The organism is Ruania albidiflava DSM 18029 (assembly GCF_000421225.1).
Lineage (GTDB): Bacteria > Actinomycetota > Actinomycetes > Actinomycetales > Beutenbergiaceae > Ruania > Ruania albidiflava.
Genome location: NZ_ATWL01000005.1, coordinates 170,730 through 228,400, shown reverse-complemented (window position 1 = coordinate 228,400; position 57,671 = coordinate 170,730). Strand labels below are relative to the sequence as shown.

Sequence of the window (57,671 nt, the reverse complement as noted above, 5' to 3'; positions counted from 1 at the left end):
CCAGCAGCGCCAGCACTGCGCTGCCCCCTGCGCTCTGCCCGCCGATCGTCACCTGGTCCGGGTCGCCGCCGAAGCCGGCGATGTTCTGCGCCACCCACTGCAGGGCAGCGATCACGTCCCGCAGCGCCCGGTTGCCCGGCGCCCCGGGCACGTCGCCGTACCCCTCGAACCCCAACCGATAGGTGATCGCCACGGTGACCACACCGTGCCCGGCGAAAGAATCGCCGTCGAACCATGCCCCACCGGGCGACCCGCCCACGAAGCCGCCCCCGTGCACCCATACGTGCACCGGCAGCCGGGCAGCCGGATCCAGCGTCGGGGTGAACACGTTCAGGTTGAGCACCTCGTCCCCCGGCACGACCGGCTCCGGGATCGAGTAGGTGTCCCCGGTCGGTCCCAGGCTCGGGGTCGGCCCGTTCGCCAGCGCGTCGCGCACCCCGTCCCAGCCCGGGTGCGGGGCCGGCGCCTGGAACCGCAGCTCCCCGACCGGTGCGGCCGCGTACGGGATGCCGCGGAAGGCTATCGAGCGCTCCCGCCGCACCCCGCGCACCCGGCCGGACGTCGTATCTGCGACCACGGTCTCGGTCATCGGTACCCTGCCCCTCCTCACGCCGTGCGGGCCTGGCTCAGATCTTACGGAGCAGGAACCGGCTCAGCCGGTGGTCGGCCTCCTTGCGCAGCACCAGCGTCGCCCGGCCCCGGGTGGGCAGCACGTTCTCCACCAGGTTCGGCTCGTTGATCGTCGCCCAGATCTGGCTCGCCCGGTCCCGCGCCTGCTCGTCGTCCAACGATGCATACCGGTGGAAGTAGGAACGCTCGTCCGCGAACGCCGTCTGCCGCAGGTCCAGGAACCGGTCGATGTACCACTGCCGGATGTGCTCGGTCGCCGCATCGATGTAGATGGAGAAGTCGAAGAAGTCGCTGACGGCGAGGGACGGCTCTCCCATCGCGCTCACCCGGGCCGGGGCGAGCACGTTCAACCCCTCCACGATCAGCACCTCCGGGCTGTGCACCTCGATGCGCCGGTCGGGCACGATGTCGTAGGTCAGATGGGAGTACACCGGCGCGGTGGCCAGCTGTGCACCCGACTTCACCTGGGCGAGGAAGTCCAGCAGCGCGCGCCGGTCGTAGGACTCCGGGAAGCCCTTGCGCTCCATCAGCCCGCGCCGTTCCAGCTCGGCGTTCGGCAGCAGGAACCCGTCGGTGGTGACCAGCTCCACCCGCGGGGTCTCCGGCCAGCGGCGCAACATCTCCCGCAGCACCCGGGAGGCGGTGGACTTGCCCACCGCCACCGACCCGGCCACCCCGATCACGAACGGGGTGCGGTGCGCCCGCTCGGACAGGAACGTGGCCGTGGTGGCCCGCAGCCGTTGCGAGGCCGCCACGTACAAGGTCAGTAGCCGGGACAGCGGCCGGTAGGCGGTGTCCACCTCGGCCAGGTCGATCGGGTCCCCCAACCCGCGCAGGTTCTCCACGTCGTCAGCGGTCAGCGGCAACGGGGTGGAGGCGGACAACCGGCTCCACGCCTGGCGGTCGAACTCGATGAACGGGCTCGGCGCCGAACCCAGCTCCGGCGGGCGCGCGGGATCGCTGGCTCGGTCCGCGGCGGTCGAGGCGGCATCGGAAGGAAGCACGGGCCCTACTCTTCCATCCCTAGGCCCTGACCATGCACGACGCGCCTTGCACGTGCACCGGAGCAGCCCGACCGGTGCGCGGGATCACAGCACCCCGGCGCGCACCAGCACGGCCGCCGCACGCGCGCAGTGGCCCCGGCGGCCGTTACGCTGGGCGCCATGTGCGGAATCGTCGGATACGTCGGGCCAGCCACGCCCGGGCCACGCCCTCTTCAGGTCGCCATGGAAGGGTTGAGCAGGCTCGAGTACCGCGGCTACGACTCCGCCGGGGTCGCAGTAGCCACCCCCGGCGGCCTCGCCTCGGCGAAGAAGGCCGGCAAGCTCGCCAACCTGGTCGCCGAGCTCGAGGAGAACCCGCTGGCCGACGGCACCGCTTCGATCGGGCACACCCGGTGGGCCACCCACGGCGCACCGACCGACCTGAACGCCCACCCGCACCTGGCCGACGACGGCCGGCTCGCGGTGATCCACAACGGCATCATCGAGAACTTCCACGCCCTGCGGGCCGAGCTCGCCGGTGCCGGGGTGACCTTCCGCTCCGAGACCGACACCGAGGTGGTCGCCCACCTGCTCGCCCGCGCCTACACCGAGACCGGCGACCTGACCGCCGCGATGCTGACCACCACCCGTCAGCTCGAGGGTGCTTTCACGCTGCTCGCCCTGCACGCCGAGGAGCCCGGCACCGTCGTCGGTGCCCGGCGTAACTCCCCGCTGGTGATCGGCCTCGGTGAGGGGGAGAACTTCCTCGGTTCGGACGTCGCCGCGTTCATCTCCGGCACCCGGCAGGCCCTGGAGATCGGCCAGGACCAGGTGGTCACCATCACCGCCGACGACGTACGCATCGTGGACGCCGAAGGGTCACCTGTCCAGGGGCAGCCGTACACGGTCGACTGGGATGCGGCGGCCGCGGTCAAGGACGGCTACCCCACGTTCATGGCCAAGGAGATCCACGACCAGCCCAAGGCGGTCGCAGACACCCTGCTGGGTCGGCACGACGACGCCGGCAACCTCATCCTGGACGAGCTGCGGGTGGACGAGGCGGTGCTGCGCGGCGTGGACAAGATCATCGTCGTCGCGTGCGGCACCGCCGCCTACGCCGGGCACGTGGCCAAGTACGCCGTGGAGCACTGGTGCCGCATCCCGGTGGAGGTCGAGCTCGCCCACGAGTTCCGCTACCGCGACCCGGTCGTCTCGGAGAAGACCCTGGTGGTGGCCATCTCGCAGTCCGGGGAGACGATGGACACCATCATGGCGATCCGGCACGCCCGGGAGCAGGGCGCCAAGGTGCTCGCCATCGTCAACACCCATGGTTCCACCATCGCCCGGGAGTCCGACGCCGTGCTGTACACGCACGCCGGACCGGAGGTGGCCGTGGCCTCCACGAAGGCGTTCCTCGCCCAGATCACCGCCTGCTACCTGCTCGGCCTGTACCTGGCGCAGCTGCGCGGGTACAAGTACGTTGAGGAGGTCGCCGACTACCTGGCCGAGCTGGGCCAGCTGCCGGCCAAGATCCAGCAGGTGCTCGATGCCGAGGACCAGGTCACCGCTGTGGCCGAGGAGATGAAGGACACCGCCTCGGTGCTGTTCCTCGGCCGGCACGTGGGCTACCCGGTGGCCCTCGAGGGTGCGCTGAAGCTCAAAGAGCTCGCCTACATCCACGCCGAGGGGTTCGCCGCCGGGGAGCTCAAGCACGGCCCGATCGCGCTCATCGAACCCGGTCAGGCGGTGTTCGTGATCGTGCCCACCCCGCGCCGGCCCACGCTGCACAACAAGGTGGTCTCCAACATCCAGGAGATCCGCGCCCGCGGCGCCCGCACCCTGGTGATCGCCGAGGAGGGCGACGACTCGGTGGACGAGTTCGCCGAGGTCGTCTTCCGCGTGCCGCGCACCCCCACCCTGATGATGCCGCTGGTGACCGTGGTGCCGCTGCAGATCTTCGCCTGCGCGCTCGCCGGCGCCAAGGGCCTGGACGTGGACCAGCCGCGCAACCTGGCCAAGTCGGTCACCGTCGAGTAGGCAGGTCGCATGATCGTCGGGGTCGGGATCGACGTGGTGGAGGTGGCCCGCTTCCTGGCCACCCTCGAGCGTGCGCCCGGTCTGCGCACCCGGCTGTTCACCGCACCGGAACGGGACCTGCCGCCGGCCTCGCTGGCGGCCCGGTTCGCCGCCAAGGAAGCGATCGCCAAGGCCCTCGGCGCGCCGGTCGGGCTGCGCTGGCAGGACGCCACCGTGCGGCGCGTGGCCGGTGGCGCGCCGACCGTCGAGCTCACCGGTACGGTGGCCGCTGCTGCCGAGGCCGCCGGAGTGCGCCGCTGGCACCTGTCCATCTCCCACGACGCCGGCATCGCCTCGGCCGTCGCAGTCGCCGAGGGCTGAGAGCAGAGAGGCAGACCATGACCATCCACGGCTACGACGCCGCAGCGGTCCGCGCCGCCGAGGCCCCAGCGCTCGCCGCCGGCCGGCCGCTGATGCGCTGGGCCGCCCAGCAGGTGGCCGCCACCGTGCGGAAGGTGCTCGCCGACGCCAGGGTGGCGCTGCGCACCGCCCGGGTGCTGGTGCTCGTGGGTGGCGGCAACAACGGCGGGGACGGGCTGCACGCAGCCGCCGACCTGGCCGAGCGCGGTGTGGCCGTCACCGCGGTGCTCGCCCGCGAGGAGGTGCACTCCGGCGGGTTGGACCGCGCGCGGGCAGCCGGTGTGCGGCTGGTGCCGGTCACCACCGGTGCGGACCTCACCAGCGGCGTCTGGCAGCAGGTGGCCCGTACGGCGCACGTGTGGGTGGACGCCCTCGCCGGTATCGGTGTGCACGGCGGGCTGCGCGGACACACTGCCGACCTGGTCGCCGCGCTCACCGAGCTGCGTACCGAGACCGGCCCGGCCGCGCCGCGCGACCCGGGACTGCCGGCCGGCCCGGTCGTGGTCGCCGTCGACACCCCGTCTGGTATCGGCGCAGACACCGGCCGCCTCGAGGGGCCGTTCCTGGCCGCCGACCACACGGTCACCATGGGCGCCGCCAAGGCCAGCCTGCTGCTGCCGCCCGCCGCCCTGCACTGCGGCACGACGCACATCGTCGACCTCGGCCTGGCCGACGCCTTCGCTGCCCAGCACCCGCTGGTCACCCGGCTGCAGGACCACGACGTCGCCACCGACTGGCCGGTCCCGGCCGTCACCGACCACAAGTACACCCGTGGTGTGCTCGGTGTGGTCGCCGGCTCCCCGCACTACCCGGGCGCCGGGGTGCTGACCACCGGTGCGGCCGTGGCCGCCGGCTGCGGCATGGTCCGCTACCAGGGCGCCAACCCGGTGGCCGAGCGGGTGCTGGACCACTACCCGGAGGTCGTGACCGCGGCCGGCCGGGTGCAGGCGCTGGTGCTCGGCCCGGGCGTCGCCGGGCAGAACGAGACCGCCCGGATGGAGCAGGCGCTGCTCACCGCCATCGACACCGCACCCCGGGAGGAACCGCCCACAGTGGTCTGGGACGCCGGAGCGTTCGCGCTGCTGCCCCGGATGGGCTGGGCGCTGCGGGACACCCCGAGCGTGCTCACCCCGCACGCCGGTGAGCTCGCCGCGCTGCTGGCGGACTACGACGAGCAGGTGGATCGCGCCGCGGTGGAGGCCGACCCGGCCGGCTGGGCCACGCACGCTGCCGAGCTCACCGGGGCGGTGGTGCTGCTCAAAGGTCCGGTCACGATCATCGCCCAGCCCGACGGTGCCGTGCTCAGCCAGGCGGACGGCACGCCGTGGCTGGCCACGGCGGGTTCGGGCGACGTGCTCGCCGGGATCCTCGGAGCGCTCGCGGCCACCTCGGCCGCCCCGCTCGGCCGGGTGGCCGCCGCTGCCGCCCTGCTGCACGGCCGGGCCGCACAGCACGCCGGTGGGCCGCTGGGCGCCCACCACCTGCTGGCGGCGATCCCCGCCACAGTTGCCGACCTCCTGACAACGTCAAGAGCAGTCGGGCACCGGTGACCGGTTCCGAGTGACACTGTCGGCGCCAGCCTGTTTGGCACACTAGGAGGGTGACCTACTACCCGGCGCGCGCCGTCGTCGATCTGGACGCGATCAGTGCGAACGTGACCAGGTTGGCGGAGATCGCTCGCACCGCCCAGGTGATGGCTGTGGTCAAGGGCGACGGCTACGGGCACGGGCTGCTGCCCGCTGCCCGGGCTGCGCTGCGTGGCGGTGCGACCTGGCTCGGCGCCGCACAGCTGTCCGAGGCGCTCGCCCTGCGTGAGGCCGGGATCACCGCCCCGATCCTCACCTGGCTCTACGCTCCCGGCGCCCCACTTGCGCAGGTGCTGCGCGCCGGGATCGACGTGTCCGTGCCCGCCCCGTGGGCGCTGACCGAGGTGGCCGCTGCCGCCCGTGCCACCGGCACCACTGCCCGCGTGCACCTGAAGGTGGACACCGGACTGGGCCGTGGCGGCTCGTTCCTGGAGGACTGGACCGCGATGCTCGCCGACGCGATGGCCCTGCAGGCTGGCGGCGTGCTGTCCGTGGTCGGCGTCTGGTCCCACCTGGCCCGCGCCGACGAGCTGGACCACCCCAGCGTGCGCGACCAGCTGGACGTGTTCGCCGAAGCCGTCCGCCGCGCCGAGAACGCTGGTGCCGCGCTGGAGGTGCGGCACCTGGCCAACTCCGCCGGCACGCTCGCCGTACCGGACGCACACTACGACCTGGTCCGCCCCGGTATCGCCGCCTACGGGCTGTCCCCGATGCCGGGCACCCGCCCCTCGGACGACGTCGGCCTGGTGCCGGCGATGCGGCTGGAGGCCAACGTGCACCTGGTCAAGGACGCCGCCGCCGGGCAGGGTGTCTCCTACGGGCACACCTACACCACCGCCACGGACACCAGCCTCGCGGTGATCCCGCTCGGGTACGCCGACGGCATCCCCCGGCACGCCGGCAACACGGCGCCAGTGTTCCTCGGCGGCCGCCGGCACCAGATCGCCGGGCGGGTGTGCATGGACCAGTTCGTGCTGGACATCGGCCGCGGCTCCGGGGTGCATGCCGGGGACGTGGCCGTGCTGTTCGGCTCCGGCGCCGAGGGAGAGCCCACGGCACAGGACTGGGCCGAGGCCGCCGGCACCATCAGCTACGAGATCGTCACCCGGCTAGGCACACGCGTGCCGCGGGTGTACCGGGGAGAGGGCGGATGACCAGACCCAGCACCGAGCACCCCGCACCGGCCGGCACCGAGCCCGCCGGCACCAGCCACGACGTGGAGGTGCTGCTGCCCGACGCTGCCGCCACCACCGCGCTGGGCGCGCGCCTGGCCGGGGTGCTTCGCGCCGGGGACCTGGTGATCCTCACCGGGGAGCTCGGCGCCGGCAAGACCACCCTCACCCAGGGCCTGGGCACAGCGCTGGGCGTGCGCGGGCGGGTGTCCTCCCCGACGTTCATCATCGCCCGCGAGCATGCCCCGACTCACGCCGGACCAGCACTCATCCACGTCGACGCCTACCGGCTCACCTCCCTGGCCGAGGTGGACTCGCTGGACCTGGACAGCTCCATGGACGAGGCGGTCACCGTGGTGGAGTGGGGTGCCGACCTGGTCGAGCAGCTCGCCCAGGACCGCCTGGAGATCACCCTGGAACGCCCCCGCGGCAGCACCGACCCCCGCGCCCCAGAACCACCACGCAGGGCCGTGCTGCACCCGGTGGGGGAGCGCTGGGCGGAGGTGGACCTGGCCGCTGTGGTTCTAGAGTGACTGCTGTGACCGAGTCCCTGACGCTGTGCCTGGACACCTCGCACGGGGTGGCCGTCGCCCTGCTGCGCGACGGGGCAGAGGTCGCCGCTGCCCGCAGCGACGAGACCCGCCGGCACGTAGAGACCCTCACCCCGCTGATCACCGACTGCCTGCAGCGCAGCGGCGCGACACCCGCGGACGTGACCGAGGTGGCCGTGGGCACCGGGCCCGCCCCGTTCACCGGGCTGCGGGTCGGTCTGGTCACCGCCCGCACCTTCGCCGCCGCCCGCCGCATCCCCGTCTACGGGGTGAGCTCGCTGGAGGCGATCGCCGCCGACGCCGCCGAGGTGGGTGCGGAGGTGCTGGTGGCCACCGACGCCCGCCGCCGGGAGGTGTACTGGGGCCGGTACCGGGTGACCGAGACCGGGGTGGAGACCGTCGCTGGCCCGGGTGTGGCCACCGCGGCCGACGTCGCGGCCGAACACGCCGACCTGGTGACCGCCGAGCGGGTGGTCGGCAAGGGAGTGGGGCTCTACCCCGAGGCGCTGGCACCCGCAGCCCGCTCCGACCAGCCGGAGAGCGGCTCCCGGGTGGTGACCACCGACCAGCGAACGCCCGCTCCGGCGGCCCGGGTGGTGGATGCTGCCACCGTGGGCCGACTGGCCCGGGCGCGCTCCGCCGTCGGGCTGGAACAACCGACCCAGGCGCTGTACCTGCGCACCCCGGACATCGCTCCACCCAGCGGGCGGAAACGCGCCTCATGAGCACGTTGCGGGCGATGGAGCCGCAGGACCTGGACGAGGTGCTCGCGCTCGAACCGGAGCTCTTCGGCGCCGGAGCGTGGTCCCGCGGGGTGTACGAGGAAGAGATCACCCGGGCGGACCGGTACTACGTGGTGGTCACCGATCCGGCGGTGATCGGCTACGCCGGCTTGGCGCTGGGCACCGAGGCCACGGTGATGACCATCGGTGTGGCCGCCGGCCACCGGCGGCACGGGCACGGGCGCACCATGCTCGCCGCCCTGTTGGACAAGGCCTGGGTCACCGGGGCAGAGTCGGTGTTCCTGGAGGTGCGTGCGCACGACGACGGAGCGCAGGCGTTGTACACGTCGTTCGGTTTCGCTCCCCTCGGCGTGCGCCGCGGGTACTACCAACCGGAAGGGGCCGATGCGCTGGTGATGCGGCTGGTGCTGCGGCCCCCGACCCCCGGCCCGGGCCCGGTCGGGGCCGAGGCCATCGAGGAGTGAGAAGACGTGGATGCTGACAAGGCCCGTGCCTCGGTGCTGATCACCGCCGAGGAGCTGCAGGACCTGCTCGCCGCCGACACCCCGGTGCTGCTGGACGTGCGCTGGTCGCTCGCCGAGCCGGACGGGCACAAGTTCTACGTGGCCGGCCACATCCCGGGCGCCCAGTTCGTGGACCTGGACGCCGACCTGGCCGGACCGCCGACCGCCGCGGCCGGACGGCACCCGCTGCCCAGCCTGGACCAGCTGCAGGCCGCCGCCCGCCGCTGGGGCATCGACGAGGGCGACACGGTGGTGGTCTACGACGACTCCGGCGGCACCGCCGCTGCCCGCGCCTGGTGGCTGCTGCGCTGGGGTGGGCTGACCGACGTGCGCCTCCTGGACGGTGGGCTGGCCGCGTGGAGCGAGATCGGCGGCATCCTCGAGGACGGCGACGTGTCCGTGGCGCCCGGGAACGTCACCTTGCGGGAGGGGCACATGCCGGTAGCCGACGCTGACGAGGCCGGCCGCGTGGGTGCCGGCCGACTGGCTGCCGACCAGGCCGTAGCCACCGGCCCGGACGGTGACCCCGCGGCCGCCGGCGAACCGGCCGACGCCGACGAGCAGAAGAAGGGTGTGCTGCTGGATGCCCGAGCCGTGGAGCGCTACTCGGGCGCCGAGGAGCCGGTCGACGCGCGCGCCGGGCACATCCCCGGTGCGGTCAGCGCCCCCACCAGCGAGAACCTCGACCCGGCCGCGAAGTTCCGGCCCGCGAGAGAGCTGCAGGAGAAGTACGCCCGGCTCGGGGTAGGTGCCGATGCCGACGTGGTCGTCTACTGCGGCTCCGGGGTGACCGCTGCGCACGAGGTCGCCGCCCTGGAGTCGATCGGGGTGCGCGCCCGCCTCTACCCGGGTTCCTTCTCCCAGTGGGCCGCTGATGACGCCCGCCCGGTGGCCACCGGGCTGCAGCCGCCCCGGCCGGACACGGGCGGCTCGGAGTCAGGCGGACGAGCGTCCGGGACGGCGTAGGCTGGTGGCCATGGCGCCCGAGTCCGACTCCTCCCCGTTGGTGCTGGGCATCGAGACCTCCTGCGACGAGACCGGGATCGCCCTGGTGCGCGGGCACGAGCTGCTCGTGGACGTGACCGCCTCCTCGATGGACGACCACGCCCGGTTCGGTGGGATCGTGCCCGAGGTGGCCAGCCGCGCCCACCTGGAAGCCTTCGGCCCCACCCTGGCTGCCGCCACCGAGCGAGCCGGGGTGGACCTGGTGGACGTGGACGCCGTCGCAGTGACCGCCGGTCCCGGACTGGTCGGCTCGCTCACCGTGGGGGTCGGGGCCGCCAAAGCGCTTGCCCTCGCTCTCGGCGTGCCGCTGTACGGGGTGAACCACATCCTCGGGCACGTGGCCGTGGACATGCTCGTGGACGGCCCGTTCCCGGAGGAGTTCCTCGCCCTGGTGGTCTCCGGCGGGCACTCCAGCCTGCTGCACGTACGAGACATCGCCACCGATGTGCTCGAGCTCGGCCAGACGCTCGACGACGCCGCCGGGGAGGCCTTCGACAAGGTGGGCCGGCTGCTCGGGCTGCCCTACCCCGGCGGCCCGCACGTGGACCGCCTCGCCCAGACCGGCGACCGGGAGGCGTTCGCCTTCCCCCGCGGGCTCAGCCGCCGCAAGGACCTGGCCGAGCACGCCTACGACTTCTCCTTCTCCGGGCTGAAGACCGCCGTGGCCCGCGTGGTGGAGGGTTACGAGGACGCGGATGAGGAGGTGCCCGCGGCGGACGTCGCCGCCTCCTTCTCCGAGGCGGTGGCCGACGTGCTGGTCACCAAGACGCTGGCCGCGGCGACCAGCCGCGGGGTCGACACCGTGGTGGTCGGTGGCGGCTTCTCCGCCAACAGCCGCCTGCGTGAGCTGGCCGCCGAACGATTCGCCGCAGCCGGGGTCAGCGTGCGCATCCCGCCGATCCGGTACTGCACCGACAACGGGGCGATGATCGCCGCACTCGGCTCAGCAGTGGTCGCCGCCGGGCTGCCCCCCTCTGACCTGGACATCACCATCGACTCCGGGATGCCACTCACCCGCGTCCTCGCCGTGGCATGACCAGAGGGGGCAGGCACCGCACGGCGCTGGCCGCACTGCTGCTCGGAGCGCTCACGCTGACCGCCTGCACCGGCACCGGAGGCGATCCCACCGCCACACCGGAGACCACTGCGCCCTCCTCTGCCACCGCCACCCCGGAGCCGCTGCCCTGGGGGCCGACCGAGCCCGAGGTGCAGGCCGCGATCGAGACCGCAGCCACCATGTCTCCGGAAGCGGTCGCGGGGCAGGTGATCCTCGGCCGCTATCCCGGTACCGACCCGGCGGCCGCGGCCCAGGAGCTGAGCCGACACCAGCTCGGCGGGCTGGTGCTCTTCGGGGAGAACGTGCGCACCCTGGAGCAGGTGCAGGCCACCGCCGAAGCAGTCCAAGCAGCCCAGACCGAGCTGGGCCGGTCCTGGCCGGCGATCTTCGCCGTCGACAACGAAGGTGGACCGGTGCAGCGGCTGAGCGCCCGGACCGGGCCGTGGACCTCCTTCCCGGAGTTCATGGCCAACGGCGCCGCCAACGACGAGGACGTGACCCGTGGCGCGGCGGAGGCGATGGCGATCGAGCTGCGCGCCAGCGGGCTGAACTTCAACTTCGCGCCGGTGGCGGACGTGACCGTCGGCGCTGACGATGCTGCCATCGGCACCCGCTCCGCCGGGGACGACCCGCAGCTGGTGGCCGATGTGGTCTCAGCTGCGGTGCAGGGCTTCACCGACGGCGGGGTCCTCTCCAGCGTCAAGCACTTCCCCGGGCACGGGTCGCTGCAGGTGGACTCGCACGAGGGCCTGCCCGAGCAGCACACCAGTGGCCGCGAGCTGGCCCGTCGGGACCTGGTGCCGTTCCAGGCCGGGATCGAGGCCGGGGCCGCCACGGTGATGGTCGGGCACATCGCCGTGGATGCCTGGGACCCGGGTGTGCCCGCGTCGCTGTCGCCGGCCGCGTACTCTCACCTGCGTGAGGACCTCGGTTTCACCGGGGTGGCCATCACCGACGGGCTGGACATGGGTGCGGTGACCGAGGGGTCCTCCCCGGGTGAGATCGCGGTACAGGCGCTGGCCGCCGGTGCCGACCTGCTGCTCGGACCCACGGACGCCGGTGCAGCCCAGCAGGGCATCGTGGATGCGCTCGCCGACGGCAGCCTGGGTCGGGAGCGGCTGGACCAGGCAGCCGGCCGGGTGATCGCGATGATGCGCTGGCAGGCACAGGCCGCCGAGGCCACCGGACCCGTCGCCGCCGACGAGGCCGGTTCAGGCGCTGACGCCTCCCTGGCGCTCAGCCGGGCAGCGATCACCCAGGTGTCCGGCGAGTGCGGGGGCGTGCTCGCCGGTCCGCAGATCCACGTACGCGGCGGGTCGACCGAGGACTGGGACGCGTTCGTGGCCGCCGCCGAGGATGCCGGCCTGCAGGTGGTGCCGCTGGAGGAGGACGCCGACACCAACGTGCGGCTGCTGACCGCAGGCAGCCCCACCGGTACCGGGGACGTGGTGATCACCCTGGACGGTCCGTGGCTGCTGCAGGGCCAGGACGCCCCGGTGCTGCTCGCGGCGTTCGGGCACACCTCGGGCACGTTCACCGCGCTCGCGGACGTGCTCGCCGGGCAGGCCGCTGCTCCGGGTACCCTGCCGGTGCAGGTTCGTGGGCTCCCCGCCTCGAGCTGCTGAGCACGGTCGAGGGCAAGGAGCCGGCGGATGGGAACCAGGCATGTCGTGGTGATGGGTGTGTCCGGGTCGGGGAAGACCACGGTGGCCACCGGGATCGCGGCTGCGACCGGGTTCGCCTTCGCCGAGGCGGACGAGTTCCACCCGGCGGCGAACGTGGCGAAGATGGCCGCCGGGCAGCCGCTCACCGATGAGGACCGGTGGCCGTGGCTGGCCGAGCTGGCCCGCTGGATGACCGAGCGGGCGGAAGCGGGGGAGTCCACGGTGATGGCCTGCTCCGCGCTGCGGCGCAGCTACCGGGACGTGCTCCGCTCCGGCCCGCCGTCGGTGGACTTCGTGCTGGTGGACGGGTCCGCCGAGGTGATCCGTGAGCGGATGGCCGCCCGGGAGGGGCACTACATGCCGGTCTCCCTGCTCGACTCCCAGATCGCGACCCTGGAGCCGCTGCAGGCCGACGAGTCCGGGGTGGTGCTGGACGTGGCGCTCACCCCGGGCGAGCTGGTGCGCCAGGCCGTGGCGTGGCTCGGCGGCCCGCCCACCGCCTGACGTGCTGGCGCGTGCGCGCCCCGCGGTCGCGCCAGCTCAGAGGCACCTTCCCGCCCCGGAGGCACCTTCGGACGCTCCCGAACCTCACTCCGTGGCGCGAACCTGCCTCCCAGTGACCAGGGACCAGTGGGGCGGCTCAGGCGTACGACAGCGGTGATCTGGGTATGGTGCGAGGGATGTGTTCTTCGTCACTCCCGGCCAGTCCAGCGACGAGCGCTCGCTGGGTTGCACCGGTTCTGATCCCTGTCGTGGTGGCCCTAGTGGCCGGGGGCACGCTGGCACCGAAGCCGGACGGGGCGCCGTTCACCGCTGTCGTCGGTGCCATCCTCGCCTGGGCTGTGCTGCTGGTGCTGATCACGTGGGCGGTCGGACTCCTGCCGCTGCTGGTACGACGCGTGTCCACTGCCGGCAGCACGACACCTGTGCCACAGCCCGCCAGCAGTGCGGCATCGTGGCACCGGGTGCGGACGGCGCTGATGGTCGTCAGCGTGTTCATACTGCTCACCGCCCTTGCCAGCCGGACACCGCGACTGGCGTTCTTCACCCAGTTCGAGAACAACTGGCAGGGCAAGCTGGTGGACCTGCTCTGGGTGAGCATCCTGTTCGCCATGCTCTGGCGCTGGGCGCGCGACGAGGCGCGCCTGACCTGGCGGATCCGACCCGGAAGCGGGCGCTGGGCACTGATCGTGATCGGAGCGGTGTTCGGCGTCTTCGTGGGTTTGACGCTGCTGGCGGTGGCGACCGACCCGGAGATCCACGAGACGGTCGACGCCGACCAGCTGCTGTACAACACCACGATCCCGAACCTCACCGAGGAACTCATCTGGCGAGCAGCGATGCTCGCCGTGCTGGACCGCGCCTACGGCACGCCGTGGCGCTTGGCCGGGGCTCCGGTCGGGTGGCCTGGTGGTCACCAGCGTGATATTCGGGGTTGTGCACCTGATCCTGCTCAGTCCGAGTGGGGAGTTCTCACTGAACATCGCTGGTGGAATCTTCGCCGCCGTGATGGGTGTGGCGATGGCGTGGATCTGGGCCTATACCCGCAGCGTGTGGCCAGCCTTCCTCTTGCACTGCGCGCCGGAAGTCGCAGTGGACGTCGGGATGATGATCGCCGCTTGACCCGCGGACAAGCGGGCGGGACACCAGTCACCCCTGCGATTGCACTCCCGACCCTCGCCAAGACCTTGTGACGCATGGTACCTGGCGAGGATGCCATCCTGACGAACCTGCGGCGCGGAGTGCTCGAGTACTGCGTGCTCGCCTCGCTGCGCGACGGTGCGTCCTACGGACGGGACATCGCCCGCGGCCTCGCTGCGGACGGCGTGCTGATCGGTGGAGAGGGCACCTTGTACCCGCTGCTGTCCCGCCTGCGCCGGTCCGGGTGGGTGGAGACCAGCTGGCAGGAGTCCAGTGCCGGACCGCCGCGCCGCTACTACACCGTCACCCGTGAGGGGGAACGCGCACTGGAGACCTTCCAGAGCGCCTGGACCCCGTTCCGCACTGCAGTCGACACCGCCTTGGGGGCTGAGGAGCCATGACTGAACCGATCGAACGCACTGCCCGGTACCAGGACGACCTGGCGCGGTTGCTGGCGGCACTGGAGCCGGTGCAGCGGGCCGAGGTGCTCGACGGGGTGCGTGAGCACATCGACGCCGCGCTCGCGGAAGTGGGGCACGCGCCCACCGACGCTGATGTGGACCGCATCCTTGGTGAGCTCGGGTCGCCCGGCATGGTGGTCGAGGCGGCGCTCGCCGAGAGGCCCGCGGCCGAGGGCGCGGCTGGGGTCGGCGCAGCGCCGGCCGGCGGAAGCTGGCGCGAACAGCTGATGGGCCGCTGGGTGCCACCCGTGGCGCTGCTGTTGTTGTTGGTCGGCGGCGCGCTGATGCTCTGGGGCTTCCCGCTGCTGCTGGTGGCTGTCGGGATTGTGATGGTGGTGGCATCGCCCCTCTGGGTCGGACGCGAGCAGCTCTGGGCGGCGATCGCCCTGCCGCTGTGCAGCTCGATGTTCCTTGGGCACATGCTCTTCATGCGATGGCGAGTCTGGTTGGGGCCGTTCACGCCTGCCGACATCATCGGCATCTTCTGCACTGCTGCTGCACTGGTTCTCGTAGCCGTGCTCTGGGTACGGGGCGCCCGGCGCGCCCGGCGGTATCGACGTGATGACCGGTTGGCAGCAGGTCTGGAGCAGGCATCATGACCGAGCCGATCGCACGTACTGCCCGGTACCAGGACGACCTGGCCCGGTTGCTCGCCGCACTGGAGCCGGTGCAGCGGGCCGAGGTGCTCGACGGGGTGCGTGAGCACATCGACGCGGCGCTCGCGGAAGTGGGGCACGCGCCCACCGACGCTGATGTGGACCGCATCCTCGGCCAGCTGGGCTCGCCCGGCATGGTGGCCGAGGCGGCGCTCGCCGAGCGGCCGGGTGTGCAAGTACCGGAGCCGAACGATCGCGTTGGGCCTGCTGGCGGGTCATGGCGGGAGCAGCTGATGGGCCGCTGGGTGCCGCCCACAGCAGTGATCGGGCTGTTCCTGCTCGGATGGTGGGCCTTCAACCCGTACACCTGGATTCCGCTCGCCGTGCCGGTGTTGCTGCTGGTGCTCTCCCAGCTCTGGACCGTTCCGGAGAAGGTGTTCGGTGCACTCGTGCCGCCGGTGGGACTCAGCGTGATGACCATCGGCTACCGCGGCGGCAAGCGCGCCAAGGAGCACGCCCACGCGACCACCTGACCGCCCGACCCACTGACGCCGGGGGTGTGGTTGGCGTCGGAAATTCGCCGAAAACCGACGGTAACCACACCGCCGGCGCTGTGGACGTAGCTCAGGCCGGGTCGAGCGGCCGCCCGGCGCGGAACTCAGCCACCAGGTGCCGCACCACCGCGCCCAGGTCGCCCGGGTGCGCCGCCGCCACCTGCCGCTGCCGCGCAGCCGAACCGCCGGTACGGATGATCTCGTGCACCCCGGCCAGCTCCCGGCTGCACCCCAGGTCCGCGGCAACCGGCGCGAGCTCGTCGACCAGCCGCGACACCGCATCGGTGACCAGCTCCTCGTCCCCGGCCTCGTTCAGGATGATGATCGCCTCCATCCCGTACCGCGCCGAGCGCCACTTGTTCTCCGCCAGGAACCAGGGCGACATCTGTGGCAGCGCCTCACCGGAGTCGATCAGCCGGGAGGCCCGTTCCACCAGGCACTGGGTGAGAGCCGCCACCGCGGACAGCTCCAACCGGTTGGAGATGCCGTCGCAGATGCGCATCTCCAACGTGCCGAACTTCGGTGAGGGGCGCAGGTCCCAGCGGATCTCGTCGAAGTCCTCGATCACGCCGGTGTGCAGCATGTCCCGCACATAGTGCTCCAGCTCGTCCCAGGTGCCGATCGTGGTGAACGGAAGTCCCGCCGTCGGCAGCTGTTGGAAGAGCAGCGCACGGTTGGAGGCGTACCCGGTGTCCCGACCGTCCCAGAACGGTGAGGAGGCGGACAGCGAGAGCAGGTGCGGGTAGTAGGCCAGCAGCGCCCCGAGGATCGGCAGCACCTTCTCCCTGGCCTCGATGCCCACGTGCACGTGCACCCCGTAGATGAGCATCTGCCGGCCCCACCACTGGGTGCGGTCGATCAGCGTGGCGTACCGCTCCTTGTCGGTGACCTTCTGGTTGCCCCAGTGCCCGAACGGGTGCGTGCCCGCGCACAGCAGCTCCACCCGCAGCGGGTCGGTGATGCCCTGGACCATCGCGGCGGCCGCAGCCAGGTCGTCCATCGCCTCCGGCACGGTTGCCCGCGCCCCGGAGACCACCTCCACCGTGTTCAGCAGCAGCTCCTGGCGGATGCTCGGGTGCTGACCCCCACCCGGCGGGGCGACGGCGTCCAGCACCGTCTGGGCGACCTGACGCAGGTCACCGGTGTCGGTGTCCACCAGGGCCAGCTCCCACTCGATGCCCACGCTGGAACGCGGTGAACGGGCGAACTCGATCGTCACGGGCACATCTTTCCACCACCGGGTCGCCGATGGCAGCACCGGCCCGGAGAGTCTCAGAGCCGCTCGACCACGAGCACGCTCTGCTTGCCGCGCAGCCGGGTGAGGATGATCGTGGCGGCGTTCTCGCCCTTGAGGGCGAGCTGCTGGCGCAGCTGGTCCGGTACGACGGCGGTGCCTCGCTTCTTGATCTCCACTCGCCCCACGTTGCGCTCGCGCAGGTAGGCACGCAGCCGCTTCAGGCCGAAGTCGAAGGTGTCCAGCACCCGGAACCCGGTGGCCATCGGGGTCTGGACCGGGGTGTCGGTGCTGATGTAGGCGATCGACGGGTCCAGCAGGGTGCCACCGGTCTGCTCGCACAACCGCGCCACCAAGCCGGCGCGGATCACCGCACCGTCCGGTTCGTACACATAGCGGCCCAGGCGGCCGGTGGGCGCCTGGCCGGCCGGAGCATCTGCGTCCCCGGACCAGGACAGGTGATGGGCGCCGTCATCGGTGAGCAGCAGTGCGCTGCGCCCGGACCCTTCCGGGGCCAGGTCGCCGAACCAGAGTCCGGCCTCCACCACGGCGCCGTCCACGCTCACCCACTGGGCCTGCGTCTCCGAGGGCAGCGCGTGGTAGGGGACGCCGGGACCGACCTTCAGCCCCAGGTTCGGCACGCGTTCGCGCAGCGCCAGCAGCGTGTCCAGGTCGGGGGAGTAGGCGCGCGGGTCGAACACTCGCGACCCGGAACGCGTGCGACGGGCCGGGTCGGCGAACACGGCGTCCACCCCCTCGGCGGCCAGGTCCACCTGGAGCGCATCGGCCAGGCGGACCTGGGCGGTCTCGAAGGCGCGCAGGTTCACCGTGGCCAGCGCTGCGGTCTGCTCGTCCAGCTCGATCGCCAGCACCCGAAGCCCGAGGCCGGCCATCGCCAGGGCGTCCGCGCCCAGGCCGCAGCCCAGGTCGGCGACCAGGGTGGCGCCGGCATCGGCGTACCGCTGCGCGTGCCGGGCCGCCACCGGCAGCCGGGTGGCCTGCTCCAGGCCGGCCTGGGTGAACAGCAGCTCGCTGGCGAACTGGCCGAACTTCTCTTGTGCGCGGGCGCGCAGGCGGCTCTGGGTGAGTGCGGCGGACACCAGGTCCGGGTCCACCCCGCGGGCGCGCAGCCCTTCGGCGAGCTTCAGCGCGGTCTGCTCCTCGTACGGCGGCAGCTGGTTCAGCAGCGTCCAGCCCTCGGGGGAGAGCAGCAGGGAGAGTGCACGGGAGTCCACGTCTCGATCCTCCCACGCATGGCTGGTGGGGAGTTCGGCCCACCGGCGACGCTGCACCGACGGGCACTAAGCCGCTACCGTGACACGCTGTGAGTGCATCTATACCGCCGTCCGACGGTTACTCGGGCCCAGGGGAGCAGCACCGGCCGGAGTATGACCATGCGCAGCAGGGGTACGGCCAGCAGCCGGCAGGCGGGCCGGGCTACGGGGTGCCGCAGACCGTCGGCTATGGACAGCCGCAGGGGCAGCCCTACGCCCAGGCGGCACCCGGGCAGCATCCTGGCACTGCCCAGCAGTACCAGCCGCAGCAGGGGCACCCTGCCTATGCCCAGCCCGGCTATGGCCAGCCGGCAGCGCAACCTGTACAGCCGCACGCGCAGCCGGTCCAGCCGCAACCCGCGCCGCAGCAGGGCTTCGGGCCCGCGCCGGGCTACCAGCCGCCGCCGCAGCAGCCACAACCGCAGCAGGGTTTCGGCCCGGCCCCTGGCTACCAGAGTGCCCCAGCCCCCGGCGGCTACGGCCGGCCCGCCCCTGCGCCGGTGGCGGTCAACCCGCCCTCGGCGCAGTACGCCCCTGCCGCCCAGCAGCCCTGGGGCGCGATCCCGCGGCCGCAGCACCCGAAGCGCCGGGTGGCGCTGGAGATCGTGCTCATCTCCCTCGGCACCCTGGGAGTGCTCACGGTCGTCGGCCTGATGGCTGTGGGCCTGGGCGTCCAGAACGTGATCGTGTCCGGCATCCTTGCCCTGATCCCGCTGCTCATCGTCGGCGCCGCGATCGTGTGGGTGGACCGCTGGGAGCCCGAGCCGCGGCTCACCCTCGCCGCCGCGTTCCTGTGGGGCGGCGGCGTGGCCACGCTGTTCTCGGGCGAGCTGAACGGCGTGGTCGGGTCGACGCTCGGGTCCGCGATCGCACCGACGATGGCGCCCGAGGCCTGGCCGCCCGTGTTCGGCGCCCCCGTGGTGGAGGAGTTCTGGAAGGGCCTGGGCCTGCTGTTCATCTTCCTTCTTCGCCGGCGTCAGTTCAACGGTCCCGTGGACGGGATCGTCTATGCCTCGGTGATCGCCGCCGCGTTCGCGTTCGTGGAGAACATCCAGTACTTCGCTGGCGCAGGCGGAGAGCTTGGCCTGACGTTCTTCGTCCGTGGACTGGCTTCCCCGTTCGGACACCTGATCTACACCGCGTGCATCGGCGTGGCGCTCGGACTGGCGTCCCGGTCCAAGAACAAGTACTCCTGGCTGTGGATGATGCCGATCGGTTATGCCGGTGCGATGCTGCTGCACGCCGCCTGGAACGGCTTCGCCGGGCTGGCCTACACCGTGTTCGACCTCATCATCCTGGTGGTCCTGGTGAACTGGGTGCCGCTGGTGATCTGGGCGATCATCGTGGTGGCACTGCGCCGCAGAGAGACCAGGATCCTCGGCGAACGCCTCGGCGAGTACGTGCCGTCGGGCTGGGTGGTGCCGCAGGAGATCGAGATGCTCACCTCGCTGCAGGGCCGCCGGACGGCGCTGCGCTGGGCGGCCCGTGGCGGCCCGGAGGCGAAGAAGGCGATGAAACAGTTCCAGAAGTCGGCGGTCGCCCTGGCCTACGCGCGCCAAGACCTGCACACCGGACAGGTTCGCCGGCGGGCGCAGCGCGACGAGGTGGCGATCCTCGACCGGATGGGCCAGTCCCGCGCCCGGTTCCGCGCTGCGCTGGGAGCCTAGCCACAGCGAACCTCACCTGGGGGCTTCGGGTCAGCCACGCGCTGCCGCCGATACCTGCTCCGCCCGGTCGACAACGCAGAGCACGACCCGGTGTAGGAAGTATCGCCTGATTCGCTTCAGCGCGAGCGAAGGTCAGAGGGCGCGCAGCCGGAAGGTGAGCGTGGCCGAGCGCGGGCGCAGCATCGCCTCCGGCAGCACGTCCGGTCCGCAGGCCCGCGACCCCAACCCGTGCTGGGCGGCGTCCAGGTACAGGTGGTGGGCCGCCGGCTCGGGCAGCTCGTGCGGGTGGTCGGCCGCGGTCACCTCCTGGGCGCTGTGCCGGGACAGGGTGAACCCGGGCCACTGGCCCGCCGCGTCCGCCACCGGTGTGACCTGCAGCCACGGCGCCCCGCTACGCAGCAGGGTCAGCTCCCGCAGCCCCGGCCGGTGCCCGGACTCCTGCGGTCGGGCATACGGCACCGTCAGCTCCTCGATACCTCCCTCGTGCCGGCCCAGCCACACCGAGGCCATCGTGTCCGGGTAGGCATCGTGCGGGCCGAGACCGAACCAGCGGGCACCGTCCACACTCGTCGGCAGCCGCAGGTGCACCCCCAGCCGCGGCCACACGTCGTCGAAGCCGGTGCTCGGGGTGATCCTCACCTGCAGCACCGCCTCCACCGCTCCGCCCGACTGCTCGGCGGTCCAGGTCTCGGTCACGTCCAGCCCGGCGCGGGAGTCGGCGGTGGAGACCCGCCGGCGCACGGTGCGCACCTGTTCGTCCGCCTCGAGCGCCACCACCCGGGAGACCAACCGGTGCAACCCGGCCGCCCGCCACCGGTCCGCGGCGGAGGGCGAGTGGTCATGGGTGGTGAACGCCTCCGGCGGCACCCGGTCATAGCTCGGCCCGGAGGTGCCCTCGTCGTTGTCCGTCGGTGCCCGCCACAGCTCCACCGCCGGACCGGACACCTCCTGCCCGGCCAGCGAGGTCAGCTCCGCCCCGGTGAAGCCCACCGGCGCCTGCGCCAACGGCACCTGTACCGCGGCGGCAGCCGGACTGCGGCGCAACGGGCCGCCACCCGGTGCGGCCGGCTCGACCCACTGCCCGCGGGAGACCACGTGCCCGGCCGGCGCCCACGGCGCATCCTCGCGCAGCACCGCTACCACGGTGACCACGCGCTCGCCCCGGCGGCCCCCGCCGTCGAGCGCCTCCGGTGAGAAGAGCCGTACTTGGGCGAGGCGACCCGGACCCACCGGAGCCCCGCCGTCATCGGCCAGCTCCGCCTGCCCCGAGGCGATCTCGTGCCCGGCGACCTCCACCCGCCAGTGCAGCTCCAGGTGCGCAGTGTCGATCGAGTGGTACCGGCTGCGTACCTGCGCCACCCCGGCACCGGCTCGGCTCAGCAGCACCGGCGCCTCCACCGCCGCAAACTCCACCAGGCCTGGGGTGGGGGTGGAGTCGGACAGGATCATCCCGTCCATCACGAAGTTCCCGTCGTGCACCACCTCGCCGAAGTCTCCGCCATAGCCGAAGAACTCGGTGCCGTCGGCGGTGGACGTGCGGATGCCGTGGTCGCGCCACTCCCAGATGAACCCGCCGTGCAGCCGCGGGTAGGTGTCCACCATCGCCCGGTACTCGGTCAAGCCGCCCGGGCCGTTCCCCATCGCGTGCGCGTACTCGCAGTGGATGAACGGCTTCGTGCGCTGCCGCGTGGACTCCGCCACCGAGCAGCCCAGCAGCGGGGTGTGGTCGGCGGAGTCGCCGATCGAGGCGGTCTCGTGCACCTTGGCGTACATCCGGGAGTACACGTCGGTGTAGGCGCCGGTGTAGTCACCCTCGTAGTGCACCGGTCGGGTGCGGTCGCGCTGCCGGACCCACTCGGCCATCGCCGCCAGGTTGCGCCCGGTGCCGGACTCGTTGCCCAGCGACCACAGGACCACGCTCGGGTGGTTCTTGTCCCGCTCCACCGTGCGGGTGATCCGGTCCAGGTAGGCCTCGTGCCAGCGCGGGTCGTCGCTCGGGTTGTCCACCCAGCCGCCGGCGCCGAACCCGTGCGTCTCCAGGTCGCACTCCAGCACCACCCACAGGCCCAGCTCGTCGGCCAGGTCCAGCAGCCGCGGGTGCGGCGGGTAGTGCGAGGTGCGGATCGCGTTCACGTTGTGCCGCTTCATCAGCGCCAGGTCCGCGCGGGCGTCGGTCTCGTCGAACACCCGGCCGCGGTCCGGGTGGGTCTCGTGCCGGTTCATCCCGGAGAACACCAGCCGGCGGCCGTTGGCCAGCAGCTGGTCGCCGCTGATCTGCACCCGGCGGAAGCCCAGCTGCAGCGTGATCGTCTCGACGGCGTTGCTCACCTGGGCCTGATACCGCACCGGGTCCTCGGCCGACCAGGGGGCCACCTGCCCGACCGGGACCTCGGTGACGTCCGCCGGGGTGTCCCAGGTGAGGTCCACGCCCAGGTCCGGGATGCGCAGGTGGACCGGGAACGCGCCCTCGCCGGCGGTGATCTCCGGGGCCAGGTAGCCCTCGCCGGTGGCCGGGTCGTAGTCGGCGTCCAGCCAGAGGTCCTCGATGCCGCCGGCGGGCCTGCGCAGCAGGGTCACCTCCCGGAAGATGCCCGGTAGCCACCACTGGTCCTGGTCCTCCAGGTAGGAGCCGGCCGACCACTGGGCCACCCGCACCGCCACGGTGTTCTGCCCGGCCTTGACGGCGTCGGTGACGTCCAGCTCGTGCGCCAGCCGGCTGCCGGCCGCCGAGCCGATGAGGTGGCCGTTCACCCAGACCCAGAAGAACGACTCCACCCCGTCGAACCGCAGCAGCACCTGACCGTCGTCGAGCCAGTCGGCCGGCACGGTGATGCTGCGGCGGTACTCCCCGGTCGGGTTCTCGTCCGGCACGTGCGGTACGTCGATCGGGAACGGGTACTGCACGTTGGTGTAGATCGGGTTGCCGTACTTCCCCTCGCCGGTGAGCACCCAGTGGGACGGGACCGCGATGGCCTCCCAGGAGGAGTCGTCGTAGTCCGGGGCGGCGAAGGCGTCGGCGGCCTCGCCGGCGGGGGCCGGGAACCCCGGAGTGCCGGGTACCCCCGGCAGCAGGCGGAACTGCCACGGGCCGCTGAGGTCCAGGCGCGGGGCATCGCTGGGTAGCGCGGAGCGGGCAGGTCGCAGGGCGCCGGCCCCCGGGGAGAAGGAGGTGTGCGGCTGAGGCTGGTGGTCGGTGGCGGCGGGCACGGACGGCTCCTTTGCGGCTTCGGGCTCTACGGACCGGGGCTCGCGGGCTCCGGCTCTGTTGCTGCGATGCGGTCACGGCGCAGGCGGTGCACCAGGAACCTTGCCTGCGCCTTGAGGGCACGTCCGGCACGCTAACACAATCCCGATCGCATGTTCGAGATTAGAGTGGGTCGGTACGCTGCGTCGGCAGAGAGGAGGCCCGGTGGTACAAGCTCCCGTCCCGCGTGGCCCACGTGGGCCCTACCGCAAGTCCGCCGAGCGGCGCCGCCGGATCGTGGCGGCGGCGGCCCAGGTGTTCTCCCGCGATGGCTACCGAGGGGCGACGATCCGTGCCATCGCCGCCGAGGCGGGGATGAGCCCCTCCAGCCTGCTGCACTTCTTCGGCAGCAAGCAAGAGCTCCTCTGGGCCACGATGGCGCACCGGGACGCGCACAAGTTCGCCGGTGGGCGAGAGGGGGTACGTGGGTACCCGGACCGGGTGGTCGGCCAGGCGGTGGCGAACGAGGAGATCCCGCACCTCATCCAGCTCTACGCCGTGCTCAGCGCGGAGTCGGCCACCCGGGACCACCCGGCACAGGAGTACTTCGCCACCCGTTTCGCCAAGGTGCGCGACGGGATCACCGCTGAGTTCACCGCGCTTGCCGACGCGGGCCTGCTGCGGCCCGGTGTGGACCCGCGCACCGCCGCGGTGACCGTGGTGGCGCTCTGGGACGGGGTGCAGCTGCAGTGGTTGCACGACCCAGAGGTGATCAGCGCGGCGCAGGTGCTGCGCGACTACTTCGCGCTCGTGCTCGCCGAGCCGAGCGTGCTCACCGACATCCCGACACTACGCCGCCAGTGGCGCGCCTGCTCGCCGCGCTCGGCCCCGGATCCGGGGGACTACGACGGCGGTGTGGACCCGGTCACGGACGCGCTTTAGCACTCGCCTTGACCGAGTGCTAACTCCTGCATAGATTTAGACCCGAGGTCCCCTCTCCGGAGGGGGCGTTCACCCGTACGCACCGGTACCGACCGGCCCCCGCGACGGCGGTTTGGTGCTGAGGCGGCGGGAGACCTTTGTCATTGTTCACCACTCACGCGAAGGGGAGGTCCGCAGTGTCGGTCTCCATCAAGCCGCTCGAGGACCGGATCGTCGTCAAGACGGTCGAGGCCGAGCAGACCACCGCGTCCGGGCTCGTCATCCCGGACACTGCCAAGGAGAAGCCGCAGGAGGGCGAGGTGCTGGCGATCGGCCCGGGTCGGGTCGACGACAACGGCAACCGCGTCCCGCTCGACGTGTCCGTCGGCGACGTCGTCATCTACAGCAAGTACGGCGGCACCGAGGTGAAGTACGCCGGGGAGGAGTACCTCATCCTCTCCGCCCGCGACGTGCTCGCCGTGGTCCAGAAGTGACTCTCTGACCGTAGCGACGAAGGCCCCGACCTGGTGCAGGTCGGGGCCTTCGTCGTTGCTAGGGGATCAGCTGGCGGCCGGTGTCTCGCGGGCGAGGATCGCCGCGCGCTCGTCCTCGGTCAGCCCGCCCCACACACCGTAGGGTTCGCGCACCCGCAGCGCGTGCTCACGGCACTGCTGGATCACCGGGCAGGTGGCGCAGATCGCCTTGGCGTTCGCGTCTCGTCGTCGACGTGCGGCACCGCGCTCACCCTCCGGGTGGAAGAACTGCTCGTCGCCGGTCTGCCGGCACGCCCCCTGGTACTGCCATTCCCACAGATCCATGATTGGGCCGGGAAGCCTTGAAAGCTCTGCCACGATGCCACCTTCCTTCGTTCGGCCGGTCGGCAGTGATGCCTTTGTGCTGACCGGATGGACCGTTGTGTCGTGCTCGTCTGCTTCACGCTGAGGATTCGGGTGGGCCGCGAGCTGCGGTGCGCCGGATGTTGTCCTCTGTTGCTGCCGCCAACGTACAACTCATTCAGAAGTTGTTCAAGGGTCATGCGAAAATGGTTCGTGATGGCAGGTCAAGTTGTTCAGGACCGGTGCGGCCCGTAACCTCAGGGCAGTCCCGCAGAGTGGAGCGACCGGGTGCCTGCCGTCGGTCTGCTTGCAGACGAGATGACGGCCTTGGGAGAGGAGCGAGACGTGGCAGCGGCGCGATCCGGCAACGAGCGGCCCCGTCCTCTGGACGACGGCATCCGGCTGACCGTTGCTGCCGTCGCCGGCCGGCTCGGGGTGGCAGCGTCCACGTTGCGTACCTGGGAGCGGCGCTACGGTCTGGGACCGTCCGCACGCACTGCGGGTCGGCACCGGCGCTACGACGCTGACGACGTCACCCGGCTGGAGACGATGCGTCGCCTCACCCGGGAGGGGGTGGCCCCGGCGGACGCCGCGCGGCTGGCCCGTGGGCTGGACGCCGGTGACGAGGACCTGGTGCTGCCCGGCGAAGGGGGCGAGGACGCAGCGGACGAGGTGCTCGACCCGCTGTCGCTGGCAGCGGCGGCGGTGGAGGCCGACGACGTGCGGCTGCGCCGGATGATCGCCCGTGCGGTCGGCGAGGACGAGGTGCTCACCGCCTGGCAGACGCTGGTGCGCCCGGCAATGGACCTGGTCGAGGCGCGCGACCACGGTGACCGGCCCGGACGAGACCCGGCCGCTGCGCTCGAGGCGGCCCTCCTGGCCGTGGTGCGCACCGTCGTCGACACCAGGAGCGAGGCCGATGCGGTGCTCATCCACGCCGACGCGGACCGGCGCCTGGATGCGCACGTGCTCGCCGCGGAGCTGGCGCTGCAGGGGGCCGGAGTACGCGTGCTGCGGCCTGCGCGGCGTGGTCGGCAGATCGACATCGCCGCTACGGTCACCCACGCGGGGGTGCAGCTGGTGGTGCTGCTCGGACCGCCGGCACACGCAGAGAACGTGGCCGCAGCGCTCGCGGACACCGACTGCCTGCCGTTCATCGTCTCGCCCGCCGAGCTGCCGGCGGCCTTGGCGCAGCTACCGCGGGCGCGGACGCTCGCCGGGGCAGTGCACGAGATCCACGACCTCCTCGTCGAGCGCCGGGTGCTGCGCCACTGACGTGCCGGGCGGACAGGTAGCACGGTTATCATCGAACGGTGACCGAGCCGTTCGCCGTTTCCTCCTCCGCCGCCCACTCCCGTGACCCGTTCTCCTTCGTGGGTCTCACCTACGACGATGTGCTGCTGCTGCCCGGGGAGACCGACGTCATCCCGAGCGAGGTGGACACCTCCACCCGGCTCACCCGGGAGCTGTCTCTGGCGGTGCCGCTGGTCTCTGCGGCGATGGATACGGTCACCGAGGCCCGGCTGGCGATCGCGATGGCCCGCCAGGGGGGCTTGGGCATCCTGCACCGGAACCTGCCGATCGCCGACCAGGCGAGCCAGGTGGACCTGGTCAAACGGTCCGAGTCTGGCATGGTCACCAACCCGCTGACCATCTCCCCGGAGGCCACCATCGAGGAGATGGACGAGCTCTGCGGCAAGTACCGGATCTCCGGTCTGCCTGTCGTCGATGACGGCGGAGTCCTCCTGGGCATCATCACCAACCGGGACATCCGGTTCATCTCCGTAGCCGACTTCGCCACCACCTCCGTGCGCGAGGCGATGACCCCGATGCCGCTGGTCACCGGCGACGTGGGCATCTCCACCGAGGAGGCTGCCGCCCTGCTCGGCAAGCACAAGGTAGAGAAGCTGCCGCTCGTCGACTCCGCCGGGGTGCTGCGCGGCCTGATCACGGTGAAGGACTTCGTGAAGTCCGAGCAGTACCCGCTAGCCACCAAGGACGAGGAGGGCCGGCTGCGCGTGGGTGCTGCCGTCGGGTTCTTCGGCGACGCCTGGGACCGGGTGACCGCGCTCGTGGAGGCCGGTGTGGACGCCCTGGTGGTGGACACCGCCAACGGCCACGCCCGGCTGATGCTGGACATGGTCCGCCGGCTGAAGAGCGACCCGGGCACCAAGCACGTGCAGATCATCGGCGGCAACATCGCCACCCGGGAGGGAGCACAGGCGCTCGTGGACGCCGGTGTGGACGCGGTCAAGGTCGGGGTAGGCCCCGGCTCGATCTGTACCACCCGCGTGGTGGCCGGTGTCGGCGTGCCGCAGGTCACCGCCATCTACCAGGCGGCGCTGGCGTGCAAGCCGGCCGGCGTCCCGGTGATCGGTGACGGCGGACTGCAGTACTCCGGAGACATCGCCAAGGCACTGGTGGCCGGGGCGGACTCGGTGATGCTCGGCGGGCTGCTCGCCGGCTGCGACGAGTCCCCGGGGGACCTGGTGTTCGTCAACGGCAAGCAGTACAAGAGGTACCGGGGGATGGCCTCGCTCGGAGCGATGCAGTCTCGCGGGGACCGCCGCTCCTACTCCAAGGACCGCTACTTCCAGGGCGACCTGTCGGACGAGGAGATCATCACCGAAGGCATCGAGGGGCAGGTGCCCTACCGGGGCCCGCTCGCCCAGGTGGTGCACCAGCTCGCCGGCGGGCTGCACCAGTCGATGTTCTACGTGGGCGCCCGCTCGGTGCCGGAGCTGCAGCAGCGCGGTCAGTTCGTGCGGATCACCCCCGCCGGGCTGAAGGAGTCCCACCCGCACGACGTACAGATGGTCGCCGAGGCGCCGAACTACCGCTGACCTCCACCCACCCACACGGTTCGCGAACGCTCGCTTTCGCGGCGAGCTGCGCCCGGGATGCCGCACAACGGGGCGTTCCGGGTTGGTGGAACGGCGAGCACGGGGTGGCGAAACGGCGAGCGCATGAGTCGCTGGCGGGACGGGCGGAGAGCCTGGTGCTGCACTCATTCAGCCAGAGCGAGCTGGAGTCGCGGACGGGGTCGTTCGTCGATGTTGTGTTCGGCCGGACTACCCCCGTTCGTGTTCAGAGCACCTTGCGTCGACGCGACTACCTGGATCGCGCTTGTGCCGGCGGCTATCCCGAGGCGCTCTCGCGGGAGTCGGTCCGGCGTCGGTCGGACTGGTACCAGACCTATGTGAACCGCATCGTCAACCGAGACGCGGTGGACATCTCGGGCCTGCAGCGCCTGGCCGACCTGCCGCGGCTTCTTCGCCTGATCGCCGCCCGCAGCGGTTCGACGACGGTGTGGACCGCGTTGGCCAACGATGCCGGGATTCCGCGACGGACCCTGGGCCCGTACGTCAAGCTTCTCGAGACGCTGTTCCTCGTGCACGTCCTACCCGCGTGGTCGGTCAACTTGACCTCCCGCGAGATCAAGCAGCCCAAGCTTTTCACCCTCGACAGCGGTCTGGCGTCAAGCCTCCTCGGGCTCACACCGGAGGCTCTGGGCCCGACCCATCCGGCGACCGGGGGCTGCTGGAGTGCTTCGTGACCGGGGAGGTGCGCCGCCAGCTCGGATGGAGCGAGCAGCGTGCTGCCATGTACCACTACCGGGACAGTCGCGGGCTGGAGGTCGACCTGATCCTGGAGGCTCCCGATGGACGCGTAGTAGGCATCGAGACGAAAGCGGCGGCAACGGTGCAGTCGAAAGACACGGCTGGGCTTGCGGTCCTGCGAGACCGTCTTGGGGAACGGTTCGTCGGCGGCTACGTGCTGCACACCGGGGACCGCACACATGCCGTGGGCGACCGCCTCACCGCACTCCCGCTCGAAGCGCTCTGGACCGTGACCCAGAACTGACCACTCTGCTGCCGCGCGATAAGGCAGCGAACGCTCCGGTTCGCGGCGGGGAAGCGCTTGCTGGTCGCGAACGAGGGCGTTCGCGGGGGTGGTCAGGCGGTCTTGGCCGCCGGCGCGTCTCCCTCCACCGTGTGCAGCGGCCACTCCAGGCCGGCGCCCGGCCCGTCGAGGCCCTTCCGGGCGCGCCACTCGTTGAACCCGGTGGCCCATTCCCGGTGCTTGGCCGACTGCCACTCGTGCAGCTCCACCAAGCTGCGCTCGATGATCTGCGGGTGCACCTGGGCCTGTGCGGCGAGCACGTCCAGCGTGGCGGCCACGTCCACATCCGCTGTGTGCAGCGCCCCGGACTCCTGCACACCGTAGTGCCCGCACAGGTCCACCAGCTTGCGCTTTCCCTTGCGGTAGCGGTCCACCCCACGGTCGATCACCAGCGGGTCGAGCACTGGAGCGAGCGGTCGGCCGAGCTGCTCACCGATCGTGGGCAACCTGTGCCGCTCTAGCTCCCGTTCGATGATCGTCAGGTCGAAGGCCGCGTTGTAGGCGACCACGGGGATGTGGTGGGTGAACGCTGCGAGCAGCTCGGCGGCGATCTGTCGCAGTGCCGTGCGCGGAGCCATGCCGTGTGCGCGCGCGTGCTCGGTGCTGATGCCGTGGATCGCGGCGGCCTGCTCCGGGATCTCCACACCGGGGTCGATCAGCCACGTGCGCTCCTCGGTACCGTGCCTGCCTCGTCCCACGAGTGCCGCCGTGACGATCCGGTCTCGGAACGGGTTCACGCCGGTGGTCTCGGTGTCGAACCCCAGCAGTGGTCCATCGATCCAGGTCATGAGTGCCTCGCTTCGGTCCGTCGATGGCTTCACCGTGCCACAGGGCACTGACAACGTCCGGTCGTACGCGCCGAGAACGGTGAAGGGGCATCGACCGGCTCGCCGCGACCGGTAATCTGCTGGGGTGAGCAACGAGATCGAGATCGGCCGAGGCAAGCGGGGTCGCCGCGCCTACTCCTTCGACGACATCGCAGTGGTGCCCTCCAGGCGCACCCGCGACCCGGAGGAGGTGTCGATCACCTGGCAGATCGACGCCTACCAGGTGGACCTGCCGTTGCTGGCAGCGCCGATGGACTCGGTGATGAGCCCGGACACGGCGATCATGCTCGGCAAGCTGGGCGGCATCGGGGTGATCGACCTCGAGGGCTTGTGGACCCGGTACGAGGACCCGGAGCCGCTGCTCACCGAGATCGGCCAGCTGCCGCCGGAGACCGCCACGGCTCGGATGCAGGAGCTGTACGCGGCGCCGATCATCCCCGAGCTGATCACCGAGCGGCTGCAGGAGATCCGGGCGGCGGGGGTGACCGTGGCCGGTGCGCTGTCCCCGCAGCGCACCCAGGAGCACTGGCGCACCGTGGTCTCTGCTGGGGTGGACCTGTTCGTCATCCGCGGCACCACCGTCTCCGCCGAGCACGTCTCCGGCCAGGCCGAGCCGCTGAACCTCAAGCGGTTCATCTACGAGCTGGACGTGCCGGTGATCGTCGGCGGCGCCGCAACCTACACCGCAGCGCTGCACCTGATGCGCACCGGTGCAGCCGGGGTGCTGGTGGGCTTCGGCGGCGGTGCCGCGCACACCACCCGCCAGACCCTGGGCATCCACGCACCGATGGCCAGCGCCGTCGCGGACGTCGCCGCTGCCCGGCGGGACTACCTGGACGAGTCCGGTGGTCGCTACGTGCACGTGATCGCCGACGGCGGTGTGGGCCGCAGCGGTGACCTGGTCAAGGCGATCGGCTGCGGTGCGGACGCAGTGATGCTCGGTGCTGCGCTCGCCCGGGCCGAGGAGGCGCCCGGCCGGGGCTGGCACTGGGGCTCCGAGGCGCACCACCCGCAGCTGCCGCGCGGTGAGCGGGTCCGGGTCGGCACCGTGGGCAGCCTGGAGCAGATCCTGTTCGGCCCGGGCACCCGCGCGGACGGCACCACGAACCTGTTCGGTGCGCTGTGCCGGGCGATGGCCACCACCGGGTACTCCGACGTCAAGGAGTTCCAGCGGGTGGAGGTCGTGCTCTCCCCGTACACCCCGAAGTGAGCCGGGCCGTCCTCGGCGACCAGGTGCCGGCGGTGACTGCGCGGCTGGCCGAGGCGTGAGTCAACTGCCCACCCGGCCCCAGTCGACCCCGGTGGGCTCGAGCATCACCGCGGTTCGAGCAGGAACACCGGGATCTGTCGGTCAGCCTTCTGCTGGTAGTCCGCATAGGACGGGAATGCCTGGACCGCCCGCTGCCACCAGGTGGCGCGCTCGGCACCGGTGAGCTCTCGGGCTGCCATCGGCGTCTCGACGGTGCCGTCGAGCACGCTGACCTCGTCGGGGTGGGTGCGCAGGTTGGCCACCCACTGCGGATTCGTGGGTGCACCGCCCTTGCTGGCCACCGCCAGGTACCGCCCCTCGTGTGCTACGCGCATCAGCGGCACCCGGCGCGGCCGGCCGGAGCGTGCCCCGATCATCGTCACCACGACCACCGGTCGGCCCTGGACCTCCACGGCAGCGGTGTCCCCGCCGGCTGCATCGATCGCATCGAGCTGCTTGCGCACCCAGTCGGTGGCGGGCTGGACGTAGTTCTGCCGGTCGACCTCGCGCTGTGCCATACCTCTGCCAACCCGCGGCGGGGCGCGAATGTTCCACTCTCGAGTGGCACCGACCGGGTGCGATACTGGCCCCAGGCACCAGACCTGGAGCGAAGTGGAGCAGTGAACAGCTGATGACCGACGAGACCGCCTACCGCATCGAGCACGACACCATGGGCGAGGTGCGGGTACCCAAGGACGCCACCTACCGGGCGCAGACGCAGCGCGCGGTGGAGAACTTCCAGATCTCCGGGACGGGCATCTCCCGCCACCACATCGCCGCTCTCGCGCAGATCAAGCGCGCCGCGGCACGGGCCAATAGCGAGCTCGGCGTGCTGGACGCGGAGCGGGCCGAGGCGATCCGCGCCGCCGCCGACCGGGTGATCTCCGGGGAGTTCGACCACGACTTCCCGATCGACATATTCCAGACCGGGTCCGGCACCTCCTCGAACATGAACGCCAACGAGGTGATCGCCACGCTGGCCTCCACCGAGGCGCTCGAGGTGCACCCGAACGACCACGTGAACGCCTCGCAGTCCTCCAACGACACCTTCCCTGCGTCCATCCACGTGGCCGCCACCCAGGCAGTGATCTCCGAGCTGCTGCCCGGGCTGGAGACCCTCGCGGCCTCGCTGCAGCGCAAGGCCGACGAGTACGCGGAGGTGGTCAAGGCCGGGCGCACGCACCTGATGGACGCCACACCGGTCACCCTCGGCCAGGAGTTCGGCGGTTACGCCCAGCAGGTCCGCAACGGTATCGATCGGCTCGCTGCCGCACTGCCCCGACTGGCCGAGCTGCCGCTGGGCGGTACTGCGGTCGGCACCGGTATCAACACCCCGGTCGGGTTCGCTGGCCGGGTGATCGAGCTGGTCGCGGAGAACACCGGCCTGCCGCTGACCGAGGCACCGAACCACTTCGAGGCGCAGGGCGCGCAGGACTCCCTGGTGGAGGCCTCCGGGCAGCTGCGCACGATCGCGGTGTCCCTGGTGAAGATCTGCAACGACCTGCGCTGGATGGGCTCCGGACCGCGCACCGGCCTGGGCGAGATCGCCCTGCCGGACCTGCAGCCCGGCTCCTCGATCATGCCCGGGAAGGTGAACCCGGTGATCCCGGAGGCCGTGCTGATGGTCTGTGCCCAGGTGATCGGCAACGATGCGGCGATCGCCTTCGCCGGCACCACCGGGTCGTTCGAGCTGAACGTGATGCTGCCGGTGATGGCCCGCAACCTGCTGGAGTCGATCACGCTGCTGGCCAACGCCGCGGAGCACCTGGCGACCAAGTGCGTGGACGGCATCACCGCGAACGTGGACCACGCCCGGAGGCTGGCCGAGTCCTCACCTTCGATCGTCACCCCGCTGAACCGCTACATCGGCTACGAGGCGGCCGCGAAGATCGCCAAGCACGCGATCGCCGAGGGCATCACCATCCGCCAGGCCGTGGAGGACCTCGGGTACGTCGAGCGCGGGGAGGTCACCGCCGAGCAGCTGGACACCGCGCTGGACGTGATGTCGATGACCCACCCCTGACCGCCGGGCGGGCTGCCACGCCGATGCGGGCAGCCCGCACCCGTCCGCGGTCTCAGACTTGGTGCAGGTGCAGCAGCACCAGTCGCTCGGGGTTCAGTGCCGGTGGCTGGATGCCCAGCTCTGCGAGCAGCCGGCCGCTGATGGTCAGCCCGTCGGCCCACCACGACGGCGTCCCGTGCGTGGCCAGCGGCTCGCTCGCATCCGCAGGGGGCAGGGCACGCACCCGATAGGTGGCCTCCGGGTCCAGCCCGGGTAGCTGGATCCGCCCTGCCGGGGCGGCCGCTGCGCTGCGCAGGTTCACGACGGCGTAGATCGCCTCGGTCTGGTCGGTTGCTACCACGCCGTGGCACCAGCCGCCTTCGGGCAGGTGGTCGGCGCGGACCACCGTGCCGGTGTGCAGCAGGTGGCGGTGGGTCTTGTGCACGCGGATCCAGTCGGTGAGCTGGTCCAGGTCCTCTTCCGTGGCTGAGGTGAGGTCCCACTCGATGCCCAGGTGGGAGAAGAACGCGGTGCCGGCCCGGTAGGTCAGGGTGTGGGTGCGTCCGGTGGTGTGGGAGGTGGGGGAGGCGATGTGGGAGCCGATCAGCTCGGGTGGGAGCAGCAGCCGGGTGCCGGACTCGATCAGCTGGCGTTCGGTGGGGTCGTTGCAGTCCGAGCCCCAGATGCGGTCGGCGTGGGCCATCATGCCCAGGTCGATCCTGCCCCCGCCGCTGGCGCAGGACTCGATCTCCAGGCCTGGGTGGGTGGCCTTGAGCTCGTCGATCAGGTCATAGACGGCCAGCGTCTGGGCGTGCACGGCGGGCCGGCCGGTGGCCCGGGTGCCCGGCTCGACCAGGGACCGGTTGTGGTCCCACTTGATGTAGTCGATCTGGTATTCGCTCACCAGGGCACTGATCCGGTCGCGCAGGTAGGTGTAGGCCTCCGGGATGGTCAGGTTCAGCACCTGCTGGTGGCGGTGGCGCACCGGCAGGCGCTGGCCGGGGGCGAGGATCCAGTCCGGGTGGGCCCGGGCCAGGTCGGAGTCCTCGTTGATCATCTCTGGTTCGAACCAGAGTCCGAACTGCATGCCCCGCTCGCGTACTGCCGCTACCAGCGGGCCCAGGCCATCGGGCCAGACGTCCTCGGCCACGTACCAGTCGCCCAGACCTGCGGTGTCGTCCCGGCGGTGGCGGAACCAGCCATCATCGAGCACATACCGTTCCACCCCGACCCGTCCGGCCCGGTCGGCCAAGGCCACCAACCTGTCCAGGTCGTGGTCGAAGTAGACCGCCTCCCACACGTTCAACGTCACCGGCCGCGGGCTGCGGGGGTGCTCGGGCCGGGCGCGCAGGAAGTCGTGGAACCGGGAGGCCACCTCGTCCAGGCCCACCCCGGCCGAGGCGTAGATCCACGGTGAGGTGTAGGAGGCACCTTCGGCCAGGCGCACCTCTCCGGAAAGCAGCAGCTCCCCACCCGCCAACGTCGTCACGTCGGTGTTCGTCCGCTCGGCATAGCTGCGGGTGTTGCCCGACCAGCCCACATGCAGGGCCCACACCCGCCCGGAGCGCCAGGAGAACCCCGCCTCCCCGGCCGCGGTGAACAGGCTGGCCTCGTGCGCCGACGCCCGGCGAGACTCCCGCAGGTGCGTGCCGATGGTCAGCGGCATCCGCTGCAGGGAGCGTTCCCGCAGCTGGCGGCCGGTCATGTCCATCAGCTCAGTGGCCTGCGGGGGCACCGGCAGCGCCAGGTCCAGGGTGGCCAGGTCGTAGACTCCTTGGCCGGTGTTGGTCACCTGCGCACGGGTACGCAGCACCCCGGAGGCCGCCAGCTGCACCTCGATGCTCAGGTCCAGACCCGCCACCGAGTCCGAGGCTGTGACCTGCACGTGGTGGGCGATCTCCGGCCGGTCCGAGGCCAGCACCTGCACCCCCGTCACAGTGAACGCCGGAGAGAAGTCCGCACCCTCCCGGTGCCCGGTGATCCCCGGGGTCCACAACCAGCCGTCCGCTGGCGAGGGCAGCAACGCGGCGGGGACACCGTTGCTGGGCAGGCCGGTCAGCGCTCGCTGCGGCCCGGAGGCGACCAGGGCGTCCAGGTCGGCGGCACTCAGCGCGCCCAGGTCCTGCCCCCAGTGCAGCACCCGCGGCAGACCGCTGGTGGGCACCTCCAGCACCACCTGCGCCCCAGAACTACGAAAAGACAGGCGAGTACCGCCGTCGGGCAGAGAAAACTGATCAAGAGTCACAGGGTTCCTTCAGAGCTGGTCGTGGTGGTTGCCATGGGTGAGGCTTCAGTATCTGTGGCTGCGATGCAAGACCGGCGGCAGCCCGGGGATCTGTGCAGCGAGCACCGGCCGGTCAGGGCAGCGGGTAGCTGCGCAGGTCCCCGTTCATGGTGGCCACGATGTAGTGGCCCCCGTCCGCGGAGAGCACGGGTGTGCTGAAGACGTAGTCGGGTGCCATCTGTCCAAGGATCTGGCTGCTCCCGTCTTCCAGGTCCACTGTCGCCACCAGCCCGCCAGCGCTGGTCACGATCACGGTGGAGTCTCGGACCAGGTAGTCCGCGTTCTTGATGTACGGGACCGTCTCGACCTCCAGCTCGGCGTCACCTGTCGCGGGGTCGAGGAGCATGACCGTACCCTGCTCGCTGACCACCAGGATGCGCTCGCGCCACATCCGCGGGGCCGGAGAGACACCGAACGGCCCCTCCCGTTCCCAGATCCGGTCGCCACTGCTGCGGTCTACGGCCCGCATCGAGTCTTTGCTGCAGGCGAGGATCGCGTTCTCCGGCAGCAGCAGGCGCTGCGCCTGCCACGGCCCGTGGCGCAGCTGGCCGTAGACGTCGGTGTAACCCTCTGCCTGCTCGATGCTCCACTCTGGTTCGCCGGTGCGAGCGTCGAAGGCCCAGGTCTTCCCGTCACCGACGCCGAGGTAGACCCGGTCGCCGTCGCAGGTGGCCGGGCCACCGCTGATCCCGGTCAGCTGTTGGCTCCACCGGACCGAACCGTCGGCCGCATCCAGGCAGTACAAGGAGTCGGCAGCGATCGCGAGCACGGCGTCGTCGCCGTCGATGGTGGTCGCCGTCAGGTCCGATCCCACTGGGGCGCCGACATCAGTTCGCCAGAGCAGCGCACCGTCGGTGGAGTCCAGCGCATAGACATGATGATCGGCGCAGGGGAAGAAGATCTGGTGCTGGTCGGCGATGGCGGCCGGGTCGTTGTACACAGGACCGATGTGGGCTCGCCAGGCCGGCTGGACGCCGCGACCCGCGCTGCGCATCGCCCACACGTGGCCCGCAGTAGTGGCGGTGATCACCTGGTCCTGGTCCGAGATGAGCGCGGCCGAGGTTGTCCCACGGAGACGGAAGGTCCAGTCCGGGGTGAACCCGTCCAGCTCGAAGTGGATCGTGGTGTGCCACAGGTTCGCGCCCACCGGTCCGTTACCGCCCGGGGCGGAGACCCTGACGAAGGCGCGGTTCTCGCCGGCCGGGACATCGGTGAGGTCGAGGATGCCGGACCAGGTGTTCTGGTCGGCTCGCAGGAGCTCGAAGTTGTCGATGGTGCCACTGGCTAGCCTCGGCCCCATCACCGCGGCCTCGACCTTCTCCGGCTGCGCATCGGGTGCCAGATCCACGTCGACCTTCAGGCCAGTCTCCGTGACCTGGACCTCGGCGCGAGTGGGCTGGAGCCGGTTGCGGTTGGCGGGTGCCAGGTCGATCGCCGGCAGCGAGCGACGGCCCGGCTCCACGTCGGGGTCGGTGGGGTCGGCGATATCGACGCGCTCCACCTCGAGCACGTCACCGTCCTCGGTGGTCTTCCGGGTCAGGGTGTAGTAACCGGGTTCTTCGCCGTTGGAGACGCCGGTGAGCTCGGTCAGCCCGTTGACCACGTTGTTGCGTTCGCTGTGGATGTGTCCGCACAGGTAGGCATGGGCACCGGCCTCGGTGAGGACGTCGAGCACCTTGTCAGCGTTGCGGATCTGGTTCGGCGTCAAGGCGAGCACGTGATGGCCGACCGCCAGGATGGGGCGACCGGCTGCCGTGGCCAGGTCGCGGCGGAGCCAGGAGATCTGCTGGTCGTCGAGGTCGGCGACGCCTTGCTGTTCGATGGAGGTGTCGGTGAAGACGATGTGGATGTCATCGAGGTCGATGGAGTACATGCGCGGTCCGACCTCGGACTCGTAGGCCTGGTACGCATCGTTGTTCCAGTGGGTCTCGTGGTTGCCCGGTACGTGGTGGAGCCGCTCGCGGAACGCGGGTGGGAACATCTCCATCCAGGTGCGCAGCGCTCGTTCGGTGCCGTGATCAGTGAGGTCACCGCCATGCAGGACCAGATCAGGATCGAGCTCGACCAGGGCATCGGCACAGGCGCGGGCCCGCGCCACCTTGACCTCGTCCTCGGGGTTGACGTGCACATCGGTGATGAAGGCGATCACCTGCCCGTCGCTCGGCTCTTCGGCCGCTTGTGCCGGCAGCGCCGACAGGCCTGGTAGCGCGGTGACCAGTGGCAGCGGCGTGAGTGCGAGCAATTGGCGGCGATTGATCGAGACAGCACTGTCTGACATGGGGGTGTCCTTCCGGTCGGTGTCGAACGACCGGCGCCGCACTGGCTGCTTCCGGTCTGGGGTCCCGCAACGGGTGGGGCTGAGCCCCGGTGGGAGTCACTCTGACCACCGCCGCCATGTCCTGCAAGAGTTCCCGGCCGACGTGCACAATCGTGCAAGACCCAGAAGCTCCGACGAGGTCGCCGTCGCTGCAGCGCTGACGTCGATCCTGATCATTGCGTCGTCGCAGCGGGCTGCGGTCTGACCGACACGTCGATCGCTACACAGGTGCTGAGTTGCGCTGCGCTGCCGCCGCCCGCGGCACGCGGCTGAAACTGTCCTCCCACCGCCACGGCGCGTGCGCGTTCGTGCAGATCGAGGTTTGTTGCGCGAAATGAGCGAAGGACAACGGTGCACATACGTGCAGATGGTGGGGACCTGACTCGCGGAGGGAGTACGTTGAACGTGTTCGAGACTCGTTCGGTGGTGAGTTTCACCTCATATTCGAACCCATAGAGGAGTGGAGCATGAAGGCACTACGAAAGAGCGTGGTCGGGGTTGCGGCGATCGGTGCCGGTGCCTTGATGCTGAGTGGCTGCGCCGGTTCCGAGCCCACCACAGACGCTGAGGGTCAGATCGTGGTGACGTTGTGGCACTCGATGCGCGGCAACAACGGCGAGGCCTTCCAAGAGATTGTCGACGACTTCAACGACAGCCAGTCGGAGATCGTCGTCAATGCCTCCGAACAGGGTATGTACGACGAGGCTTACACCAAGCTGCTCCAGGTGGTCGGGACCGACGAAGCCCCGGACGTGATGCAGATGGGCAACATGCGCGAAACGGTCGAGGCAGGCCTGATCACGCCGATGCAGGAGTTCATCGACGCTGATGACCAGTTCGACATCGAGAGTCTGCAGCCGGTGCTTCGTGCCTCCTGGTCGATGGACGGGGCCCTGCAGTACATGCCCCAGTCGGCGTCGACCAACGTGGTCTTCTACAACGCGGATGCCTTCGAGGAGGCCGGGTTGGACCCCGATGAGGTGCAGACCTACGAGGACTTCGAGGAGGCAGCCCGCACGCTGCAGGAAGAAGCAGGGATGGACTACGGGGCTGCCTTCCTCATCGACGGCGGAGTGGTCCAGACCCTGATGGGGCTGCGCGGTGAACCGCTGCTCGACAACGGGAACGGTCGCGAGGCACCGCCGACGGAAGCGGTCTTCAACAGCTCCGCCGGAGTGGAGACGATGACCTGGATCCAGGAGATGTACGAGGAGGGGCTGACCGGCAACTACGGGCGCTCCTTCGACGACCTGCGCCAGCCCTGGTACGCCGGTCAGGTCGGCATGATCGGGGACACCACAGCGGCCACGATCATGCACACCCAGTCGGCGGACTTCGCGTTCGACTCGATGCCCCTGCCGGTACCTGAGGGGGAGACCTCGGCGGGCGTGAGCACCGGCGGCAACGGGATGGCGATCTTCGCCGACGCCCCGGAGGAGACGCAGCAGGCCGCCTACGAGTTCGTCCGCTTCGCCAGCTCGCCGGAGGTGCAAGCCCGGTGGGCGGCCAACACTGGGTACTTCCCGGTGGTCGAGGAGGCCTACGACGAGCAGGTCCTCATCGACGCGATGGACGAGATCCCGGCGCTCGCCTCGGCGAACAACCAGGAGCTGGCCGATGGCGAGGACCCGAACAGTCTCAGCTCGCTGTCGGGTGTGAGCGCCACATCAGAGCTCTCCGACGTCTGGGAGGCGCTGTACGACGGCGGTGATCCACAGACCGTGCTCGACCAGTCCGCTGCGGAGATCACCTCACAGCTCGAGACATACAACCAGGCGAACCAGAACTGATGACAGCAGTCGACACCAAGGCTAGGCGCGCCCGGAGCACCGGGCGCGCCCAGCCGCCCCACGAGTCCCCGGAACGGCGCCGACTGCGCCGACGCCGCGAATGGCGCAACCTGCTCAGTGGACTGGCGTACCTGTCCCCCGTGCTGGTGATCTTCGCCGTCTTCCTGTTCTACCCGGCGATCAAGGCCGGCTGGCTCAGCTTCTTCAACACCAATGTGCGCGGACTGCCGACTGTGTTCGCCGGCCTGGGGAACTACATCGCCACGCTGACCTCGGACGGTTTCCGGCAGAGCCTGGTGGCGACCGTGTCCTTCGCGGTGATGGTCGTGCCGACCACGATGGCGATCGCGCTCTGTCTGGCGGTCCTCGCCAACGAGAAGCTCCGTGGGATGGCCTTCTTCCGCACGGTCTACGCTCTCCCGCTCGCGATCTCGGCAGCGGCAGCAGCCGTGGTCTGGCGGCTGATCTTCCACCCCAGCCAAGGCATCCTGAACGCATTCCTCGGAATCTTCGGGATCTCCCCCGTCGGCTGGGTGACGGACCCGAACGTGGCACTCATCTCGGTCTCGCTGACCACGATCTGGATGCACCTGGGCTTCACGTTCATCGTGCTGCTGGGTGGGATGCAGTCGTTGCCGACCGAGCTGTACGAGAGCGCGTCGCTGGATGGTGCGGGTCGGTGGCGGCAGCTACGGAACATCACCGTGCCGCTGCTTTCTCCGGTGTTGTTCTTCGTGAGCATCGTGCTGGTGATCGACTCCTTCCAGTCGTTCGGGCAGATCGACATCCTGACCCAGGGCGGACCGGCCGGGGCGACGAACCTGATCGTGTACGAGATCTACCAGAACGCATTCGTCCACCGGCAGGTGGGCTACGCCAGTGCGCAGACGGTGATCCTGTTCCTGATCGTGGTGGTGCTCTCCGCCGTGCAGTTCCGGTTCGGGGAGCGAAAGGTGCACTACCAATGAGACTCGTCCAGGGCCGCCTCTCCCGCATCCTGGTGTGGATCGCGTTGATCGTCGCCGCCTTCATGACGTCGTTTCCGTTGCTCTACGCCATCTCGGCCAGCCTGATGTCCCAGGCGGACTTCAACGCCGGGGCCGTGCTGCCGACCTGGCCGCTGGACTTCAGCAACTACGTGGACGCGTTCGGGAAGTTTCCGCTCCTGCACTACCTGCTGAACACGCTGATCATGTCGCTCATCGTCATGGTCGCTCTGCTGATCACGTGCTCTATGGCGGCCTTCGCGTTTACGTTCATCCGGTTCCGAGGGCGGGGTGTGCTGTTCGGCGTGATGCTGTCCACCCTGATGATCCCGTGGGAAGCCACGATCATCGTGAACTTCCAGACGGTGCGGGACCTGAACTGGCTGAACACGTTCCAAGGGTTGACCGTGCCGTCGTTGGCGTCCGCCTTCGGGATCTTCTTGCTGCGCCAGGCGTTCCGCACGCTGCCGCACGAGCTCTTCGAGGCCTCGCAGATCGACGGTGCCTCCCGGTTCCGGTTCTTCGTCTCGATGGTGGTACCGCTGTCCCGCCCGATGCTGGCCACCCTGGCCGTGTACACGTTCATCAACACCTGGAACAAGTACCTCTGGCCATTGCTGGTCACCACCGACGACCGGGTGCGGACCGTGCAGATCGGGTTGCGGTCGATGCAGGGCGAAGCGACGACCCAGTGGCCCATGGTGATGGCTGCGACGGTGATGGTGATGGCCGCGACCACGATCGTGCTCGTGCTCGGCCAACGACAGCTCAAGGCCGGCCTGGCGGCCGGTGCCGTGAAGGGATGACAGACGATGCAGCATGAAGGACGACGACCCAAGGTGCTCCTGGTCGGGTGGGACGGTGTGCGCGACGACACGGCACGGCGGCTCATCCTGCCTGCGCTCACCGCGCTTGCCGACAGCGGACGCTGGTGGGGCACCACCCTGCCCGACATCACGGTGGCGCCGACCGTCACAGCGGTGGGCTGGTCCACGATCCTCACCGGTGTGTGGCCCGATCAGCATGGCGTGATGGGCAACGAGGAGGAGCTCAACCGTCTGCACCGGTACCCGGAGCTGCTCACCACCGCCTACTGCGAACGACCCACGCTGAACACCTACGGGGCAGCGTCGGCGCTGATCTTCGGCACCACGTTCGGTCCCGGCCCGCTCTTCGGCCCTGGGGTGCGCACCGTGGACTGGGTGGACCGGCGTGAGTATCCGGGCAAGTTCACCGAGACCGACCCGGTGATCCAAGACGCGGCCGAACGCCAGCTGAGCACCGGCGACCCTGACCTGGCGTTCGTCTACCTGGGGGAGACCGATCAGATCGCGCACGCCTCTGGCGTCGGCGCGGAGTACGAGCAGGCCATCGCCCGCCAGGACGTGCGCCTGGGCAGGCTGATCGACAGCATCCGGAGCCGCCCCGACTTCGCAGACGAGGAGTGGCTGGTGATGGTGACCACCGACCATGGTCACCTCGACGAGGGTGGGCACGGTGGCGGCTCGTGGCAGGAGCGCCAGTCGTTCGTCGTGGCAGGCGTGCTCGGCGCCGACGGCAAGCCCAGCGCGGACGGGGTGTGGGCGGATGAGGCAGAGAACATCGACATCGCGCCGACCGCGCTGACCCATCTCGGCATCCCGGTGCCCGAACGCCTCCCCGGCAAGAGCCTGCGCTGAGCGCTGCATGCTGACCGACACCGACTTCCCCGGCGGGAATGCGCTCATCGAGGTGCTCGCCGAGGACGAGATCGAGATCCGGCCCGACCTGCGGGACACGATCGGGACCTGGTTCTACTGGTACTTCCGGGTCCGGGACTGCGCCGGTCGCCGGCTGCGGGTGCGGGTCGTCGGTGCCCCCACCGTACCGATCGCTGCCCGCGGGCCAGCGGTGAGCCTCGACGAGGGGCGCTCGTGGCGGTGGCTGGGCGCTGCGGCCGTCCAGGACGGCTCGTTCGCCTTCGACGTCCCACAGGGCTGCCCCGAGGTGCGGTTCTCGGTCGGGATGCCGTACACCGCGGCGGACCTGGAGCGGTTCCTGGGTCGGTTCGAGGGCCGAGGCGGACTGGAACGGCGCGAGCTGACCCGTTCCGAGGGTGGGCGCAGCGTCCAGGTGCTGAGGTTCGGACGCACCGACGGCGGCGCGCAGGCCCGGGTGCTGCTCACCTGCCGGCACCACAGCTGCGAGATGATGGCCAGCCACGTGCTCGAAGGTGCGATGGAGCACGTGCTGGGGGCGGACGACCAGGCAGCCCGGTGGCTGCGCGAGCGGGTCGAGATCGTGGTGGTGCCGTTCGTCGATCTCGACGGCGTGGAGGCTGGCGACCAGGGGAAGAACCGGGCACCGCACGACCATGGCCGCGACTATGGGCCCACCGAGGGGATCTACGCCTCGGTGCGCGCCATCCGGGACCTGCTGCGGGACCCGGCCAGACCGCCGTTCGACGCGGTGCTGGACCTGCACTGCCCGAACATCACCCCGCGACCGACCAACGAGCGGATCTACTTCGTCGGCTCGCCTGATGCACAGAACTGGGCGTTGGTGGAGCAGCTTTCCGAGGAGCTGGAGCGGGTGGCCACCGGCCCGCTGCCGTACCGGAGCAGCAACAACCTCCCGTTCGGCACCGCCTGGAACGTGGCCAAGAACTACGTCTCCCGTGACGAACGAACCGTCCCGCAGCAGTCGATCGGCTGGTTCCTGGACGACGAAGCGGGCGCCGGTCTGCACACGATCCTCGAGTTCCCGTATGCCGAGGCAGAAGGAACCGAGGTGAACGCCACGAGTGCGCGCGCCTTCGGCGCGGACCTTGTCCGGGCACTCGAGCGCTACCTGCGCACACGAACGGCCTCGTCGAGGGGCACGGGGCCGGAACCAACAACAGAAGGATGAGAGTGGACACACGCACGTACACACGAACGATTCCGGTGGCAGAGCCGACGGACGTCCTGGTGGTGGGCAGCGGCCCAGCAGGACTAGCCGCGGCCGTCGCAGCTGCTCGCAGCGGCGCATCGGTCCGGCTGGTCGAACGGTTCGGCTTTCTCGGCGGGAACCTCACCGCCGGGCTGGTCGGGCCGTGCATGACGTCTTTTTCGCTGGATGGTCAGACCCAGCTGGTCCGTGGGGTCTTCGATGAGTTCGTGCGGCGGATGGAGGCCCGGGGTGGTGCGGTCCACCCGTCGCAGACCAAGGGTGGGTCGCCGTACTCGGGGTTCATCCGCTTCGGTCATGATGCGGTCACCCCGTTCGATCCTGAGGCTGCCAAGCGGGTCGCGCAGGAGATGGTGCTGGAGGAGGACGTCGACCTGCTGCTGCACACCTGGGCGGTGGATGCGGTCGTGGAGGAGGGCAGGCTGCGGGGTGTGGTGGTGGTGAACAAGTCCGGGATGTCCTTCCTACCGGCAGGATCGGTGATCGATGCCACCGGTGATGGGGACGTTGCTGCACTTGCTGGTGCTGAGTTCGCGATGGGTCGTGACAGTGACGGGCTGATGCAGCCGATGACGCTGTTCTTCCGTATCGGTAATGTCGATGATGAGGCGGTCGAGCAGTACAAGCGGGAGCATCCGGAGGAGCTCTTCCCGTTCGAGAGCATCGTGGAGGAGGCGACGAGCTCTGGGCGCTACACGCTGCCGCGGCGCGGGGTGCAGCTGTTCAAGACGCTGGAGCCTGGGGTGTGGCGGATCAACACCACCCGTGTGCTGGGTCTGGATGGCACCGATGCGGGCGACCTGACCCGCGCGGAGATCGCTGCTCGCCGGCAGGTGGACCTGCTGATGGACTTCTTCCGCAAGGAGCTGCCCGGTCTGGGTGATTGCAAGCTGATCGACACTGCTGCCACGATCGGGGTGCGGGAGTCCCGGCGGGTCAGCGGTGTGTATGAGCTCACCCTGGACGACCTGGTCACCGGACGGCACTTCGAGGATGTGATCGCCGTGGCTGGGTACCCGGTGGACATCCACAGTCCGTCCAGCAACCAGGGTCCCTTCGATGATGGGATCCCACCGACGGCGAACGAGTACGAGATCCCCTACCGGAGTCTGGTGCCTGCACAGCTGGACGGGTTGCTGGTCACCGGCCGGTGCATCTCCGCCACGCACGAGGCGCTGGCCGCCGTGCGGGTGATGCCACCATCGTTTGCGATGGGAGAGGCTGCTGGGATCGCCTCGGCCCAGGCCGTGCAGGCGGGCCGACAGGTCCGCAGCGCGGACATCGCCCAGCTGCAGGCTGAGCTGGTCAGCCGTGGCGCCTACCTCGGCTCCGCACATGCGGTAGCCGAAGCAGTCCACTGAGCACCGACGGCCACGGGGCGCTGCAGGCAGCTGTGCGGCCGCTGCACCAGCTCTTCGACGTGGCCATGCTCGACCTGGACGGTGTGGTGTACCGGGGCCGGGAGGCTGTGCCACACGCCGCTGGCGCGCTGGAGACAGCGCGCACGGCGGGGATGGCACTGACGTTCGTGACGAACAACGCCTCCCGGTCCCCGGCACAGGTGGCGCAGCGTCTTGCCAGCTGCGCCGTCCCAGCCGAGCCAGCACAGGTCATCACCTCTGCGCAGGCCGCCGCACGGCTGGTCGCCGCCGAGGCCGGCCCACCGGCCCGAGTCCTGGCCATCGGCAGCGACGCCCTGCGCGAAGCTCTGCTCGCTGAAGGCCTGGAGGTGGTGACCTGTGCCGATGACGCACCCACCGTCGTCGTACAAGGGATGAGCACCTCGCTGGGCTGGAGCGATCTCGCCGAGGCGGTCCGGGCGATCAAGGCCGGGGCCACCCATGTGGCGACGAACCTGGATGCGACAGTGCCGACAGACCGTGGCATCGTGCCGGCGAACGGGTCGATGGTCGCCGCCGTGACGCACGCGACCGGACGCCCCGCTGCCGAGGCCGGCAAGCCTGCGGCGTGGATCTTCCACCAGGCTGCCCGCCGCAGCGGTGGCAGCCACCCCCTGGTGGTGGGCGACCGGCTCAGCGGCGACATCGCGGGAGCCCGTGCGGCCGGCTACGCCAGCCTGCATGTGCTCACCGGAGTGGATGGCCCGGTCGACCTGCTGCGGGCAGCACCCCCCGAACGCCCCGACTTCGTCGGCCTCGACCTGCGTGCCCTGGGCCAGACCCACCCGGCCCCCACCCGGGGTGAGGGCGACCGGTGGAGGTGCGGCACCGCCGTCGCGAGCGTGGCTGAGGGGACAGTGCGGCTGCACCGACCCGAGCAGGACCAGGACCTGTGCGACGACGCAGCGCTCACCCTGGACGAGCTACGAGCCGGCTGCGCTGCCGCCTGGTCGGCCAGCGACCGGGCAGGTGTCAGCACCGTGCTAGAACGTGGACCAGCCAGGTTGATCCTCAGCGGCTGACCGGTCGACAGCACTCGGAGCAAGGCCTCAGATCTCTATACTGACGGGGCTGGGGGAGGTACGAGGAAGTCACCGAGGGAGCGCGGGATGACGACGGACGTCGACGGGCCGACAGCGCAAGGCCCGCGCTCGCGGCACTCTCGCCTGGCCCAGGCGGCGGCGCTGGCGTACTACCACGAGGACAAGAAGATGGAGGCGATCGCGCGCGACCTCGACGTCTCGCGCTCCACAGTCTCCCGGCTGCTGGCGTTCGCGCGCGAAGCAGGGATCGTCGAGATCAGGGTCGCACGGCCGGAGCTGCGCGCCACCGCGATCGAACGGGACCTGCACGAGGCCTACGGTGTCGATGCCACAGTCGTCACCGTGCCGGAGGACACCGGACCGGAGGAGCGGCACGCCCGGACGGCCGCCTACGGTGCCGAGCTCCTGCACGAGGTCGTCAGTCATGACACCGTCCTGGCCATCGCGTGGGGCACGATGGTCAACGCCATCAGCTACCGGCTCAAACCGAAGGCGGTCACCAACTGCAAGCTGGTCCAGCTCAACGGGATCGGGCACGGCACCGGCATCGGGGTGCACTACGCGCACGCGATGATGAACCGGTACGGCGAGGCGTTCCGGGCGAACGTGCAGCAGCTCCCGGCGCCGATCTTCTTCGACACCGAGCGGTTGAAGCGGCTGTCGCACTCGGAGAAGGCGTTCTCGCACGTCCGCCAGCTGGGGGAGAAGGCGGACGTCGCGCTGTTCAGCATCGGCACGGTCAGCACCGGGGTGCCCAGCTCACCGCACCTGTACGGATCGTTCTTGACCGAGGAGGACTTCGCGCAGCTGGCCCAGGACGGCGCGGTCGGTGACATCGCGGCCACCTTCTTCGACAAGCAGGGCGAGTCCGGTGCCATCCGGATGAACAACCGCAGCACCGGCCCGAACCTGGAGAAGCTGAAGAGCATCGCCCGGCGGATCTGCGTCGTCTCCGGATCGCACAAGCTGGAGGCACTGGACGCGGCTCTGCACGGCGGGCACGTGGGTGAGCTGATCATCGACGAGGTGACCGCCCGCGAGCTGCTCGAGGCGCCGAACGGCGCGTGAGGATCAGCCCAGAGCGGTCGGCCGGTCAGCACCAGCTCCGCCACGCCAGCGATCCTGGTGCGCCGCCGGGAACCTGCTCGGCGCCTGCAGCGCCGCGCCGGTCGGAGTGCTGGTGTCGGTGCACCCGCGCACCGGACCCTGGTAGAGCACGCGCCCGCCATGGCGCCCGGGCCCCGGACCGAGGTCGATGAGCCAGTCGGCGCGCCGGACGACCTGCAGGTTGTGCTCGATCACCACCACAGTGTGCCCGGGCTCCAGCAGCCGGTCGAGCACCCCGGTGAGCACCTCCACATCATCCAGGTGCAGCCCGGTGGTGGGTTCGTCGAGCACATAGGTGGTGGGCTCGGTGGTCTCACGGAGCTCCTTGGCGATCTTCACCCGTTGGCACTCGCCGCCGGAGAGGGTGCTCAGCGACTGACCCAGCCGCAGGTACCCGAGCCCCACCTGGCGCAGCTGGTCGAGACGGCGGGCGATCCCCGGGTCCGGCAGCCGTTCGACGGCCTGGTCCACGGTCAGGTCGTTCACGTCCGCGATGCTCAGCCCGCTGACGGTGTGCTCGAGCACCTCCGCGCGGAACCGCGTGCCCCGGCAGGTCCGGCACGGCAGCTGTTGCCCGTCGAGGAACGCCAGGTCGGTGTAGATCACGCCCAGGCCCTGACAGTCCGGGCACCCGCCGTCGGAGTTGGCGGAGAACAGCCGGGCCGGGACCCCGGTGGTGCGCGCGAACAGGGAGCGGACCGGTGCTGCGATGCCGGTGTAGGTGATCGGCGTCGACCGCCGGTTGGCCGCCACCGGCCGCTGGTCCACAACGGTGGCACCGTGCTGGGCGACCAGCTCGCCGGCCAGGCTCGACTTGCCCGAGCCGGCCACCCCGGTCAGCACGGTGAGCACCCCGGTGGGGATCTGCACGGTCAGGTGCTGCAGGTTGTTCCGGTCGGCGTCGCGCACGGTGAGCCAGCCGGCAGGTCTCCGCGCGGCGCGTGGATCTGGGGGAGCACGGCGCAGGGCGCGGCCGGTCGGGGTGTCCGCGCTCAGCAGGCCGGACCAGGGGCCCTGGTAGACCAGCCGGCCACCGGCCGACCCTGCCCCGGGGCCGAGCTCGATCAGCTGGTCGGCCCAGCCCATCACCTCCGGGTCGTGCTCGACGACGATCACGTTGTTCCCTGCATCCCGCAGCCGCAGGAGCAGCTCCAGCATCGCGGCCACGTCCACTGTGTGCAGTCCCACGGTCGGTTCGTCGACGACGTAGGTCATCGTGGTCAGGCTCGAGCCCAGGTGCTTGACCATCTTCACCCGCTGGGACTCCCCACCGGAGAGGGTGCTGGTGGCCCGGGACAGGGTCAGGTAGCCCAGTCCGATGGTGATCATCGCCTCCAGCCGCTCGATCAGCGCCTGGACCACCGGCGCCACCTGCGGCTCGTGGATCTCGCCGACCACCTCCGCCAGGTCGGTCAGCTCCAGACGGGTCAGCTCGCCGATGCTGCGCCCGTGCACCCGCGCCGCGCGGGCCGCAGCGTTCAGCCGCTCGCCGGTGCAGTCCGGACAGGTGCCCGAGCGGGTGAACGCGGCGATCGTGGCCCGCTTCTGCTCCGAGAGATGGTCGGAGGTGTGCAGGTAGATGCGCTCGAACCGGTCCACCACACCCTCGTAGTCCGACGGGGCCCGGTCGCCGAGCGCCGCCGCGGCCCGGCCGCCGTAGAGCAACGCCTGGCGCTGCTCGGTGGTCCACTCCCGCAGCGGGGTGTCAGCATCGAAGGCCCCGATGTCCGCGTACTGGGAGTACCAGTACCCCCCGTGACCGAACCCGGGCAGCCGGATCGCGCCGTCGACCAACGACCGGTCCAGGTCCAGGAACTTCTCCACGGCGCTGACCACCACCTCCCCGAGACCGGAGCAGGCCGGACACATCCCGGTCGGGTCGTTGAACGAGAACCGGCCCGACTCACCCACGTGCGGGGTGCTCAACCGGGAGAACAGCAGCCGCAGGTAGGTCCAGGTGTCGGTGATCGTGCCGACGGTCGACCGGGCGTTCCCGCCGATGCGGCGCTGGTCCACCATGATCACCGGGGACAGCCCCTCGATGCGTTCAGCGTGCGGCCGGGTCCACTTCGGCAGCCGGTTGCGGGTGAACGGTGGGAACGTCTCGTTCAGCTGATGACCGGCCTCGGCAGCGAGCGTGTCCGCCACCAGGGAGGACTTGCCCGACCCGGACCGGCCCACGATCACCACGAGCTGTTCGCGGGGGATGTCCAGGTCCAGGCCGACCAGGTTGTTGACGGTGACACCACGGAAGATCATCGCGGAAGTGGTCATGCTCGGCAGGCTAAGCGCAGATGTGGCCGGAACCTGGCCGCATCTGTGCCACCATCGCACCATGGCGGGCGTGACCGAACGGATGCTCGCACTGCTGGCCACCCTGCAGTCCGGCCACACCTTCACCGGCCCCGAGCTGGCCACGCGACTGGGCGTGAGCGCGCGGACCCTGCGCCGGGACATCACCCGGCTGCGCAGCTACGGGTACCCGGTGCACACCCAGCCCGGGCCTGGCGGCTACTACCGGCTCGCCACCGGTGCGGCGCTGCCGCCGCTGACCTTCGACGACGACGAGGCGGTGGCGACGTTGCTCGCCCTGGCCGCCCTCGCCGCACGCACCCCAACGACCGACCAGACCGGTCCGGCAGGCCGACCGGGCGCCGTCCGCGACGCAGCCACCCGCGCCTACGGCACCCTGGACCAGCTGCTGCCGGCCCGGCTACGACCACGGCTGGTGGCGCTGCGTGCCAGCCTGGAAGCCTCTGCGTTCGCCATGCCACCAGTGAGCGCTGAGCATCTGGCCCGGCTCGGGGAGGCGATCGCTGCCCAGGAGGTCGTCACCTTCGGCTACACCGACGCCGGCCGCGCCCGCACCGAGCGACGGGTGGAACCGTACCGGCAGGTGCACCACCTGGGGCAGTGGTACCTGCTCGCCTGGGACGCGGGGCGCGAGGACTGGCGGACCTTCCGGGTGGACCGGATGACCGACCTGCGCCGCACCCACCGCCCCTACACCCCGCGGGAGCTACCGGCGACCTCCGCCCTGGCGTACCTGCGCGAGGGGCTGCAGCGGGACCGGCATCCGGCGACGCTGGTGATCGAGGCCCCGGCGGAGGCGGTGCTGGAGGTGTTCGCCTTCGACGACGTCACCGTGGAACCGCTCGGGCCGGACCGCACGCGGCTGACCGTAGCGGTCGACTCCTGGCACCGGCTGCTGCTCGGTCTGGCGTTCCTGGACGCCGACTTCTCCGTGACCACCGCCCCGGAGCTGGCTGAACCGTTCGGTGTCTTCGGCGCCCGCCTGCTCGCCGCCGCCGGGTCGGGGACGTCCGCTGCGGCACCGTGATGGCAAGTCCGTGGACCCACCGACGGTGGGAAGGGAGAATCAGTTCATCACGTATCGGGAGGACCGCGTCCGACTCATCTCGGTGCGGCGGTCGCGAACAGAGGAGGTAAACCTCTATGAAGGCTGAGGAGTTCGATTCTCGGTTCGACGAGGGCGAGGACATGACCTCGTCTCTCGATCTCTCCGGAGCGCGCCGTCCGGGACAGGAACGCAGCCGCGTCAACGTCGACTTTCCCGCGTGGATGATCGACTCGCTCGATCAGGAAGCCCGGCGACTCGGCGTCACGCGCCAGTCCATCATCAAGATCTGGATCGCCGAGCGTCTGGACCAACCGGGACGGCCTGCCGCCTGAGCCGTCGCACGAACCCCTCACCCGTGCCGCAGCACCACCTCATCGACCATCCGCCCCCGCTCGGGGGAGTATCCGGTCTCCTCGCTGACCGGCAGGAACCCGTTGCGGCGCAGCACCACGATCGCCGCCTCGTTGTGCCGCGGCACCCGCGCGTACACCGGTCGCTGCCCGAGCTCGTCGAGGAACTGGCCCAGCGCCGAGGTGGTCACCCCGCGCCCCCAGTAGGCGCGGTCGATCCAGAAGGAGACCAGGTGCTCCTCGGAGCCCGGATGGTTGCGGATGTGCCCGGCCACCCGGTGGCCGGTGTCCTCGACCACCTCGATCGTGCGCACCAGCACACCCTCGGCACGGCGCAGGTGCCGCCAGTGCGCGTCGAACGCCTGCCGCTCGTTCGGCGCCTCGAAGGTGTCCCCGGCCAGCGCGGCCGCATGCGGGTCACGCAGCTGGGCGAAGAACTCGTCCAGGTCACCGTCCTGGACCTCACGCAGCGTCACCTGCAGGCGGGTGTCCGGCATCGGCGTTCCTCTCCGGTGAGCCCCTGCGCACCTCCATAGTAGAACCGGCTCCGGGGCGCTCACCAGAGGGCGGACGTGAGCGACACTTCCGGCGTCGGGGCGATATCGCGGAGCACTCCGCCACGCGGGAGGTATCGCATGGATCGATTCACGCGGTGAGGGCGACCGCCTCCCGGGCGATCTCCCACTCCTCGTTCGTGGGCACCACCAGCACCGCCACCGGGCTCTCCGGGGCGGAGATGCGCCGCGTCTGCTTCGAGCGCTCCTCGTTCGCGGCCGCCTCGATCTGGATGCCCAGGTGCTCCAGACCCGCCACCGCCCCGGCGCGCACCGGGGCACTGTTCTCCCCGATACCGGCGGTGAACGCGATCGCATCCACCCGGCCGAGCACTGCGGTGTAGGCGCCGATGTACTTGCGCAGCCGGTAGCAGTAGATGTCCAGCGCGCTGGCCGCAGCCTCGTCGCCGGACTGGGCGGCGGCGGTGATGTCACGCATGTCGACCATCCCGGTCAGCCCGAGCATGCCTGAGCGGCGGTTCATCAGCTCGTCGATCTCGTCGATGCTCATGTCCGCGTGCCGGGCCAGGTGGAACACCACCGCCGGGTCGATGTCCCCGGTGCGGGTACCCATCACCAGTCCCTCCAGCGGCGTCAGCCCCATCGAGGTGTCCACCGACCGACCATCCTGCACCGCGGTCACCGAGGCCCCGTTGCCCAGGTGCAGCACGATCAGGTTCGCCTCCTCCGGTGCCAGGCCGAGGAAGTGCGCAGCCTCCCGGGCCACGTACTGGTGCGAGGTGCCGTGTGCGCCGTACCGGCGCACCCGGTACTGCCTCGCGACCTCCCGGTCCAGGGCGTAGGTGGCGGCCCGGTCCGGCATCGTCAGGTGGAAGGAGGTGTCGAAGACCGCCACGTGCGGCAGGTCGGTGAAGATCTTCCGTGCCGCCCGGATGCCCGCCAGGTTCGGCGGGTTGTGCAACGGGGCCAGGTCGGACAGGTCCTCGATGATGTGCTCGGCCTCCTCGTCGATGAGCACCGAGTGGCCGAACCTGGCCCCGCCCTGCACCACCCGGTGCCCCACGGCGACCAGACCCACCGCGGCCAGGTCCGGGCCGTGGGCGGCGAACGCCTCGTCCATCGCCGCCATCGCCGCCGTGTGGTCCGGCACCTGCAGGTCCTTCTCGAACTCCTCGCCGTTGTTCGTGTGCCGCAGGTGCGCGCCAGTCTGGCCCACCCGCTCCACCAGACCGGAGGCCACCGCGTGCCCGGTGCTGGCGTCCACCACCTGGTACTTGAGCGAAGAAGAGCCGGCGTTGATGACCAGCACGCGCTCCGCCGTCGCACTTGTGCTCATGAGACTCCCTGTGCCTGGATGGCGGTGATCGCCACCGTGTTCACGATGTCGGTGACCAACGCCCCGCGGGACAGGTCGTTGACCGGGCGGCGCAGCCCCTGCAGCACCGGGCCCACGGCCACCGCACCGGCGCTGCGCTGGACCGCCTTGTAGGTGTTGTTCCCGGTGTTCAGGTCCGGGAAGATCAGCACGGTCGCGCGCCCGGCCACCCCCGAGTCCGGCATCTTCGTGGCTGCCACCGCCGCATCCACAGCAGCGTCGTACTGGATCGGTCCCTCCACCACCAGGTCAGCAGCCCGTTCGCGCACCTCGGCCGTGGCCGCGCGCACCTTGTCCACGTCCGCACCGGACCCGGACTCTCCGGTGGAGTAGGACAGCATCGCCACCCGCGGCGTCACACCGAACTGGGCAGCGGTGGCGGCGGAGGAGATCGCGATGTCGGCCAGCTGGGTAGCGGTCGGGTCCGGGTTGACCGCACAGTCGCCGTAGACCAGCACCCGGTCCGGCAGGCACATGAAGAACACCGAGGAGACGATCGAGACCCCCGGGGCGGTCTTGATGATCTCGAACGAGGGCTTGATGGTGTGCGCGGTGGTGTGCTGCGCGCCGGAGACCATCCCGTCGGCCAACCCCTCAGCGACCATCATCGTGCCGAAGTAGGACACGTCGGTGACGATCTCCCGGGCCCGGTCGAGGGTCATCCCCTTGTGCGCGCGCAGCTCGGCGTACCGGGTGGCGAACACCTCGCGCAGCTCGGAGGTCGCTGGGTCGATGAGCTGGGCGGCGCTCAGGTCCAGACCCAGCTCGGCGGCCCGGGCGCGGATCGTCCCAGGGTCCCCGAGCAGGGTCAGGTCGACCACCTCTCGGGCGAGCAGCGTGCTGGCGGCGCGCAGGATGCGCATCGATCCACCCTCCGGGAGCACGATGTGCTTGCGGTCCGCCCGCGCCCGCTCCAGCAGGTCGTGGGCGAACATCAGCGGGGTGAGCACCTCGGTGCGGGGCACGTTCACCGCATCCATCAGCTTCTCGATCTCGACGGCGGTCTCGAACGTGGATCGGGCCAGGTCCAGCTTGCGTTGCGAACCGGTGGACAGCAGCCCGCGGGTGCGCGCGGCCGCGCTGGCGGTCTCGAAGGTGCCGTGCTCGGTGGTGATCACCGGTAGCCGCTGGCCGAGCCCTTCCACCAGCCGGCTGACCTGCTCGGCGGGGGTGAAGCCGCCGTTGAGGATCAGTGCGGCCAAGGAGGGGAAGGTGTCGGCAGCGTGTGCGGCGAGCACGGCGAGCACCACGTCGGAGCGGTCCCCGGGCACGATCACCACGGCCCCGTCCTCGAGCCGGGTGAGGATGTGCTCCATCGTCATCCCGCCGACGATCAGCGCCTCGGCCTCCCGGTCCAGCAGCTCTGGGTCCCCGGCGGTGAGAGTGCCGTCCACGGCCTCCATCAGCTCGCGCACGCTCGGTGCGGACAGCAGCGGCAGGTCCGGCATCACCCAGGCTGGCACCGGCAGGTCCGCCAGGGCTGCCGCAGTCTGCGCCACCCGGTCGGGGTCCGCCCGGTTGGCGACCACAGCGGCGAGGGCGGCGTGGGAGGTGGTCAGCTCCACCGAGGAGACGTCCACCAGCTGGCGCACGTCCTCCGGATCGCGCTCCCGCGCGGAGACCACCAGCACGACGGCGGAGCCCAGGTTGGCAGCGACCCGCGCGTTGTAGGCCAGCTCGGTGGGGCCGGCCACGTCGGTGTAGTCCGAGCCGATGATCACCACCGCGTCGCACCGGGCGGCGATCTGGCGGAACCGGGCCACGATCGTGGCCAGCGCCTCCTCCGGGTCGGCGTGCACCGCGTCGTAGTCCACGCCGACGCACTCGTCCTCCGGGATGTCGGCGGTGGCGTGGCTGACCAGCAGGTGCAGCACCGAGTCGGTCTCGTCTGCGCTGCCGCGGCTGATCGGGCGGAACACCCCGACCCGCTGCACCCGGCGGGCGAATGCCTCCAGCAGCCCCAGGGCCACCGAGGACTTTCCGGTGTGTCCCTCCGGGGAGGTCACGTACACGCTGGTGGTCATCTGCTCTCCTGCATCCGGGCGCTCGGGGTGGGGCCGGCTGGTGCGTCGTGCGCACCAGGACGAACGGTACCCGCAGGATCCGGCGTGCAGCGGGACCAAAGGTCCCAGCGGCCCCCGATCCCTACGCAGCGGGCCCTTGCTCTCGCCTCAGACGATCGCCTGCGGGGGTGGGGGAGAGGACATCGGGGCGGACTGCTGCGCTGGGCCACGTAGGCTGGAGGGGTGGCAACTGGTGGTGGTTTCGGTGACTGGCTGCGTGCCGGCACACGGCCGCGGCTGCTCGGGATCCTGGTGATCCTGCTGGCCGGCGCCGCGCTGTGCATCCGGCTCGGTGCCTGGCAGCTGGACCGTGCCCAGGAGCGCGGTGAGCAGGCGGCCGCCGTGGAGCAGGCCTCCCAGGAGGGCGCCGACCCGGTGCCGCTGGCGGAGGTGGTCGCCCCGCAGAGCGGGTTCACCCAGAACATGGTCGGTAGGCACGTGCAGGTGGTCGGCGAGTACGTGCCCGAGAAGCAGTTCTTCGTGGCCGGCCGCGAGCTGGACGGCACCGACGGCTACTACCTGCTCAGCGCGTTCGAGGTGGACGGCACCGGCGGCGCAGTCCTGCCCGTGGTCCGCGGCTGGGTGCCGGAGGCAGACCCGGCCTACCTGGAAGCGCCCGCCGGGCAGGTCGAGCTCACCGGGTACCTCGCCGGCTCGGAGGCGGTCACCGGTGGGCTGGACCCGGACCTGCCCACCGGCGCGCAGGTCGGGCTGGTCAGCGCTGCGCAGCTGGTGAACGTGTGGGGCGGGCCGATGTATGCCGGTCAGCTTCGTCTCGGAGCGGAAGACCCGCCGGCCGCGACCGGTGCGCTCGCGGCCATCGAGCCGATCGGGCCACCGGTGATCGAAGACGCCGGACTGAACCTGCGGAACCTCGCCTACGCCGCAGAGTGGTGGATCTTCGGGGGCTTCGCCCTGGTGCTGTGGTGGCGGATGGTGCGCGACGAGGTGCGGCACCTGCGCGAGGAGCGCGCCACCGCCGCCGTCAAGCGGGCACCGGCTGACCAGGCGTCTGAGGTGCACGAAGGGGTCTGAGGCACCCGAGGACTGGCTCAGACGTCCTGCCGTACCTCTGACACGTGGGCAGCTCAGTCGGCGGCGAGATCTGCGGCGAAGGCCGACGCAGCCTCGTCGATCGCCGCCTCCGCTGCACCGAGCTGCTCGGCGACCACCGCTGGGGCCTCGGCCGGCGGTGCTGTTCCCTGCCCGGCGGCCAACGACTCGCACACCTCGGCCAGCTCGGCCAGCGGGCACTGCGTGCGCAGCGCCTGCGCGAACATCGCCTCGGCCTCCTCGACGTCGTCGACCGTGTGCGCGGTGACCAGCAGCGGGTAGGTGCCGCAGAACTGCCGCACTGTGGCCGCCGGTCCATCCAGCGCCTGCTGGAACGTGGTCAGCGCCGCGAGGTCTGCCTCGAAGTCGGCGGTCTGTTCCTCGCTGGCCGTCACGTCGGTAGGCAGGGCCGGCGGGCCGGGCGTGCTGTCCACCTGGTCGGCGAACGCGGTCAGCCGGGTGCACGCGTCGTTCACCTCGTCCAGCGACTCCACTGCCGCATCCCTGCCGATCGGGTGCAGCGCAGCCCCGGTGACCACGTCGGTCAGGGCAGGACCCTCCGGCAGGACGAGCGTCTGCATCTGCTCCGTCTCCCACTCGGCGAGGTCGTCCTGCCAGCTGGTCAGCGCCGCGTCCTGCTCCTCACCGCCTCCGTGGGTGAGCGCTACGGCGACCACGACCGCGATCAGCACCCCGACCACGCCCGCTATCGCCCACCCGCGCATGACGGCCAGGGTAACCGAGCGCCCCTCGCCCCTCGGTGACGGCCGGGGCCTGTGCCGCACTGCTGGCCATGTGGGTGAGAATGGGGACATGAGCGAGGGTGAAGCCGCAGCCAGCGACGTACAGGAGATGAAGGCCCGGGGCGCGTTCTCCCGGTACCGGATCATGGCGTTCGTCACCGGCGGGATGCTGCTCCTGCTGTGCCTGGAGATGCTGCTGAAGTACGTGGTGCAGGTGAACGGGCCCGGCGAACCGGTGATCGGCTCCTGGGTGGCGTTCGTGCACGGCTGGATCTACGTGGTGTACGCGGTGACCGTGTTCGACCTGTGGAGCCGGATGCGCTGGGGCTTCGGCCGGATCGTGGTGCTGATCGCCGGTGGCGTGGTCCCGGTGCTGTCCTTCGTGATGGAGCAGAAGGCGCACGGTTGGACCGAGGGCACGCTGGCCGCCCGCCGCGGAGAGGCCGCACCGGAGGCCTGAGTCGCGTCCTTCCGGCACGACGGCGCAGCTCACCTGCTGTGGTCCGCCCACCTTCGCGGATGGTCGGTGTCACACTCGCGACGGCGTCGCTCACCTGCTGGTGCTGCGTATCCTTGACCTGTGAGCGCTCCAGCACAGCCCCGCCCCGTCCTCGTCGTCGACTTCGGAGCGCAGTACGCGCAGCTGATCGCCCGCCGGGTGCGGGAGGCGCAGGTCTTCTCCCTGGTGGTGCCGCACACCATGCCGGTGGCGGACATGCTCGCCAAGGATCCGGCCGCGATCATCCTCTCCGGCGGGCCCGCCTCGGTGTACGCCCCGGGTGCCCCTGCTGTGGACCCGGCACTGTTCGACGCCGGGGTGCCGGTGCTGGGCATCTGCTACGGCTTCCAGGCGATGGCCAGCGCCCTGGGTGGCGTGGTGGCGCACACCGGTGCCCGGGAGTACGGCGGCACCAGCGTGGACGTGGACGAGGCCGGCACCCTGCTGGCTGGTTCCCCTGGTGCAGAGACCGTCTGGATGTCCCACGGTGATGCGGTGCACGCCGCCCCTGAGGGGTTCCAGGTGCTCGCCACCTCCAGCTCCTCCCCGGTGGCCGCGTTCGAGAACGCCGACCGCCGCCTGTACGGGATGCAGTGGCACCCGGAGGTGAAGCACTCCGAGCGTGGCCAGCAGACCCTGGAGAACTTCCTCTACCGGGGCGCCGGGCTGGCCCCGGACTGGACTCCCGGGAACGTGATCGCCGACCAGGTCGCCGCCATCCGGGAGCACGTAGGTGAGGCCAAGGTGATCTGCGCTCTGTCCGGCGGGGTGGACTCCTCAGTGGCAGCAGCGCTGGTGCAGCGCGCCATCGGTGACCAGCTCACCTGCGTGTTCGTGGACCATGGGCTGCTGCGGGCCGGTGAGGTGGAGCAGGTCGAGCAGGACTTCGTGGCCGCCACCGGGGTCCAGCTGAAGGTGGTGGACGCCCGGGACCGGTTCCTGTCCGCCCTGGCCGGGGTGAGCGACCCGGAGACCAAGCGCAAGATCATCGGCCGCGAGTTCATCCGCGTGTTCGAGGACGCGGCCCGCGAGGTCGTCGCCGCAGCGCACGACAGCGCCGGTGAAGACGTGAAGTTCCTCGTCCAGGGCACGCTCTACCCGGACGTGGTGGAGTCTGGCGGCGGTGAGGGGGCCGCGAACATCAAGTCCCACCACAACGTCGGCGGGTTGCCCGATGA

50 protein-coding genes and 1 pseudogene (2 of these 51 cut by a window edge) are annotated in these 57,671 nt (G+C 70.7%); 36 read left to right on the top strand and 15 right to left on the bottom strand.

Going from position 1 to position 57,671, the window contains the following annotated elements:
- Nucleotides 1-589: the beginning of a carboxylesterase/lipase family protein gene (locus tag K338_RS21420; protein ID WP_022917764.1), read on the bottom strand. It extends 908 nt beyond the left edge of the window; 589 of the gene's 1,497 nt are visible here — the first part of the coding sequence; the start codon lies at nucleotides 587-589; its stop codon lies off the left edge, out of view.
- A gap of 37 nt (nucleotides 590-626) precedes the next feature.
- Nucleotides 627-1,634 carry a type I pantothenate kinase gene (coaA, locus tag K338_RS0108545; protein WP_022917763.1) on the bottom strand — a complete coding sequence of 336 codons (1,008 nt, stop codon included), beginning with the start codon at nucleotides 1,632-1,634 and terminating at the stop codon, nucleotides 627-629.
- Nucleotides 1,635-1,793: 159 nt separating this feature from the next.
- Here coaA and glmS point away from each other — a divergent pair, with 159 nt between their 5' ends.
- The 15 genes from glmS to K338_RS25525 all read left to right on the top strand — a co-directional run bounded on the left by glmS (nucleotide 1,794) and on the right by K338_RS25525 (nucleotide 15,561).
- Nucleotides 1,794-3,650: a glutamine--fructose-6-phosphate transaminase (isomerizing) gene (gene glmS / locus K338_RS0108540; protein ID WP_022917762.1), complete on the top strand. Its 1,857-nt coding sequence runs from the start codon at nucleotides 1,794-1,796 to the stop codon at nucleotides 3,648-3,650.
- Between the two features lie 9 nt (nucleotides 3,651-3,659).
- Nucleotides 3,660-4,010, top strand: coding sequence for a holo-ACP synthase (locus K338_RS0108535; RefSeq protein ID WP_022917761.1), 351 nt, complete (start codon nucleotides 3,660-3,662; stop codon nucleotides 4,008-4,010).
- A gap of 17 nt (nucleotides 4,011-4,027) precedes the next feature.
- The gene (locus tag K338_RS0108530) at nucleotides 4,028-5,599 is read left to right on the top strand and encodes an NAD(P)H-hydrate epimerase (protein WP_022917760.1); all 1,572 of its coding nucleotides are present in this window, start codon (nucleotides 4,028-4,030) and stop codon (nucleotides 5,597-5,599) included.
- 50 nt (nucleotides 5,600-5,649) lie between these two features.
- Nucleotides 5,650-6,789 carry an alanine racemase gene (gene alr, locus K338_RS0108525; RefSeq protein WP_022917759.1) on the top strand — a complete coding sequence of 380 codons (1,140 nt, stop codon included), beginning with the start codon at nucleotides 5,650-5,652 and terminating at the stop codon, nucleotides 6,787-6,789.
- Nucleotides 6,786-7,340 carry a tRNA (adenosine(37)-N6)-threonylcarbamoyltransferase complex ATPase subunit type 1 TsaE gene (gene tsaE / locus K338_RS0108520; RefSeq protein WP_022917758.1) on the top strand — a complete coding sequence of 185 codons (555 nt, stop codon included), beginning with the start codon at nucleotides 6,786-6,788 and terminating at the stop codon, nucleotides 7,338-7,340. The genes alr and tsaE overlap by 4 nt, the downstream gene beginning before the upstream one ends.
- 5 nt (nucleotides 7,341-7,345) lie before the next feature.
- Nucleotides 7,346-8,083 (top strand): tRNA (adenosine(37)-N6)-threonylcarbamoyltransferase complex dimerization subunit type 1 TsaB, encoded by a 738-nt coding sequence (gene tsaB / locus K338_RS0108515; protein WP_245542925.1) that lies wholly within the window; start codon nucleotides 7,346-7,348, stop codon nucleotides 8,081-8,083.
- Entirely contained in the window at nucleotides 8,080-8,565 is a 486-nt protein-coding gene (gene rimI, locus K338_RS21415) for a ribosomal protein S18-alanine N-acetyltransferase (RefSeq protein ID WP_022917756.1), read from the top strand. Before tsaB ends, rimI begins: the two co-directional genes overlap by 4 nt.
- Before the next feature lie 6 nt (nucleotides 8,566-8,571).
- Nucleotides 8,572-9,570, top strand: a complete 999-nt coding sequence (locus K338_RS21410) for a sulfurtransferase (RefSeq protein ID WP_022917755.1) — start codon at nucleotides 8,572-8,574, stop codon at nucleotides 9,568-9,570.
- A gap of 10 nt (nucleotides 9,571-9,580) precedes the next feature.
- Nucleotides 9,581-10,645, top strand: a complete 1,065-nt coding sequence (tsaD, locus tag K338_RS0108500; protein ID WP_022917754.1) for a tRNA (adenosine(37)-N6)-threonylcarbamoyltransferase complex transferase subunit TsaD — start codon at nucleotides 9,581-9,583, stop codon at nucleotides 10,643-10,645.
- A complete protein-coding gene (locus K338_RS21405; RefSeq protein WP_022917753.1) occupies nucleotides 10,642-12,291 on the top strand; it encodes a glycoside hydrolase family 3 protein in 1,650 nt (549 codons plus the stop codon). Before tsaD ends, K338_RS21405 begins: the two co-directional genes overlap by 4 nt.
- A 27-nt stretch (nucleotides 12,292-12,318) precedes the next feature.
- Nucleotides 12,319-12,834, top strand: a complete 516-nt coding sequence (locus tag K338_RS0108490) for a gluconokinase (protein WP_022917752.1) — start codon at nucleotides 12,319-12,321, stop codon at nucleotides 12,832-12,834.
- 248 nt (nucleotides 12,835-13,082) lie between these two features.
- Nucleotides 13,083-14,024, top strand: coding sequence for a hypothetical protein (locus K338_RS26160; RefSeq protein WP_245542924.1), 942 nt, complete (start codon nucleotides 13,083-13,085; stop codon nucleotides 14,022-14,024).
- Between the two features lie 3 nt (nucleotides 14,025-14,027).
- Nucleotides 14,028-14,372, top strand: a complete 345-nt coding sequence (locus tag K338_RS0108480; protein WP_022917750.1) for a PadR family transcriptional regulator — start codon at nucleotides 14,028-14,030, stop codon at nucleotides 14,370-14,372.
- The gene (locus K338_RS0108475; RefSeq protein WP_022917749.1) at nucleotides 14,369-15,031 is read left to right on the top strand and encodes an HAAS signaling domain-containing protein; all 663 of its coding nucleotides are present in this window, start codon (nucleotides 14,369-14,371) and stop codon (nucleotides 15,029-15,031) included. The genes K338_RS0108480 and K338_RS0108475 overlap by 4 nt, the downstream gene beginning before the upstream one ends.
- A complete protein-coding gene (locus K338_RS25525; protein ID WP_022917748.1) occupies nucleotides 15,028-15,561 on the top strand; it encodes an HAAS signaling domain-containing protein in 534 nt (177 codons plus the stop codon). The genes K338_RS0108475 and K338_RS25525 overlap by 4 nt, the downstream gene beginning before the upstream one ends.
- A 91-nt stretch (nucleotides 15,562-15,652) precedes the next feature.
- Here K338_RS25525 and K338_RS0108465 read toward each other — a convergent pair whose 3' ends face one another.
- The gene (locus K338_RS0108465) at nucleotides 15,653-16,801 is read right to left on the bottom strand and encodes a glutamate--cysteine ligase (protein ID WP_027286606.1); all 1,149 of its coding nucleotides are present in this window, start codon (nucleotides 16,799-16,801) and stop codon (nucleotides 15,653-15,655) included.
- Between the two features lie 53 nt (nucleotides 16,802-16,854).
- A complete protein-coding gene (locus K338_RS0108460) occupies nucleotides 16,855-18,051 on the bottom strand; it encodes a THUMP-like domain-containing protein (RefSeq protein WP_022917746.1) in 1,197 nt (398 codons plus the stop codon).
- 89 nt (nucleotides 18,052-18,140) lie between these two features.
- On the opposite strand from K338_RS0108460, the gene K338_RS21400 reads away from it, so the two are divergent.
- The gene (locus tag K338_RS21400; RefSeq protein WP_157612322.1) at nucleotides 18,141-19,757 is read left to right on the top strand and encodes a PrsW family intramembrane metalloprotease; all 1,617 of its coding nucleotides are present in this window, start codon (nucleotides 18,141-18,143) and stop codon (nucleotides 19,755-19,757) included.
- Between the two features lie 132 nt (nucleotides 19,758-19,889).
- Here the strand turns inward: K338_RS21400 and K338_RS0108450 are convergent, their stop codons facing one another.
- Complete coding sequence (locus K338_RS0108450) at nucleotides 19,890-22,964, bottom strand: glycoside hydrolase family 2 TIM barrel-domain containing protein (protein WP_022917744.1); 3,075 nt, start codon at nucleotides 22,962-22,964, stop codon at nucleotides 19,890-19,892.
- 202 nt (nucleotides 22,965-23,166) lie between these two features.
- Between K338_RS0108450 and K338_RS21395 the strand changes: the two genes are divergently transcribed.
- Nucleotides 23,167-23,883, top strand: coding sequence for a TetR/AcrR family transcriptional regulator (locus K338_RS21395; RefSeq protein WP_022917743.1), 717 nt, complete (start codon nucleotides 23,167-23,169; stop codon nucleotides 23,881-23,883).
- Between the two features lie 176 nt (nucleotides 23,884-24,059).
- Entirely contained in the window at nucleotides 24,060-24,356 is a 297-nt protein-coding gene (gene groES, locus K338_RS0108440) for a co-chaperone GroES (RefSeq protein ID WP_022917742.1), read from the top strand.
- A gap of 66 nt (nucleotides 24,357-24,422) precedes the next feature.
- On the opposite strand, the gene K338_RS0108435 is transcribed toward groES, so the two are convergent.
- On the bottom strand, nucleotides 24,423-24,713 hold the full coding sequence (locus K338_RS0108435; RefSeq protein WP_027286605.1) for a WhiB family transcriptional regulator: 291 nt from the start codon (nucleotides 24,711-24,713) through the stop codon (nucleotides 24,423-24,425).
- A 330-nt stretch (nucleotides 24,714-25,043) separates the two neighbouring features.
- Between K338_RS0108435 and K338_RS24405 the strand changes: the two genes are divergently transcribed.
- The 3 genes and pseudogenes from K338_RS24405 (at nucleotide 25,044) to K338_RS26570 (ending at nucleotide 28,562) form a co-directional block, all read left to right on the top strand.
- Entirely contained in the window at nucleotides 25,044-25,973 is a 930-nt protein-coding gene (locus K338_RS24405) for a MerR family transcriptional regulator (RefSeq protein WP_245542923.1), read from the top strand.
- Nucleotides 25,974-26,011: 38 nt separating this feature from the next.
- Nucleotides 26,012-27,541: an IMP dehydrogenase gene (guaB, locus tag K338_RS0108425; RefSeq protein WP_022917739.1), complete on the top strand. Its 1,530-nt coding sequence runs from the start codon at nucleotides 26,012-26,014 to the stop codon at nucleotides 27,539-27,541.
- Between the two features lie 104 nt (nucleotides 27,542-27,645).
- A pseudogene (locus K338_RS26570) lies at nucleotides 27,646-28,562 on the top strand (ATP-binding protein).
- Nucleotides 28,563-28,654: 92 nt separating this feature from the next.
- On the opposite strand, the gene K338_RS21380 reads toward K338_RS26570, so the two are convergent.
- Entirely contained in the window at nucleotides 28,655-29,389 is a 735-nt protein-coding gene (locus K338_RS21380) for an exonuclease domain-containing protein (protein ID WP_022917738.1), read from the bottom strand.
- A 124-nt stretch (nucleotides 29,390-29,513) separates the two neighbouring features.
- On the opposite strand from K338_RS21380, the gene K338_RS0108410 reads away from it, so the two are divergent.
- Nucleotides 29,514-30,638 carry a GuaB3 family IMP dehydrogenase-related protein gene (locus K338_RS0108410; RefSeq protein ID WP_022917737.1) on the top strand — a complete coding sequence of 375 codons (1,125 nt, stop codon included), beginning with the start codon at nucleotides 29,514-29,516 and terminating at the stop codon, nucleotides 30,636-30,638.
- 104 nt (nucleotides 30,639-30,742) lie between these two features.
- On the opposite strand, the gene K338_RS0108405 is transcribed toward K338_RS0108410, so the two are convergent.
- A complete protein-coding gene (locus K338_RS0108405) occupies nucleotides 30,743-31,195 on the bottom strand; it encodes a nitroreductase family deazaflavin-dependent oxidoreductase (protein ID WP_022917736.1) in 453 nt (150 codons plus the stop codon).
- 113 nt (nucleotides 31,196-31,308) lie between these two features.
- Here K338_RS0108405 and K338_RS0108400 point away from each other — a divergent pair, with 113 nt between their 5' ends.
- Nucleotides 31,309-32,700 carry a class II fumarate hydratase gene (locus K338_RS0108400; protein ID WP_022917735.1) on the top strand — a complete coding sequence of 464 codons (1,392 nt, stop codon included), beginning with the start codon at nucleotides 31,309-31,311 and terminating at the stop codon, nucleotides 32,698-32,700.
- Nucleotides 32,701-32,752: 52 nt separating this feature from the next.
- Here the strand turns inward: K338_RS0108400 and K338_RS0108395 are convergent, their stop codons facing one another.
- Both K338_RS0108395 and K338_RS0108390 read right to left on the bottom strand, forming a co-directional pair.
- A complete protein-coding gene (locus K338_RS0108395) occupies nucleotides 32,753-34,924 on the bottom strand; it encodes an alpha-galactosidase (protein ID WP_022917734.1) in 2,172 nt (723 codons plus the stop codon).
- A gap of 112 nt (nucleotides 34,925-35,036) precedes the next feature.
- Entirely contained in the window at nucleotides 35,037-37,241 is a 2,205-nt protein-coding gene (locus K338_RS0108390) for an outer membrane protein assembly factor BamB family protein (RefSeq protein WP_157612319.1), read from the bottom strand.
- 506 nt (nucleotides 37,242-37,747) lie between these two features.
- Here K338_RS0108390 and K338_RS0108385 point away from each other — a divergent pair.
- From K338_RS0108385 to K338_RS21365, 8 genes are all read left to right on the top strand, one after another.
- Nucleotides 37,748-39,070 (top strand): ABC transporter substrate-binding protein, encoded by a 1,323-nt coding sequence (locus K338_RS0108385; RefSeq protein ID WP_084480776.1) that lies wholly within the window; start codon nucleotides 37,748-37,750, stop codon nucleotides 39,068-39,070.
- The gene (locus K338_RS0108380) at nucleotides 39,070-40,038 is read left to right on the top strand and encodes a carbohydrate ABC transporter permease (RefSeq protein ID WP_022917731.1); all 969 of its coding nucleotides are present in this window, start codon (nucleotides 39,070-39,072) and stop codon (nucleotides 40,036-40,038) included. Before K338_RS0108385 ends, K338_RS0108380 begins: the two co-directional genes overlap by 1 nt.
- Nucleotides 40,035-40,862 carry a carbohydrate ABC transporter permease gene (locus K338_RS0108375; RefSeq protein WP_022917730.1) on the top strand — a complete coding sequence of 276 codons (828 nt, stop codon included), beginning with the start codon at nucleotides 40,035-40,037 and terminating at the stop codon, nucleotides 40,860-40,862. Before K338_RS0108380 ends, K338_RS0108375 begins: the two co-directional genes overlap by 4 nt.
- A 6-nt stretch (nucleotides 40,863-40,868) precedes the next feature.
- Nucleotides 40,869-41,735, top strand: coding sequence for an alkaline phosphatase family protein (locus K338_RS21375; RefSeq protein ID WP_022917729.1), 867 nt, complete (start codon nucleotides 40,869-40,871; stop codon nucleotides 41,733-41,735).
- Nucleotides 41,736-41,742: 7 nt separating this feature from the next.
- Nucleotides 41,743-42,945, top strand: coding sequence for a M14 family zinc carboxypeptidase (locus tag K338_RS21370; protein ID WP_022917728.1), 1,203 nt, complete (start codon nucleotides 41,743-41,745; stop codon nucleotides 42,943-42,945).
- Nucleotides 42,946-42,980: 35 nt separating this feature from the next.
- Entirely contained in the window at nucleotides 42,981-44,345 is a 1,365-nt protein-coding gene (locus K338_RS0108360) for an FAD-dependent oxidoreductase (protein ID WP_022917727.1), read from the top strand.
- 32 nt (nucleotides 44,346-44,377) lie between these two features.
- A complete protein-coding gene (locus K338_RS0108355; protein ID WP_022917726.1) occupies nucleotides 44,378-45,406 on the top strand; it encodes an HAD-IIA family hydrolase in 1,029 nt (342 codons plus the stop codon).
- Between the two features lie 87 nt (nucleotides 45,407-45,493).
- Nucleotides 45,494-46,495: a sugar-binding transcriptional regulator gene (locus K338_RS21365; protein WP_022917725.1), complete on the top strand. Its 1,002-nt coding sequence runs from the start codon at nucleotides 45,494-45,496 to the stop codon at nucleotides 46,493-46,495.
- 3 nt (nucleotides 46,496-46,498) lie between these two features.
- On the opposite strand, the gene K338_RS21360 is transcribed toward K338_RS21365, so the two are convergent.
- The gene (locus tag K338_RS21360; RefSeq protein WP_022917724.1) at nucleotides 46,499-48,808 is read right to left on the bottom strand and encodes an ATP-binding cassette domain-containing protein; all 2,310 of its coding nucleotides are present in this window, start codon (nucleotides 48,806-48,808) and stop codon (nucleotides 46,499-46,501) included.
- A 61-nt stretch (nucleotides 48,809-48,869) separates the two neighbouring features.
- Here K338_RS21360 and K338_RS0108340 point away from each other — a divergent pair, with 61 nt between their 5' ends.
- Both K338_RS0108340 and brnA read left to right on the top strand, forming a co-directional pair.
- A complete protein-coding gene (locus tag K338_RS0108340) occupies nucleotides 48,870-49,874 on the top strand; it encodes a helix-turn-helix transcriptional regulator (RefSeq protein ID WP_022917723.1) in 1,005 nt (334 codons plus the stop codon).
- A 116-nt stretch (nucleotides 49,875-49,990) separates the two neighbouring features.
- Nucleotides 49,991-50,227, top strand: a complete 237-nt coding sequence (gene brnA, locus K338_RS0108335) for a type II toxin-antitoxin system BrnA family antitoxin (RefSeq protein WP_022917722.1) — start codon at nucleotides 49,991-49,993, stop codon at nucleotides 50,225-50,227.
- Between the two features lie 17 nt (nucleotides 50,228-50,244).
- Here brnA and K338_RS0108330 read toward each other — a convergent pair whose 3' ends face one another.
- The 3 genes from K338_RS0108330 to pta form a co-directional block, all read right to left on the bottom strand.
- Entirely contained in the window at nucleotides 50,245-50,742 is a 498-nt protein-coding gene (locus K338_RS0108330; RefSeq protein WP_022917721.1) for a GNAT family N-acetyltransferase, read from the bottom strand.
- A 148-nt stretch (nucleotides 50,743-50,890) separates the two neighbouring features.
- The gene (locus K338_RS0108325) at nucleotides 50,891-52,096 is read right to left on the bottom strand and encodes an acetate/propionate family kinase (RefSeq protein WP_027286597.1); all 1,206 of its coding nucleotides are present in this window, start codon (nucleotides 52,094-52,096) and stop codon (nucleotides 50,891-50,893) included.
- Complete coding sequence (gene pta, locus K338_RS0108320; RefSeq protein WP_022917719.1) at nucleotides 52,093-54,159, bottom strand: phosphate acetyltransferase; 2,067 nt, start codon at nucleotides 54,157-54,159, stop codon at nucleotides 52,093-52,095. Before pta ends, K338_RS0108325 begins: the two co-directional genes overlap by 4 nt.
- A 222-nt stretch (nucleotides 54,160-54,381) precedes the next feature.
- Here pta and K338_RS21355 point away from each other — a divergent pair, with 222 nt between their 5' ends.
- Nucleotides 54,382-55,233, top strand: coding sequence for an SURF1 family protein (locus K338_RS21355; RefSeq protein WP_022917718.1), 852 nt, complete (start codon nucleotides 54,382-54,384; stop codon nucleotides 55,231-55,233).
- Nucleotides 55,234-55,286: 53 nt separating this feature from the next.
- On the opposite strand, the gene K338_RS0108310 is transcribed toward K338_RS21355, so the two are convergent.
- Entirely contained in the window at nucleotides 55,287-55,976 is a 690-nt protein-coding gene (locus K338_RS0108310; RefSeq protein ID WP_022917717.1) for a hypothetical protein, read from the bottom strand.
- Between the two features lie 88 nt (nucleotides 55,977-56,064).
- Here K338_RS0108310 and K338_RS21350 point away from each other — a divergent pair, with 88 nt between their 5' ends.
- A complete protein-coding gene (locus tag K338_RS21350; protein WP_022917716.1) occupies nucleotides 56,065-56,454 on the top strand; it encodes a DUF3817 domain-containing protein in 390 nt (129 codons plus the stop codon).
- 120 nt (nucleotides 56,455-56,574) lie between these two features.
- On the top strand, nucleotides 56,575-57,671 hold the 5' portion of the coding sequence (guaA, locus tag K338_RS0108300; RefSeq protein WP_022917715.1) for a glutamine-hydrolyzing GMP synthase. 481 nt of this gene lie beyond the right edge of the window; the window shows 1,097 of its 1,578 coding nt (coding positions 1-1,097); it begins with the start codon at nucleotides 56,575-56,577; its stop codon lies off the right edge, out of view.

Excerpts from the sequence above, each read along its gene's own strand:
- glmS (WP_022917762.1), top strand. The coding sequence starts at position 1,794 with ATGTGCGGAATCGTCGGATACGTCGGGCCAGCCACGCCCGGGCCACGC.
- K338_RS0108535 (WP_022917761.1), top strand. The coding sequence starts at position 3,660 with ATGATCGTCGGGGTCGGGATCGACGTGGTGGAGGTGGCCCGCTTCCTG.
- K338_RS0108530 (WP_022917760.1), top strand. The coding sequence starts at position 4,028 with ATGACCATCCACGGCTACGACGCCGCAGCGGTCCGCGCCGCCGAGGCC.
- tsaE (WP_022917758.1), top strand. The coding sequence starts at position 6,786 with ATGACCAGACCCAGCACCGAGCACCCCGCACCGGCCGGCACCGAGCCC.
- rimI (WP_022917756.1), top strand. The coding sequence starts at position 8,080 with ATGAGCACGTTGCGGGCGATGGAGCCGCAGGACCTGGACGAGGTGCTC.
- tsaD (WP_022917754.1), top strand. The coding sequence starts at position 9,581 with ATGGCGCCCGAGTCCGACTCCTCCCCGTTGGTGCTGGGCATCGAGACC.
- K338_RS21405 (WP_022917753.1), top strand. The coding sequence starts at position 10,642 with ATGACCAGAGGGGGCAGGCACCGCACGGCGCTGGCCGCACTGCTGCTC.
- K338_RS0108490 (WP_022917752.1), top strand. The coding sequence starts at position 12,319 with ATGGGAACCAGGCATGTCGTGGTGATGGGTGTGTCCGGGTCGGGGAAG.
- K338_RS0108480 (WP_022917750.1), top strand. The coding sequence starts at position 14,028 with ATGGTACCTGGCGAGGATGCCATCCTGACGAACCTGCGGCGCGGAGTG.
- K338_RS0108475 (WP_022917749.1), top strand. The coding sequence starts at position 14,369 with ATGACTGAACCGATCGAACGCACTGCCCGGTACCAGGACGACCTGGCG.
- K338_RS25525 (WP_022917748.1), top strand. The coding sequence starts at position 15,028 with ATGACCGAGCCGATCGCACGTACTGCCCGGTACCAGGACGACCTGGCC.
- K338_RS21380 (WP_022917738.1), bottom strand. The coding sequence starts at position 29,389 with ATGACCTGGATCGATGGACCACTGCTGGGGTTCGACACCGAGACCACC.
- K338_RS0108405 (WP_022917736.1), bottom strand. The coding sequence starts at position 31,195 with ATGGCACAGCGCGAGGTCGACCGGCAGAACTACGTCCAGCCCGCCACC.
- K338_RS0108400 (WP_022917735.1), top strand. The coding sequence starts at position 31,309 with ATGACCGACGAGACCGCCTACCGCATCGAGCACGACACCATGGGCGAG.
- K338_RS0108390 (WP_157612319.1), bottom strand. The coding sequence starts at position 37,241 with ATGTCAGACAGTGCTGTCTCGATCAATCGCCGCCAATTGCTCGCACTC.
- K338_RS0108385 (WP_084480776.1), top strand. The coding sequence starts at position 37,748 with ATGAAGGCACTACGAAAGAGCGTGGTCGGGGTTGCGGCGATCGGTGCC.
- K338_RS0108380 (WP_022917731.1), top strand. The coding sequence starts at position 39,070 with ATGACAGCAGTCGACACCAAGGCTAGGCGCGCCCGGAGCACCGGGCGC.
- K338_RS0108375 (WP_022917730.1), top strand. The coding sequence starts at position 40,035 with ATGAGACTCGTCCAGGGCCGCCTCTCCCGCATCCTGGTGTGGATCGCG.
- K338_RS21375 (WP_022917729.1), top strand. The coding sequence starts at position 40,869 with ATGCAGCATGAAGGACGACGACCCAAGGTGCTCCTGGTCGGGTGGGAC.
- K338_RS21370 (WP_022917728.1), top strand. The coding sequence starts at position 41,743 with ATGCTGACCGACACCGACTTCCCCGGCGGGAATGCGCTCATCGAGGTG.
- K338_RS21365 (WP_022917725.1), top strand. The coding sequence starts at position 45,494 with ATGACGACGGACGTCGACGGGCCGACAGCGCAAGGCCCGCGCTCGCGG.
- K338_RS21360 (WP_022917724.1), bottom strand. The coding sequence starts at position 48,808 with ATGACCACTTCCGCGATGATCTTCCGTGGTGTCACCGTCAACAACCTG.
- K338_RS0108340 (WP_022917723.1), top strand. The coding sequence starts at position 48,870 with ATGGCGGGCGTGACCGAACGGATGCTCGCACTGCTGGCCACCCTGCAG.
- brnA (WP_022917722.1), top strand. The coding sequence starts at position 49,991 with ATGAAGGCTGAGGAGTTCGATTCTCGGTTCGACGAGGGCGAGGACATG.
- K338_RS0108330 (WP_022917721.1), bottom strand. The coding sequence starts at position 50,742 with ATGCCGGACACCCGCCTGCAGGTGACGCTGCGTGAGGTCCAGGACGGT.
- K338_RS0108325 (WP_027286597.1), bottom strand. The coding sequence starts at position 52,096 with ATGAGCACAAGTGCGACGGCGGAGCGCGTGCTGGTCATCAACGCCGGC.
- pta (WP_022917719.1), bottom strand. The coding sequence starts at position 54,159 with ATGACCACCAGCGTGTACGTGACCTCCCCGGAGGGACACACCGGAAAG.
- K338_RS0108310 (WP_022917717.1), bottom strand. The coding sequence starts at position 55,976 with ATGCGCGGGTGGGCGATAGCGGGCGTGGTCGGGGTGCTGATCGCGGTC.
- K338_RS21350 (WP_022917716.1), top strand. The coding sequence starts at position 56,065 with ATGAGCGAGGGTGAAGCCGCAGCCAGCGACGTACAGGAGATGAAGGCC.